This window comes from Bacillus sp. JJ634 (assembly GCF_036962285.1).
In the GTDB taxonomy this organism is placed as follows: domain Bacteria; phylum Bacillota; class Bacilli; order Bacillales; family DSM-1321; genus Peribacillus; species Peribacillus asahii_A.
The window spans coordinates 1-41,515 of sequence record NZ_JBALMU010000036.1 but is presented as its reverse complement, the minus strand read 5'-3'; the positions used below and the strand labels follow the sequence as shown (position 1 = coordinate 41,515).

The 41,515-nt window shown below is 38.2% G+C and carries 39 protein-coding genes, 1 tRNA gene and 3 pseudogenes; 12 read left to right on the top strand and 31 right to left on the bottom strand.

Going from position 1 to position 41,515, the window contains the following annotated elements; translation table 11 throughout:
- A tRNA-Arg gene (locus tag V7068_RS06985) sits at window positions 1-63 on the top strand.
- A 92-nt stretch (window positions 64-155) separates the two neighbouring features.
- Here the strand turns inward: V7068_RS06985 and V7068_RS06980 are convergent.
- From V7068_RS06980 to V7068_RS06965, 4 genes and pseudogenes are all read right to left on the bottom strand, one after another.
- Window positions 156-974 (bottom strand): methyl-accepting chemotaxis protein, encoded by an 819-nt coding sequence (locus V7068_RS06980; RefSeq protein ID WP_499711790.1) that lies wholly within the window; start codon window positions 972-974, stop codon window positions 156-158.
- Between the two features lie 120 nt (window positions 975-1,094).
- Window positions 1,095-1,979: pseudogene (locus V7068_RS06975) on the bottom strand (cache domain-containing protein); the annotation flags it as partial.
- Window positions 1,980-2,276: 297 nt separating this feature from the next.
- Window positions 2,277-4,469: a DNA topoisomerase III gene (locus tag V7068_RS06970; protein WP_499711784.1), complete on the bottom strand. Its 2,193-nt coding sequence runs from the start codon at window positions 4,467-4,469 to the stop codon at window positions 2,277-2,279.
- 48 nt (window positions 4,470-4,517) lie between these two features.
- Window positions 4,518-5,225, bottom strand: a complete 708-nt coding sequence (locus V7068_RS06965) for a Crp/Fnr family transcriptional regulator (protein ID WP_499711782.1) — start codon at window positions 5,223-5,225, stop codon at window positions 4,518-4,520.
- Window positions 5,226-5,344: 119 nt separating this feature from the next.
- Here V7068_RS06965 and V7068_RS06960 point away from each other — a divergent pair, with 119 nt between their 5' ends.
- Together V7068_RS06960 and V7068_RS06955 are read left to right on the top strand one after the other, a co-directional pair.
- A complete protein-coding gene (locus V7068_RS06960; protein WP_499711780.1) occupies window positions 5,345-5,761 on the top strand; it encodes a DUF6306 domain-containing protein in 417 nt (138 codons plus the stop codon).
- A gap of 143 nt (window positions 5,762-5,904) precedes the next feature.
- Window positions 5,905-6,912 carry a bile acid:sodium symporter family protein gene (locus V7068_RS06955; RefSeq protein WP_499711778.1) on the top strand — a complete coding sequence of 336 codons (1,008 nt, stop codon included), beginning with the start codon at window positions 5,905-5,907 and terminating at the stop codon, window positions 6,910-6,912.
- Window positions 6,913-6,992: 80 nt separating this feature from the next.
- Here V7068_RS06955 and V7068_RS06950 read toward each other — a convergent pair whose 3' ends face one another.
- The 5 genes from V7068_RS06950 to V7068_RS06930 all read right to left on the bottom strand — a co-directional run bounded on the left by V7068_RS06950 (window position 6,993) and on the right by V7068_RS06930 (window position 11,615).
- Window positions 6,993-7,661: a TetR/AcrR family transcriptional regulator gene (locus V7068_RS06950; RefSeq protein WP_499711776.1), complete on the bottom strand. Its 669-nt coding sequence runs from the start codon at window positions 7,659-7,661 to the stop codon at window positions 6,993-6,995.
- Window positions 7,662-7,693: 32 nt separating this feature from the next.
- Window positions 7,694-8,749, bottom strand: coding sequence for an ABC transporter permease (locus tag V7068_RS06945; RefSeq protein WP_499711774.1), 1,056 nt, complete (start codon window positions 8,747-8,749; stop codon window positions 7,694-7,696).
- A complete protein-coding gene (locus V7068_RS06940) occupies window positions 8,746-9,471 on the bottom strand; it encodes an ABC transporter ATP-binding protein (protein WP_499711772.1) in 726 nt (241 codons plus the stop codon). Before V7068_RS06940 ends, V7068_RS06945 begins: the two co-directional genes overlap by 4 nt.
- Window positions 9,472-9,710: 239 nt before the next feature.
- Window positions 9,711-10,130, bottom strand: a complete 420-nt coding sequence (locus tag V7068_RS06935; RefSeq protein WP_127762289.1) for a universal stress protein — start codon at window positions 10,128-10,130, stop codon at window positions 9,711-9,713.
- Window positions 10,131-10,151: 21 nt separating this feature from the next.
- Entirely contained in the window at window positions 10,152-11,615 is a 1,464-nt protein-coding gene (locus V7068_RS06930) for a SulP family inorganic anion transporter (protein ID WP_499711770.1), read from the bottom strand.
- A 184-nt stretch (window positions 11,616-11,799) separates the two neighbouring features.
- On the opposite strand from V7068_RS06930, the gene V7068_RS06925 reads away from it, so the two are divergent.
- On the top strand, window positions 11,800-12,342 hold the full coding sequence (locus V7068_RS06925) for a recombinase family protein (RefSeq protein ID WP_499711768.1): 543 nt from the start codon (window positions 11,800-11,802) through the stop codon (window positions 12,340-12,342).
- A 145-nt stretch (window positions 12,343-12,487) separates the two neighbouring features.
- Here V7068_RS06925 and V7068_RS06920 read toward each other — a convergent pair whose 3' ends face one another.
- The 5 genes from V7068_RS06920 to V7068_RS06900 form a co-directional block, all read right to left on the bottom strand.
- Complete coding sequence (locus V7068_RS06920; RefSeq protein WP_127762292.1) at window positions 12,488-13,102, bottom strand: PH domain-containing protein; 615 nt, start codon at window positions 13,100-13,102, stop codon at window positions 12,488-12,490.
- Window positions 13,103-13,227: 125 nt separating this feature from the next.
- The gene (gene pdxR / locus V7068_RS06915) at window positions 13,228-14,688 is read right to left on the bottom strand and encodes a MocR-like pyridoxine biosynthesis transcription factor PdxR (RefSeq protein ID WP_499711767.1); all 1,461 of its coding nucleotides are present in this window, start codon (window positions 14,686-14,688) and stop codon (window positions 13,228-13,230) included.
- 19 nt (window positions 14,689-14,707) lie between these two features.
- The gene (locus V7068_RS06910) at window positions 14,708-15,988 is read right to left on the bottom strand and encodes a TRAP transporter large permease (RefSeq protein WP_127762294.1); all 1,281 of its coding nucleotides are present in this window, start codon (window positions 15,986-15,988) and stop codon (window positions 14,708-14,710) included.
- On the bottom strand, window positions 15,985-16,461 hold the full coding sequence (locus V7068_RS06905; protein WP_119118732.1) for a TRAP transporter small permease: 477 nt from the start codon (window positions 16,459-16,461) through the stop codon (window positions 15,985-15,987). The genes V7068_RS06910 and V7068_RS06905 overlap by 4 nt, the downstream gene beginning before the upstream one ends.
- 97 nt (window positions 16,462-16,558) lie before the next feature.
- Window positions 16,559-17,563 (bottom strand): DctP family TRAP transporter solute-binding subunit, encoded by a 1,005-nt coding sequence (locus V7068_RS06900; RefSeq protein WP_499711764.1) that lies wholly within the window; start codon window positions 17,561-17,563, stop codon window positions 16,559-16,561.
- 243 nt (window positions 17,564-17,806) lie between these two features.
- Between V7068_RS06900 and V7068_RS06895 the strand changes: the two genes are divergently transcribed.
- Complete coding sequence (locus tag V7068_RS06895; RefSeq protein WP_252292268.1) at window positions 17,807-19,354, top strand: ABC-F family ATP-binding cassette domain-containing protein; 1,548 nt, start codon at window positions 17,807-17,809, stop codon at window positions 19,352-19,354.
- 139 nt (window positions 19,355-19,493) lie between these two features.
- On the opposite strand, the gene V7068_RS06890 is transcribed toward V7068_RS06895, so the two are convergent.
- The 8 genes from V7068_RS06890 to V7068_RS06855 all read right to left on the bottom strand — a co-directional run bounded on the left by V7068_RS06890 (window position 19,494) and on the right by V7068_RS06855 (window position 26,552).
- The gene (locus V7068_RS06890; protein ID WP_499711761.1) at window positions 19,494-20,681 is read right to left on the bottom strand and encodes a class I SAM-dependent methyltransferase; all 1,188 of its coding nucleotides are present in this window, start codon (window positions 20,679-20,681) and stop codon (window positions 19,494-19,496) included.
- A gap of 26 nt (window positions 20,682-20,707) precedes the next feature.
- The gene (locus tag V7068_RS06885; RefSeq protein WP_499711759.1) at window positions 20,708-21,340 is read right to left on the bottom strand and encodes a response regulator; all 633 of its coding nucleotides are present in this window, start codon (window positions 21,338-21,340) and stop codon (window positions 20,708-20,710) included.
- Complete coding sequence (locus tag V7068_RS06880) at window positions 21,333-22,379, bottom strand: sensor histidine kinase (protein WP_499711757.1); 1,047 nt, start codon at window positions 22,377-22,379, stop codon at window positions 21,333-21,335. Before V7068_RS06880 ends, V7068_RS06885 begins: the two co-directional genes overlap by 8 nt.
- A complete protein-coding gene (gene liaF / locus V7068_RS06875; protein WP_499711755.1) occupies window positions 22,376-23,113 on the bottom strand; it encodes a cell wall-active antibiotics response protein LiaF in 738 nt (245 codons plus the stop codon). Before liaF ends, V7068_RS06880 begins: the two co-directional genes overlap by 4 nt.
- A gap of 96 nt (window positions 23,114-23,209) precedes the next feature.
- Window positions 23,210-23,833, bottom strand: a complete 624-nt coding sequence (locus V7068_RS06870; protein WP_499711753.1) for a PspA/IM30 family protein — start codon at window positions 23,831-23,833, stop codon at window positions 23,210-23,212.
- A gap of 20 nt (window positions 23,834-23,853) precedes the next feature.
- Window positions 23,854-24,198, bottom strand: a complete 345-nt coding sequence (locus tag V7068_RS06865) for a lmo0954 family membrane protein (RefSeq protein WP_127762302.1) — start codon at window positions 24,196-24,198, stop codon at window positions 23,854-23,856.
- Window positions 24,199-24,358: 160 nt separating this feature from the next.
- Complete coding sequence (locus V7068_RS06860; RefSeq protein ID WP_499711751.1) at window positions 24,359-25,264, bottom strand: phosphotransferase; 906 nt, start codon at window positions 25,262-25,264, stop codon at window positions 24,359-24,361.
- Window positions 25,265-25,427: 163 nt separating this feature from the next.
- Window positions 25,428-26,552 (bottom strand): RNA-guided endonuclease InsQ/TnpB family protein, encoded by a 1,125-nt coding sequence (locus V7068_RS06855; protein WP_499711788.1) that lies wholly within the window; start codon window positions 26,550-26,552, stop codon window positions 25,428-25,430.
- Window positions 26,553-26,643: 91 nt separating this feature from the next.
- On the opposite strand from V7068_RS06855, the gene V7068_RS06850 reads away from it, so the two are divergent.
- Window positions 26,644-26,814, top strand: a complete 171-nt coding sequence (locus tag V7068_RS06850) for a ribbon-helix-helix domain-containing protein (RefSeq protein WP_499711749.1) — start codon at window positions 26,644-26,646, stop codon at window positions 26,812-26,814.
- A 53-nt stretch (window positions 26,815-26,867) separates the two neighbouring features.
- Here V7068_RS06850 and V7068_RS06845 read toward each other — a convergent pair whose 3' ends face one another.
- A complete protein-coding gene (locus tag V7068_RS06845; RefSeq protein WP_499711747.1) occupies window positions 26,868-28,352 on the bottom strand; it encodes a DEAD/DEAH box helicase in 1,485 nt (494 codons plus the stop codon).
- Between the two features lie 275 nt (window positions 28,353-28,627).
- Between V7068_RS06845 and V7068_RS06840 the strand changes: the two genes are divergently transcribed.
- Window positions 28,628-29,923 (top strand): NCS2 family permease, encoded by a 1,296-nt coding sequence (locus V7068_RS06840; protein WP_499711745.1) that lies wholly within the window; start codon window positions 28,628-28,630, stop codon window positions 29,921-29,923.
- Between the two features lie 50 nt (window positions 29,924-29,973).
- Here the strand turns inward: V7068_RS06840 and V7068_RS06835 are convergent, their stop codons facing one another.
- Both V7068_RS06835 and V7068_RS06830 read right to left on the bottom strand, forming a co-directional pair.
- Window positions 29,974-30,519: a hypothetical protein gene (locus tag V7068_RS06835; RefSeq protein ID WP_499711743.1), complete on the bottom strand. Its 546-nt coding sequence runs from the start codon at window positions 30,517-30,519 to the stop codon at window positions 29,974-29,976.
- A gap of 8 nt (window positions 30,520-30,527) precedes the next feature.
- Window positions 30,528-31,697 carry a ParM/StbA family protein gene (locus tag V7068_RS06830; RefSeq protein ID WP_127762307.1) on the bottom strand — a complete coding sequence of 390 codons (1,170 nt, stop codon included), beginning with the start codon at window positions 31,695-31,697 and terminating at the stop codon, window positions 30,528-30,530.
- Window positions 31,698-32,044: 347 nt separating this feature from the next.
- Between V7068_RS06830 and V7068_RS06825 the strand changes: the two genes are divergently transcribed.
- From V7068_RS06825 to V7068_RS06815, 3 genes are all read left to right on the top strand, one after another.
- Window positions 32,045-33,568, top strand: a complete 1,524-nt coding sequence (locus V7068_RS06825) for an FAD-dependent oxidoreductase (RefSeq protein ID WP_499711740.1) — start codon at window positions 32,045-32,047, stop codon at window positions 33,566-33,568.
- Window positions 33,569-33,646: 78 nt separating this feature from the next.
- On the top strand, window positions 33,647-33,841 hold the full coding sequence (locus V7068_RS06820; RefSeq protein ID WP_127762309.1) for a YwbE family protein: 195 nt from the start codon (window positions 33,647-33,649) through the stop codon (window positions 33,839-33,841).
- A 125-nt stretch (window positions 33,842-33,966) separates the two neighbouring features.
- Window positions 33,967-34,629, top strand: a complete 663-nt coding sequence (locus V7068_RS06815) for an SIMPL domain-containing protein (protein ID WP_499711738.1) — start codon at window positions 33,967-33,969, stop codon at window positions 34,627-34,629.
- Here the strand turns inward: V7068_RS06815 and purU are convergent.
- A complete protein-coding gene (gene purU / locus V7068_RS06810; protein WP_499711736.1) occupies window positions 34,626-35,525 on the bottom strand; it encodes a formyltetrahydrofolate deformylase in 900 nt (299 codons plus the stop codon). The two genes, V7068_RS06815 and purU, sit on opposite strands and share 4 nt — an antisense overlap.
- Before the next feature lie 298 nt (window positions 35,526-35,823).
- On the opposite strand from purU, the gene V7068_RS06805 reads away from it, so the two are divergent.
- Window positions 35,824-37,482: a glutamine--tRNA ligase/YqeY domain fusion protein gene (locus V7068_RS06805; RefSeq protein ID WP_499711734.1), complete on the top strand. Its 1,659-nt coding sequence runs from the start codon at window positions 35,824-35,826 to the stop codon at window positions 37,480-37,482.
- Window positions 37,483-37,519: 37 nt separating this feature from the next.
- Here the strand turns inward: V7068_RS06805 and V7068_RS06800 are convergent, their stop codons facing one another.
- The 3 genes and pseudogenes from V7068_RS06800 to V7068_RS06790 all read right to left on the bottom strand — a co-directional run.
- On the bottom strand, window positions 37,520-38,743 hold the full coding sequence (locus tag V7068_RS06800; protein WP_499711732.1) for a sensor histidine kinase: 1,224 nt from the start codon (window positions 38,741-38,743) through the stop codon (window positions 37,520-37,522).
- A 10-nt stretch (window positions 38,744-38,753) separates the two neighbouring features.
- Window positions 38,754-39,425 carry a response regulator transcription factor gene (locus V7068_RS06795; protein WP_499711786.1) on the bottom strand — a complete coding sequence of 224 codons (672 nt, stop codon included), beginning with the start codon at window positions 39,423-39,425 and terminating at the stop codon, window positions 38,754-38,756.
- Between the two features lie 132 nt (window positions 39,426-39,557).
- Window positions 39,558-39,671 (bottom strand): annotated as a pseudogene (locus tag V7068_RS06790) (FtsX-like permease family protein); the annotation flags it as partial.
- 194 nt (window positions 39,672-39,865) lie between these two features.
- Here V7068_RS06790 and V7068_RS06785 point away from each other — a divergent pair.
- Window positions 39,866-40,070 (top strand): annotated as a pseudogene (locus tag V7068_RS06785) (cation acetate symporter); the annotation flags it as partial.
- 2 nt (window positions 40,071-40,072) lie between these two features.
- Here V7068_RS06785 and V7068_RS06780 read toward each other — a convergent pair.
- Window positions 40,073-40,531 (bottom strand): threonine/serine exporter family protein, encoded by a 459-nt coding sequence (locus V7068_RS06780; RefSeq protein ID WP_499711730.1) that lies wholly within the window; start codon window positions 40,529-40,531, stop codon window positions 40,073-40,075.
- 11 nt (window positions 40,532-40,542) lie between these two features.
- A complete protein-coding gene (locus V7068_RS06775) occupies window positions 40,543-41,298 on the bottom strand; it encodes a threonine/serine exporter family protein (protein WP_499711728.1) in 756 nt (251 codons plus the stop codon).
- Window positions 41,299-41,515 lie beyond the last annotated feature (217 nt).

Here is a 41,515-nt window from a genome sequence, read left to right as displayed (position 1 = left end):
AGCTCAGCAGGATAGAGCGACAGCCTCCTAAGCTGTAGGTCGTAGGTTCGATTCCTATCTGGGACGCTAAAAAAACAGCCCAAACCTTTCATTCATAAGGTTTGGGCTGTTTTGATCCTGGGTTTCCATATAAACATATGTCTCACAAAGATGATTTATATCTTAAATTTTTTAATTTCATTATAAAGATGATGGGACATGTCCTCTAAATCACTTGCTAAGTGATTTAATTGCTCCATCGAAGCAGCTGTTTGTTCAATTGATGCAGATACTTCTTCTGTACCCGCCGCTGTTTCTTGACTAATGGAAATTAGTTGTTCGGAGTTTTCCATGGTCTTTTCTAATTGAACAATCATGTCTCGTAAAGAACTAGTCATATGCGTAAATTTACTAAATATTTCTTGGATCATTGTTGCAATCGAATAAAAGGCTTCTTCTGTTTCAACTACTGCTTTTCCTTGATGTTGAATTTGTGTATTTGTTAAACCAATTAAATGTACAGTATGAGATGTATCAGCCTGCATAGTACTAATAATATTTGTAACTTCTTTTGTCGACTGATCAGTCTGCTCTGCTAATTTTCTCACTTCATCGGCTACAACAGCAAAGCCTCTGCCATGCTCCCCTGCCCGAGCAGCTTCAATGGCTGCATTTAAGGCCAATAAATTTGTCTGATTAGCAATATTCGTAATTGTATTAATAATTTTGCTAATTTCATGAGAACGAGCATCCAATGAATGAACAGCTCGGCTCATCGTATCGGCATTTTTTGTTGTTTCCTCAAACTGCTGCTTCATTTCAAGTACCGTTTGTCTTCCACTTTCCGACACTTCAATCATCATTTTCGAATCAAAGGCTGCCTTCTGTGCATATTGATCAATTGATGTAATATGCTGTGTAACACGTTGAATAGCCCCTTCATTCGCCTGAATAATCTCCGTTTGATTCGTTGCTCCTGAAGCAATTTCCTCCATTGTTACCGCTACTTCATTAGAAGCTGCGCTAGTTTCCTCTGCACTTTTGGAAAGAGCCTTTGAAGAATGAGCGATTTGATCAGATATTTGTTCTACTCTAGTAAGTGCCTGATGAACGGATTCACTCATTGTATTTACGCTTCGAGCCAAGTCCCCTACTTCATCGGAGCGTTGTACATCTACCTTAACGGTAAAATCTCCTTCTTCCATTTTTCTTACTGTATTTCTAAGCTGCTTAATGGGCTGCGTAATAAAGCGACTAGCTAGACTAGCAAGCGCGATAGCTACTAAAATAATTACGCCAAGTACAAGTAAGTTTGGTATAAGAATGACATTGGCACGTCCAACAATCTTCCATCCCGTTGTTTCATTTGTTGCATAACCAATTAACTTCTCTTCATCATAATAGTTTCCAATGAACGATCCTTCTTTTTCATCCATCGCTGCATACAGTGAATCTTTTGAAAAATCCTCTGTCACTTTAGCTGCATCAGGATGGGCCATGTAATATCCATTTTGATCAAGTAAAAAGGCAAAGCCTGATTCACCTAATTTCGTTTCGTTAATCATTTCCGTTAAAGTCGCCAGTGTAATATCAAGCCCTACAACCCCTGCATCATCCACACTTTTGGCTAATGTGACGATCATATCTCCCGTACGTGCATCCTTATAAGGCTCTGTCCAGACCAACTGATTTGGATTTTTCTGTGCTAATTGATACCACGTTCTTGTACGTACATCAAAATCAGTCCCTAAATCTGCCTTAGGATAGATGAGTACCTTGCCAGATTGTTCAATACCAAAGTACGAGCTACCGATTGCATGATTGTGCTCCGTTGTTTGTTCTAATTCTTTCAATATAATAGAACGTTTTTTTGAAATATCATCTAACTCATCTTTCACAGCAAGTCGATTAACTGTTGATTCCATATGCTCAAAAAAGAGTTCAAAGGAAGTGTTTAATGCATGAACTTGTTCCGCCGTAGCCCTTGTTTGTTCGTTCACTTGTCGCTACTTTAATGACATTTCGATAGCTAAAAAAGGAAATAACAACACAGCTAATTACTAGCAAACTCAGAAATGGAACAAGTATTCGGCGCCGAACGGACACAGTAAACCATTTATTCACAAATTTCATTATGTAAAGTCCCACCTTGATGTTAGTTATTACAAAAGTATTCTAAAAAAACACTACATGCGAATCATTATAATATTAAATGACCTTCAATCATGGGAAATCACATCAAAATATAGGTCGTTTGCACTAAAAAAGATGGAGCATGTAGCTCCATCCTTTTCTATCTATTCATCAAATTTTAACTTTGCTAATGCATCTGCGAAGGCCGTGTTCAGTGGTTCCTCTTTATTTTGTTTCTTCATATAATTAGCCACTTCACGCTTAGATACTTTTTGATTTTTATTTTGTCCTTTTCGTTTTTGATAGGACGATAATTTTTCATGAAAGCCACATTTACAAGTGAACGTCTGGGCTTCACCTTGCCCGCGCATTTCCATTTTTTTATGACATTGTGGGCAGCGTGCGTTGGTTACACGTGAAACCCCTTTACGATATCCACACTCGCGGTCTTGGCAGACAAGCATTTTCCCTTTCTTTCCGTTGACCTCAAGCAACAGCTTTCCACACTCTGGACATTTGCTGCCGGTTAAATTATCATGCTTGAATTTTTTGTCGCTTCCTTTAATCTCATCCACAATTTCTTTCGCATATGTTCTCATTTCGCTAATAAACGCCTGTTTTGGCAGCTTTCCTTTAGCGATTGCCGTCAATTTTTGTTCCCATTGAGCGGTAAGTGCCGGCGAACGCAATTCCTCAGGTGCTAATTCGAGCAACTGCTTCCCTTTTGATGTCACATGAAGACCTTTTCCTCTTTTTTCGATTAAGAAGCTTTTAAATAACTTTTCGATAATATCTGCACGGGTAGCAACCGTTCCAATCCCGCCTGTTTCACCAAGTGTTTTAATTAAATCCTTACTTTCACCTGCCATGAAACGTGCTGGATTTTCCATCGCCGATAGCAATGTTCCTTCATTAAATGGTTCTGGCGGTTTCGTTGCATCTTCTGTTTGTTTCACAGAAGTAATCGTTAGCTTAGCCCCTTGCTGCAGAGCAGGCAGCAACTGTTCAGCTACATCATCCTTCGTTTCTTCATCATCAAATTGGTGATCATATACTTCTTTCCAACCAGATTTCAACACAACTTTTCCTTTTGCGACAAAGATTTCATCCGCTATTTTTGCTTTAATTGTCGTTTGCTCATATTCAAAAGGAGGAAGAAGAACAGCTAAAAATCGTTTCACCACAAGATCATAAATTTTTGATTCTTTATCACTTAATTTTCCCGGAAGCGGTGTCTGCTCTGTTGGAATAATCGCATGATGATCTGAAACCTTACTATCGTCAACAAATGATTTATTCACTTTGATTGGCTGGCGCAAAATTTTTGCTGCAACTGAAGCATAAGGCTTAATGCTCACTGCTTGCAGTCTTTCTTTTAACGTATCCACAATATCAGATGATAAGAAACGTGAATCAGTTCGCGGATATGTTAATACTTTATGACTTTCATATAAACGCTGCATAATCGATAATGTTTCTTTTGCTGAATAACCAAATTTCTTATTCGCTTCTCTTTGCAATTCTGTTAAATCATAGAGCTGCGGGGCAAAGTTCTTTTTATGCGTTTTTTTCACTTCGACAACTTCCGCCTGTTCGTTTCGCAAACGAGTGACAAGTTGACTCGCCTTTTCTCGGTCAAATGTACGGAAATCATTCGTTTTAGCATCTTGCCAAACTAGTTTTAGCTTAGGCTCTGCCATTGCTGTAATTCCATAATACGGCTTCGGCTCAAACTTCTTAATATCCTCTTCTCGCGCAGCAATCATCGCAAGCGTTGGCGTTTGTACACGGCCGCATGATAATTGAGCATTATGCTTTGTCGTTAACGCACGTGTAGCATTCATCCCAACAAGCCAGTCTGCTTCAGCACGAGCAACCGCAGACGCATATAAATTCTCATATTCTTTGCCGTTTTTTAGCTTGTTAAATCCTTCTTTAATAGCCTTATCTGTAACAGAAGAAATCCACAGACGCTTAATCGGCTTCTTCACATTTGCTTTTTCCAAAATCCAACGTGCTACAAGTTCCCCTTCGCGGCCTGCATCTGTTGCGATAACTACCTCATTTACATCTTTTCGATTCAATTGTGCTTTAACTGCTTGATATTGCTTACCTGTTTGCTTAATGACTACTAATTTTAAAGGTGACGGAAGCATCGGTAAATCTTCTAAACGCCATGATTTATATTTCTCATCATAAGCTTCTGGATCCGCATGAGTCACTAAATGACCTAGCGCCCATGTAACGATATACTTGTCTCCTTCAAAATAACCATTTCCTTTTTTCCCACACTTCAAGACTTTTGCTATATCTCTTCCGACCGATGGCTTCTCGGCTAGAACAACGGTTTTACTCAATCAAAACATCCTTTCCATTCAAAGCTCACGGCTTAATTATCTCATATTTCAATTAATACTACATTTCTCAATCGGGCAACTGTCACATCCATTTCTTTGGCGTAAAAGTTCAATATCATGGATAATAATTTTCCCAGAATGATCATAGGAAAGAATCCCTTGCCTTCTTAATTCACTTAACATCCGATTCATACTTTCACGAGTACATGCGCAAAAGTCAGCCAAGTTTTGGTTCGTTAACAACATATCAATTAATAGGCCCTTACGATGCTCCACTCCGTAACTATTTGTCAAACGAATTAATGTCGAATAAAGGGCACCCTTTCTGCCGTTTAACAAAAGATCCTTTTGCTTCGATTGAATGTTTCTTACATGGTCACTATACCATTTCATAAATTCAAATGTTAACTTTCCATCCAAACTCAATTTTCTTTCAAGCTGATCTTTATGAATCATCAGTACCTCGCCATCTGCTATTACTTTGGCGCTTAATATATACTTGGCATGATTTGCGAACAAAATGAGTTCTCCTATCAGATCATTCTTCTTACATATTCGTAGTGTCAATTCTCTTCCTTCCATTGTTAGATGATGCAAATGAATCATACCGGATTTAATCAGATACAATTCATTCGCCTCCATCCCTTCTTGAAATAAATATGTATTTTTTTCAATTTTTTTGATTGTCCCGATTTCTTCTAATAATTGAAATAGTTCTTGTGAAAGGAGGCCGCCTCTATTCATATTAACCTGCATAGTAATCTCTCCTTGTAACTTACCACCTGCTCGCAATGATAAATATCACTATAAAACGATGATAAAAGCTTATAATTAACTTAACATACTAGTCCTAAAAATTGTAAGGGGGAAGAATCATGAACAAAAAGCAAGCATTATTTGATCTTTTAAATGCATTACTCGAAGCTGAACGGGCTGGTGTACAGACCGCCAATTACCTTCTAGAAAAACACCAATCAGAAGAGCTGGACGCTCAATATAAACAAGTAAAAAAAGACGAAGCTTGGAGTTGTGCTGGTCTCCACCAAGCAATCTTACGCGAAGGCGGTACTCCGAGTAAACAAACAGGCGCATTTGCCGATAAAGTGATTGCTCTTGATACTCTACAAGAGAAACTGACTCTTCTCAACAAAGGTCAAGCATGGGTCGCACGCAAGATTGACGAAGCCCTCGCTTATGATATCCACCCTGATACAGAACTATTTTTACAGGAAATGAAAGAGAAGCACCATATCAATATTAGTGAATTAGATAAATATTTAATGGGGAAATAAACGTTAACTAAACATGCGTCATTCATATAGACCAATATCTTACATTGGCTCTAGCCTTTTTGTTCTAATCACGAGATAATAAAAGAAATATTGTAAATTATCGGTTCCTATCGAGCTGAAGAAAAGAGGAACAAGAGGTTATAATGAGACGCTTTTTACATTTTATAATTGTCACACTTCTACCATTATGGATTGTTTGTAGTTCTGTTTCGGCCTACTTCTTTCCTGATACTTTTATTCCTATTCGAGAATGGCCTTCTTTTTCCTTAGCTTTCATTTTATTTACAATGGGGCTAACGCTGTCCATTGATAGCTTGAAGAAAGTAATATCCAAACCAAAAAATGCATTTCTCGGTGTATTGGGGAAATGGACCATTACACTCGGGATTTCTTTTCTGTTAGCTACATTGTTTTTTGCAAATCATCCCGAACTAAAAGCGGGCGTGCTGCTTGCAGGAGCGGTTCCGAGCGGGACAACTGCTAATTTATACACATTTATGGCAGGCGGAACATTAGCGCTTAGTATTATGATGTCGGCGGTCGATACGTTAATTGGACCGTTTTTAACACCCTTGCTTATGAAAGTTACTATCAATAGTACGATTCCGATTGATGCGTTATCAATGTTTAAACAAATGGTGCTTGTCGTATTGGTTCCTATTGCACTTGGACTATTCATTCAATACAAATGGGAGCACTATACGATAAAAGTGAAACCGATTTTACCGTATCTCTCATCCATTGCGATTATTATTATTAATTTAGCGATTGTATCGAGTGCACAAGGTATCTTAGAGAAAAATATTAGTCTACTTCCACTTATCTTTTTCTGTGTATTTTTGCAAATTATGATCCCAATGATTCTTGGATATATATACGGAATCTTTTTCAATATGCCAAAACCAGACCGAATTTCGATGTTTTATGAGTTTGGAATCTGTAATACAGCGCTCGCCTCCATCCTTGCTATGCACCATATCAGTCCGATTGCTGCTGTACCAGCTGTTGCAAATATGATTACAAATACATTTTTAGGAGCCCTTATTGCGATTGCTTGGAAGCCATTATCAGAAAAGCGGGAAAGCTACCAAATGAGGAAAAGAGCTCTTTTAAAAAATCGAAATGAACAAAAGGAAAAAAGAATAGACTAAGTTACAGCCTTTTCAAATGGGCTTAATAGACTCGCCATTTAATATTAACTTTTATCCCAAACAAACCAAGCCAAAGGACATTACATCCCCTGGCTTGGTTTTCTTATTCCATCCATAATAAATCGAACTAGATTTTCAACCTCTGCTTCTTCATCCATATCCGAATAAGCAAACTGTAATACAAAACGTGATACGAAGTAACTGCCGACAACATTGAATATCATGTTTAAAAGAGTATCACTTGGTATGTCAATGAGCTCACCACGTTCTTTAAACATCGTAATAACTTTGCTGATACGCTGCATAATATTTTCGAAAAAGTAAGGTTGTAACTCTTTTCTCAATTCATCATTATATAGTAACTCTTTAACTACCACTTGAAATATTTCTTTATTTTCTTTAATAAAAAGGAGTCGATTTTTGATCAAAGCTTTTAAAAAGTCTTCAAAGCAAGCTGCATTTTTGATCATAATCTCGCTAAAAGCCGCTTCTGCCATAGTAGGCATTGCATCTTTGATAAACGGGAGAATAACCGAAAGCAATAAATTATCCTTCGTTCCATAATGGCGGAAAATCGTACCCTCAGCTACTTGAGCGGATTTTGCTATTTCGCTCGTTGACGTATTGGCATACCCTTTTTCAGCAAATAATTTAACAGCAGTTTCAACGATTTTTCGTTGTTTAGTAGTTTGCTTCTTTGACAATTTCGTTTGGGCAATGATTGCATCTAATAGATTTTCTTTAGACAATTAAGACCACTTCCTTTATCCTCTGGACTTAATTATAACCTACGATACTTTTTCAATGCGAATATATTGAGAATAATAAAGATGACAGCAAAGACAACTAGGGCAAATATATTCCCGCTAATTTCACTTAAACTTAGTCCTTGATACATGACACCCTTCAAAGCACCTGCCGCATAGTAGATAGGCATAACTTTGCCTACTGCTTGCAGCCAATCCGCCATGCCATCAAGCGGGAGAATACCAGCAAAAAAGATTTGTGGAATCACAACAACAGGAATAAACTGTACCATTTGAAATTCAGACGCAGCAAAGGTAGATAACAATGTTCCTAAAGAAAGAGCGACTAGTGCCAGCAATAAATTAATAAGGATGACATTCCAAACAGACCCTACCATAACCACATCTAATACATGAATAGAAAATAGCACGACAATAACCGTTTGAATGACCGCAAATATCCCAAAACCGATCAAGTATGCCGTTACAATCTCCCATCTTCGAATAGGTGTTGACATCAGCCGTTCCAATGTACCAGTTGTTCGCTCTTTTAATAATCCAATCCCGGAAATCAGAAAAACAAAAAAGAATACAAAGAAACCAACTAAAACGGGACTTAATACATCAAAAAATTCAGTTTCACTGTTCCCGTAAACATACTGGGTATCGATACCGTTTTGCGGCAACTTAACTGATGCAGCATGTTGATCCATCCGTTTTGATTGTGTATATAAGGATACGGCTTGGTTCACCTTCATTTGTAAAGCTTTAGCTGTTGTTGGCTCACGATTCAGTAATGTTAATTCTAGTTTTCCTTTTTTCATTTTCAGTAAACCATCCAGTTCGTCTTCCACAATTGTATCCTTATTGGCCTTTTCATACTGTTTCACGTTTATATCTGCTTCTTCTAATACATTTATAAGACTATGATCTACATTTACTACCGCCAATTTAGGGGCAACCGTATTGCCATTAAATAAGAAATACATAAGGGTTAAAATGATTAACGGAGCAACAAATAACAAAGCTAAAGTTCGTTTGTCTCGGAGCATTTGTTGACAAATTCTTTTGACTAACGCCGCTACTCTCATGAATAGCTCCTCCCCGCTTGTAAGAATACCTCATCCAAATTACCTGCTCCGTAATACATCTTTAATTCTTGCGGTGTACCTCTTGTTAAAATGACACCATCTCTTACCATCGCGACAAAATCACATTTTTCTGCTTCATCCATAACATGTGTGGTCACGATAATGGTTTTCCCTTCTTCATCCTTCAAACGTAATAATTCATTCCAAATGCTTAATCTTAATTCTGGGTCAATTCCTACCGTTGGTTCATCTAAGATTAGAATTTTTGGATTTTGAATCAAAGCCATGGCAAGAGATAGCCGACGCTTCATTCCCCCTGAGTAAGCAGATACTTTTTTATTTAATTCATTCGTTAAGCTCACTAGTTCTGCTGCATAGGCGATTCGATTCTTCATTTCTGTCTTATTCAACTTGTAAAGGGAGGCAAAGAATGTAAGGTTTTCTTTCCCTGTTAACTCTGTATACAAGGCATCAGATTGAGCCATATAACCAATTTCCTGCAGCAGTTCTAGATTAGGCACTTTTTCATTTAATACATGAATAGTTCCAGAATCAGGCATATCCATGCCAACAATCATTTTTACTAACGTTGTCTTCCCTGCACCTGAGGGACCAATAAACCCATAAATTTGACCTTCCTCAATCTGTAAATCAATCTCATGTAAGACCACTTTTTTACCGAAACGTTTACTAACTTGTTCGATTGCAATGCTGATACTCATATATCATACCTCCATTCACAAAAAGTGATTGATTACTCATTTTAACTTTACTACGTATTTTATTCACATCAATAACAATGAATTCCTTTTATTTATGACTAAGCATAATCCAAATCATAAACAAAACCACCGGATAATTAATCGGTGGTTTTGTCTCTTTGTTCCCTATTTATCTAAGTCAAACAAATAAGCAGCTGGGTAAAATACTCTCTAAATTAAGCTAAGATGAGCAATTGTACTTACTTTACGATAAGAACTGGACAATTAGCTCTTTTTACAACTTTATGGCTCACGCTTCCTAGCACCATTTCTTGTAAAGAATTAAGTCCGCGGCTTCCAATGACAACTAAGTCAAATTGTTCTTTATTCGTATACTCAACAATCGTTGGACCAGGCTCTCCATGCATAATGTTAATTCGGTAAGATTGTTCATGGGACTTTAACAGTTTTTCCACTGATTCAAGTTTTTTTCGACGCGATAATTCTAATTCTTCTTTTCCTTGAGCGTGAAGAACCTCACTTCTAGATTTTGTGAAATTCACTATATATACAATTTCAATCACACATTGTTTATCTAAAGAAGCTATCTTTACAGCTTCTTCAGCTGCTCTCAATGAATTTTCCGATCCATCCGCAGCCAACAAAATCTTTTTATACATCGTTCCACTCCTATTGAAAGATTAATGTGTACCTAACTTTGCATGAAAATCATCATATATAGATAGTTTATCTACAAGCTTTTGACTAGTCGCATTTAGGCCCTTAATCGTTACTGCATTGCCGCTTTCTTGATATTTCATCACGACTTTATCAATAGCTCCTACTGCCGAGTCATCCCATATATGAGAGTTTGAAAAATCAATAATAATATTGGACTGTTTAACAGCAAAGTCAAACGAATCTACAAAGCCTTCAACAGAAGCAAAGAATAATTGACCTTCGACATCAAATACTAAGTTTCGATTTACGTTACGTTTCGTTACTTTAATCTTAGAAATTTTAGCTGCAAAGAAAATTGCGCTTAAAATAACACCTGCAATGACACCTTTTGATAAATCATGCGTGGCTACTACGATAGATACCGTAGCTAGCATGACTACCGCATCACTTTTTGGTGCTTTTCTTAAATAAGAGAAAGAAGACCAATCGAATGTTCCGATGCAGACCATAATCATAATTCCAACTAGAACAGGCATTGGAATCTGCACGACTAAATCGCCTAATACAATAATTAAAAACATTAAAAATATACCTGCAATAAAAGTAGATAAACGGCCGCGCCCACCTGATTTTACATTGATGACAGACTGTCCAATCATCGCACAACCTGCCATTCCTCCAAAGAAACCAGTCACGATATTCGCAATACCTTGTCCTCTAGCTTCTTTATTTTTGTCACTTTCCGTTCCCGTCATATCATCAACAATTGAGGCCGTCAGTAAAGACTCTAATAAACCTACAATAGCTAAAGCAATAGAATACGGAAAAATAATGCTCAACGTTTCAAATGTTAACGGTACGTCTGGTATAAAAAACGTCGGTAATGATTGTGTTATCGTACCTAAATCGCCAACCGTGCGCAGCTCTACATCTGAGTAAATCGCAATAATGGTTAATAAAATAATCGCTATTAACGGAGCCGGAATGGACTTAATAAATTTAGGCACTACATATACAATCACTAATGTAATAGCGACAAAAACATATGTCATAGTGGAAACTCCAATAAAATGAGGCACCTGTGCCATGAAAATTAAAATAGCTAAGGCATTAACAAAACCAATCATGACCGCTCTCGGAATAAATTTCATCAATTTAGCTATTTTAAAAACACCAAAAATAATTTGAATAATTCCTGTTAAAAGGGTTGCCGCGAACAAATAGTTCAATCCATGTTCCTTCACTAAAGGAAGCATTAATAATGCCATGGCCCCGGTTGCAGCTGAAATCATTCCCGGCCTTCCGCCAGCAAATGCAATAATAACTGCCATAGTAAAAGAGGCATACAGCCCAACCATGGGGTCTACTCCTGCGATAATGGAGAAAGCAATAGCTTCCGGAATTAATGCTAATGCCACAACAATCCCAGAAAGAACATCTCCTCTAATATTTGAAAACCATTCTTTTTTCAACTTTTCTGTCATGTTAGTTATTTACACCTCACGTAGATTTTTTCGACTTTTACTTCTCCTAAAAGTCAAGAATCGATAATTGATAGAATGAGTTTATCACCATTCGTCCCGAAAAGGAACTATTTTGGGAATTTTTTATTAAAGAAATTTTTTATGATATGATACACTAAACAAAGGATTGTTAGGAGAATATACAATGTTAATCGGGTATATGAGGCCTTCCCAAGAAGATCCAAACTGTGAAATGCAACATAGCTATTTAACAGAGATCAATTGTCAAACTATCATTTCAGAAGAGCATTCCTCAGCTAAAAAAAGAGTGCAATTACATCATATGCTAGATCATCTCAATCAAGGTGACAAAATAGTCATTACCAAGCTTTTCACTATTGCTGATTCCACACGTCATTTAGTGGAAGTATTAGATGTAATCGCTGCTAAAGGGGCTCACCTTCACTCTATTTCAGAAGGAATCGATACAAGCAGAACTTCAGGATACAGTTTTAATGAAATCGCGAAGCACCTGTTAGAATTTCAAAGTGACGTAATCAGTGAAAGAACTAAACAAGGCATAGATAGAGCCAAGCAAAAAGGAGCTACCCCGGGCAGACCAAGAAAGCCTGACGAAAATGTAACACGTGCTATTATTATGCATCAAAGTAAAAAATATAGTCTGGCTGAGATTAAAGCTGAAACAGGGATTAGTAAGTCGACTCTGTATCGTTATTTGGAAAATTAAAGTCATTTGTCTTCCTTTCTCAAACGAAGGCTTTAGCAAAAGCTAGAAAATATAACCTGCTCCCTCTCGTTGATATTGATGAATAAAAAAGACACCATGTTGAGTTGAAGTTCATAACCTTCACTCAAATGGTGTCTTTTTTCAATTAGTTATTAATATACTTCTCAAACACATCTCCAAAATCCTTCAAATGATACTGATCATGAACCGATGTCAGCCAAGTAAAACCAAAGTCGGTTAACTCTTTGTACGTATCAGCTAGTTTATTATCATCTGTTCTTGAGTTTTGGAGAATACTCACCGCTTTATCTAAGCTTCGTGAACCCATTTCTAAGTAAATCTTATTCTCATAAGTGATTTCAGCAATACGCAGCAGAGATTTATATAAATCCTTCAACTGTTCAATTTGATCTTTGCGTACATCGATATCAAATTGAACATTGCCAATCGTAAATTTAATCTCTACATCCATATCAATTTTTCCAGCTGTTTCAAGAAGCACATTAGAAATGGCATATTGTGAATATGGATAGCGCTTCAATGTTCTTTTTGAAGAAACCGCACTTGCTCCATCCACATGAATAAGCGCTAAGTTTGTAAAGCAATATTCATCTGCTTTCGTCTTAATTAAAAAGTAGATTTTTTCGTTATCTTCATGCATGACATAATCATCAGCATCTGTTTTATCATAATCAGCAGGGGAAATAATTTTACCAATATCAGATAGACCTAACGCATCCGCAGCAATTTTTTTAAACATTGTATAAGTTCCTCCCTAACTATTGTCATCTCCTTCATTTTACCAACAACCAATATACATTTATATGGTGTTTTAGTAGGGTTATGCCCTATATGAATGATAAAAAACATGAGCCTCTTTTAGACTCATGTTTTCATATCTTCTCGATCTATAATCTCCACAATCCTGTTCAATCCACGTTTCAATTGCTCAAGCGGTGGATTTGTAAACGCCAAACGGAAGTAATTTTCATACATTCCTGTCCCGCTCATCCAATTCCCTGGAACAAGCGATACATCAGGCAGAGCTAAGTCGAGGAGTCTTTCCGAAGAAAGTCCATGCTCTAACTTACACCATGCAAAAATGCCGCCTTCCGGTATTTGCACACTAACCGCTTTCGATTTACTAAAAGCCTCCTGAACCATGTCTACCCTCATCTTATACGCCTTTCTGACTCGTTGTAAATGAGGAGTTAAAAGCCCTTCAGATAAGAATGTATACACAGCTGCTTGTGTTAAAACATTGCTATGTAAATCAATGCGCTGCTTAATTTTGGTTAAATTTGAAATAACTCCCTCTGGTGCAACGACGACTGCTACACGAAGTTCTGGAAATAAGTACTTTGAGAATGATCGAAGATAAATAATCATGCCATCCTCATCCATCGCCTTTAACGGAGGAGCTGGTTTTTTCCCGTAATAAAGTAAACTCGTTGGATCATCTTCTATTAGTAGAACATGATACTTTTTAGCAAGAGTTAATAAATCTTTTCTTCGTTGTTGTGACATCACGATCCCAGTTGGATTATGAAAAGTAGGATTTAGATAGATAAACTTCACAGGAAAGTTCCTTAGTAACTGTTCTAAATTATCTAGCTTAATTCCTTCTTTATCTAACGTTATTCTCAAAATTTCCGCTCCGCTTGCAGTAAAGGCATCAGAAGCAACCTGAAATCCCGGTTCTTCGACGATGACATAATCTCCTGGACCTAAAAACAGTCTGCTGATAAGGTCCAATCCTTGCATCGCTCCAGAAACAATCATCATTTCACTTTTTTTCGGATATAACCCGCTTTCTTTTAGCCATTCCAGCATATAGGAATGCAGCGGTTCATATCCTTGTGTAGGAGAGGGGAGCTGTATAAGCTTTGGATGTTTCCGTAAACATTCGGCTAAACACTCGCTTATCTCAATACCAGGATGAATCTCAGGAGCAGTACCTGCCCTTGCTAACTGAATAGATTCTGAGTTTTGTCCAAACTTTATAATCGCTTCTAATCCGTGATTCATCGTATCTGTTTCATACACGAAGTTGGATTGCCACTTAGTCTTAGCGCTAACTCTCTCTCGGCGCGGCCCACGCATAATAAAAGTCCCGCTCCCCTGTTGACTGCGAATAATCCCCTTCGTTTTCATATCTTCATTAGCCAATGTAATGGTCATTCGACTCACTTGCAAGTAGTCTGCTAATTTTCTTTCTGATGGCAAACGAGTACCTGGCTTCAGCTTGCCTTGATAGACCATTTTTTCGACTTGCTCAGATATTTGTTTATATAACGGAAGCTTGTGCTCACTGTCGAGTTTGATATCTTGCCAAAGTCCAGTCATGGGAGCACCCCCTTCTGTTTTAATCCATTAAGCCTGGAAGCCATAATGACAGAGCCGGGATATATGTAACGAGCAGTAAAACGAAAATAGCAACTAAAAGGAACGGAATAACTCCTATTGAAATCTGTTTCAAAGAGAGTCCTGTCAATCCACAGGCTACATATAAATCCAATCCTACAGGCGGCGTTACTAAACCAATTGCTAAATTCAATGTCATTAGCACCCCAAAATGAATAGGGTCAATTTCCATCGCAATAAGAATTGGTAAAAAGATTGGCAGGAAAATATAGTACGCAGAAATAGCATCAACGAACATCCCTGCGATCAATAAAATAATGGTAATAATGAATAGAATTGTATATTTATTATCCGCAAGTCCCATTAACATATTAGCCATATCTTGAGCGATTCCCTCTACTGTCAATAACCAAGCAAAAGAGGAAGCCGCTGCGACAATTAGCATGATCATAGATGTATTCTTCGCAGATTCGATTAATAAACTAGGAATCTCTTTCAAACTAAACTCTTTATAGATAAATAAACCAACAAATAAACCATAAAATACAGCTACAATCGCTGATTCAGTAGGTGTAAATAAACCGGAGTAAATCCCACCTAGGATAATTAAAGGGGCCAGTAACCCCCAAGAAGCCTCTTTAAACGCTTTCCATCTTTCTTGGCTGCTTGCTTTCGGCAATGTTGGAATATTGTACTTTCTTGCTATTACATATCCAGTAATTGCCAAAAATAGCCCCATTAATAAACCGGGAACGATACCCGCAATAAATAGTTTACCAATTGAAACTTCTGCAACGACCCCGTAGACAACATAGGCAATACTTGGCGGAAGAACGATACCCATTCCACCAGCCGTTGCAAGTAATCCTGCTGATTGGTCTTTTCGATATCCTTGTTTCACCATAGCCGGAATGACAATCGCACCGACAGCGGCCATTGTTGCTGGACCGGAACCTGACATGGAGGCAAAGAAAGTAGCTGCAATAACGGCTACAATTGCCATACCGCCTCGATAATGGCCTGTCATTGCTTGAGCAAAGGCTATTAAACGTTTAGAAATCCCCGCTCTCTCCATGATCAATCCTGCTAGGAAGAAGAAAGGAATCGCAAGTAATGTAAATTTGGTCATTGATGAAAACATCGTAGACGGTAAAGATGGTAACGGTAATTCAAACGCAAACATTGTAATAACCGTGGATAAACCAAGAGCAACGGCTATTGGCACATTTAAAAATAATAATATAAAAAAGCTGGCAAATAAACAAATCGCTGTTGCACTCATGACTTCATTCTCCCTCTAATCGTTTTAATTTCCAAGATACACCCTTCCCAGAAACGAAGAACGCATAGAAAGGAACCGAGTGGAACTGATAAACCCATAATCCATTCATCTAATCCTAAAGCTGGCGTTTTTTGCTGATATTCATATTGCTGCATCACCATTTCTAGCCCAAACCAAAACAGAACAGCAAAGAATACAGTTGTTAAACAACCAATTAAGATTGCGATAATTATTTGCAATTTTGGCGGCAAATAATCTGTTAATAAGCTAAAACCTAAATGCCCTTTTTCTCTGGCAAGTAAAGACGCTCCAATAAAGATTGCATAAGCAAATAAATTTGTTGTTAACTCTTCTGTCATTGAAAGCGATACATTTAAAAAGTATCTAGATAATACGTTAGCCATCGTTACTCCACAAATGACAATCATTAAAATCGCTAACAGCCACTCCTCTAGCCTAACAAAGATTTTCACTGTACTTCCCCCATCTTGATTAAATAAGAAAAGACTCGAAAGGAAACTCGCTTCCTTCCGAGTACTATTTCTACAAGCTGCTTACATTGCCAATGTCTTATTCAGCACGGAACGCATCTAAGAACTCTTTCCCAATCACTTTCTCATATTGACCGATAACTGGAGCCGATTTCTCTTGGAAATCCGCAATTTGCTCCGGAGTTAATTCTGTTACTTTCATGCCTTCCTCTTTTAATTGAGCTAGAATTTCTTTATCTTTTTCACGATTTAACTTAATTTGATATTGTGCAGCTTCTTCAGCTGTTTCTTTTAGAATTTTTTGTGTTTCTTTATCTAAACCATCGTATAACTCTTTATTAATACCAAATACAAGCGGGTCGTACATGTAATTCCAGATTGTTAAATAATCTTGAACTTCAGATAATTTATTATTCAGAATAATTGGCAGTGGATTTTCTTGTCCATCAATGACACCTTGTTGAAGAGAAGTAAACACTTCTGACCAGTTCATAACCGTTGGGTCTGCACCAAATTGTTTATATGTATCAACCATTGCCTCCATAGAAGGTGTTCGAACTTTTAACTTCTCTAAATCTTCCGGTGTTTCAATTGCATGTTTGCTATTCGTAATTTGACGGTATCCGTTTTCACCAAATGCTAAAGGTTCAATTCCTTTACTGCGAATTAGCTCTTTTAATTTTTCTCCACCTTCACCATTCATTACTTTATCCGCCTGCTCATAATTTGGAATTAACCAAGGTAAAGAAGGTGCTGCAAATTTTGGATCTAGTACATTATAAATAATCATAGAGTGAATAGAAGCTTCCGTTGAACCATTTTGAACTGCCTCTAACCCTTTAGGTTGATTACCATTTGAAAGAGATTCATTTGGATATAATTTAATGCTGATTTTTCCATCAGATTCTTCCTTAGCAAGCTCGGCCCATTTATTAACACCTTGCCCCCAAGTATCTTGCTCAGATACGGAAATACTGACCTTCACATTTAATTGATCATCCTTTTCTCCGCTGCTGCTGTTGGAACAACCCGCAAGACCAAGTGCAAGCAATGCGGCAGCTCCCCATTTCATATACTTTTTCATTCTTTTGTTTCCCCCTCTTTTGCATACGTTTTCACTTAATATTTAGAATATTATAAAAAAATAACATTGGATATAACCAATTTTTCAATTGGACTTATACAGTTACAGTTTATTAACACAGTACTACAACAGTTTAATTTTATTTCCATATATAACTTCCTAGTTTAGATAGTAATCTACTATATATTTTAGTATGATAATTCGTAGGGATTTTGCATATTATTTAGGAGGTTCACAAACAGAATGAGCTTACTTTCTATAGATAAATTAGGCCATAGCTTTGGCGATCGTACATTATTTAAAGATGTTTCTTTCCGACTGTTAGCCGGCGAACACGTTGGGTTAGTTGGGGCAAATGGCGTCGGAAAATCAACGATGATGAATATTATTACAGGTCAATTAATTCATGATACAGGCCGCGTTGAATGGACGCCAGGCGTACAATATGGCTACCTTGATCAACATACTGTATTATCGAGAGGAAAAACCATTCGTGACGTATTAAGAGATGCTTTCCTTCCTCTTTTTGAGCAGGAAAAGGCGCTGAATGAAGTAACGGAAAAGATGGCGACCGCTACACCTGAGGAATTGGAAACACTGCTTGAAGAAATGGGCATCATTCAAGATAAATTAGAAGCAGGCGGTTTTTATAATCTTGATATAAAAATTGAAGATGCAGCTCGTGGTTTAGGACTAGACGCTATTGGCCTTGACCGTGATGTTTCTGCACTAAGCGGCGGACAGCGTACAAAAGTTTTATTAGCAAAACTATTACTAGAACAACCTGAAGTTTTACTATTGGACGAACCAACGAACTACTTAGATGTTGAACATATTCGTTGGCTAAGCAGCTATTTAAAAGAATATCCACATGCGTTTCTATTAATTTCGCATGATACAGAGTTTATGAATGGTGTTGTTGATGTCATTTTCCATCTAGAATTTTCAAAATTAACACGTTATACTGCGACTTATGAAAAATTTCTAGAGCTTGCAGAAATCAACAAAAATCAACATATTAATGCCTATGAAAAACAAAAAGAGTTTATTAAAAAGCAAGAAGACTTCATCGCGAAAAATAAAGCGCGCTACTCAACAACTGGTCGTGCGAAAAGCCGTCAAAAGCAATTGGACAGAATCGAGAGAATTGATCGCCCTGAAACAGCGATGAAACCAACATTCGATTTTAAAGAATCACGTGCTAGCAGCCGCTATGTATTTGAAGGGGAAAATTTAGAAATTGGCTATGACCGCCCTCTTCTACCAAACCTGACAATGAATATTGAACGCGGGGAAAAAATTGCTGTAGTTGGTTGTAATGGTGTTGGTAAATCGACATTATTAAAAACGATTCTTGGTAAAATTGAGCCGCTTAGCGGAAAAAGACAACTCGGTGACTTCTTATTCCCATCTTATTTCGAGCAAGAAGTAAAAGCTGGCAGCACAACACCGATTGATGAAGTATGGAATGCCTTCCCGCACCTAGATCAACCGCAAGTTCGCGCTATTCTCGCTCGTGTTGGTCTGAAAAACGAACATATTATGCGTCCGATGAATCAACTAAGCGGTGGAGAACAAGCGAAGGTCCGTATTTGTAAATTAATGCTCACAGAAAGCAACTGGCTTCTATTTGATGAGCCGACTAACCATTTAGATGTTGTTGCTAAAGAAGAATTAAAACGGGCGATGAAAGAATATAAAGGAACCATCCTCCTTGTCTGTCACGAGCCTGACTTCTATGAAGATTGGGTCACAAAAGTATGGGACGTAGAGGAATGGGCAAATCAATAAGTAAAAAGGGGCTGTCCATTTGATGGACAGCCCTCTTTCGTGGATAAATTGCAAAAGTTATTGATAAATGGATGATTTCAGTAGATAAAATTGAATTTGCGTTGATAAATCAGAAAAAGTCGTCGATTAAAGCGCAATCTTAAGCACGCTCAGCGACTAGTGTATAGGTTTTCGGTAATCCAATATCATGCAGCTTATGATTTGGTTCTTCTTCTAACACTTTAATGACAAGCCCTGACTGAGCGGCAGCTGTAATTAATTCCCCAATTGTCCATTTTCTTTGTACCACTTGTGCCAATGTCTCTTTTGCATCATCTGGCATATGTTTTGTAAACGCAACAGGATTTTTCTCCATTGTCGGTGTGAAGTAATTCCCCGTGACTTTATGTTTTTTACCTGTAGACGTAATCAGTTTTGTCGAAATCGGATGAAATTCATGCAGAACAAACAAACCACCCGGCTTTAGCATCGCCTTCACTTTTTCAAATAACGGATGTAGGTCAATTAAATAATGCAGAACACCAAGTTCCATTAATACAATATCTTGATTGCTGTTAAGGTGCTCTTCTTGTAAAGATAAAATATCTGAAACAACATACGTTATATCTACATTTGCAGCTGTTGCTAATTCATTAGCAAACGTTGCATTTTCTTTTGAAAAATCGACCACCTTTACATCTGCTCCTAAAAGAGAAAGTGCAACAGCTTTGACTCCATTTGACCCCATTAAATGAGTGATTTTCTTTCCCTTCACGTCATGCAAATATTTATAAAATGGATGTAAGCGCCACTTTGGATTTTGCATAATCTTTTCAGCAAGCTCTGTTGGCTCGCCGTATCGATTCACTAAAGCGATGTAATTATTCTGATTCCACGCTTGTTCATTTTTGGCTGTAAATCCTTGCTGCTCTTTCATTAAATAGTCGTGGATTTCTTTCTCATAAGCGGCCATTTCTTCATCATATAAATAACTATACAGAGAACGGCACCAAAGCTCCTGATTATCGAAACGATACGAAATTCGGTACGGGTCTGTTTTAATAGTTGTATTAAATAAACAACTGACCCTTATGGAAATATGATCTTGCTCCAAGTAAGCTACGGCTCGTTCCACTGTTATTTCGATATTAGACAATGAATAAGCGTGTAATGTATCACACGCTTCTTTAAACAGGTCCCATTGAACAGCTACTTCAATCTCACTATAATCATGTAAGCGGACTTGCTGAATAGCTAAAGCGGCTTGACCGATAAATTGATAAGGAATCGATGCTTCTTCAAATGCTTGCCCAATCTGTTGCACCGTATGTACATATGAAATTTCCATAAAAACCCTCCAAAGAGCACTCGTATCTATTGAACTAACGAGTGCTTAAATGCATAAATGACAGCTTGTGTACGGTCTTGTACTTCAAGCTTACTTAATATATTGCTCACATGAACTTTCGCTGTCTTTAATGCGATAAACAATTCATCTGCAATTTCTTGATTTGTTTTTCCTTGTGTCATTAATAATAAGATTTCCATTTCTCGTGCTGTTAATTGTTCATGCAATGCTTGAACTTTAGGGTGACGGAGCTTTTCCATCATTTTTCCGGTGACTTCCGGCTCAAGCACGCTTTGCCCCTGATACGTGGCCCGAACAGCATCGGCAATGTCGCTCGCTTTCGATGTTTTCAGCATATAGCTTGTTGCTCCCGCCTCTAGGGCTGGATACACTTTTTCATCGTCTAAAAAGCTTGTTACAATAATAATTTTCGCTTCTGGCCATTTTTCTAAAATAACTTTGGTCGCTTCAATCCCATCCATCTCCGGCATCACCAAGTCCATCAGGATAATATCAGGACGAAATTCAATTGCCATGTCCACTGCCGTGTGCCCATTATCCGCCTCACCTACCACTTCGATATCACTTTGTGCAGATAAATAGGCGGCTACTCCTATTCTTACCATCTCATGGTCATCGACAAACAATACTTTAATCATTTTCTTCATCTCCCACATGCATGAATGGAATTTTCACTTCCAGTCGTGTACCTTGATTGGGCACACTTACAATCTTCATCGTTCCGCCAATCTCCACGGCTCGCTCGTACATATTATGCAAACCATAAGACCCTGCTTTTGCTTCATCAACGGAAAAACCGACTCCATCATCCACAATACGCAAAATAAGCAACTCATCGCGGCTCATCAATAATACTTCAAGTGAATTCGCTTTCGCATGACGTAATGTATTGGAAACAGATTCCTGAACAATGCGAAAGAGGTGATCTTCAATACCTTTGTCTAAGATAACGGGGTCCAGTTTCCACGCAATCTCCATCGGTACTTTTTGTGTTAATTCCACGAGCAATTCCTGAATCCCTTCCTGCAATGTTTTATTATGTAAAGCAACAGGACGCAAATGTAATAATAATGCACGCATCTCAAGCTGAGATTGATGAATCATCCCTTCGACTAATTTCAACTGCTTCTTTTCTGTCGACTCGGTATCAGCATGCGATTCTGTAATGGCTGACATCAGCATCGATGCTGCAAATAATTGCTGACTAACAGAATCATGGAGCTCTCTCGCTAAGCGATTTCTCTCTCGGGAGATAATTTCTTGAATTTGTTTTTCCTGATCCACTGCTTTTTCATTGGCCATTTTTTGTGAGAGCTTCACTTGTTCATTCATTTGCTTCTGCACATGCCCAATTCGCTCAGCCATCCGCCTCAATTCTTGAAGAGAAAAGACTGGAGTTTTTTGCGATGCTCGGCCTTGCTGGAGTAAATAAAGTTGTTCATCTAGCTCCTTCCATTGGCGCTTCCAATACAAACCGGAAAAAACACCATATATAATGCCTGCTCCCATCATCATAATAGGGACAAAAATAACAAATGGAAGATCCATTACCCGTCTCTCCCACAGTAATTGCCAATGATCTAAAGGAAAAACGAGAAAAACGAGCGCTGGTACGACAATCGACAATATGAAAGAGACACCTAAAGCAGATAAAATTTGACGTGTCATCATACTCATACGCGTCTCACCTCTAAATCGCCGACGATGACTGCTGTCGTAATATGCACTTTTTGTTTAGCCTCGGTAAACTCTTCCGTTTGATAAGAGACAATTTGGTTAAAAATTCGCTCCTCATAAGCTTGATTAAAGATGGTTGCCCTTCCAGCCATAACGGAATGATGAACACGCACTTCTACTCCGTATGGAACAAGGATTTGGATATTCCCTACCAAACAGCGAATCGAAATAACCGCATCCCCTTTCGGAAGAAGTGTTTGACTTAAATCAATTATCGTATCCCCAAAACCAGTTTGGATATTCACAGGATTCCATTCGTATACCGTATTGGGCGTTTGTTGATGACCAAACCATTTATTTTGAAAAAAAACATCTACTTTCACTAGATTCTCTTTCGTCATTCCCTCATTCATTTCATTAAAGGCTGGCTTCATCCACTGCGGATTTTTTTTCGATTTATAATACATACGTAACCAATAAATCAGAAGCACCATGAGAAAGAAACGAAATACCATCATATTTAAAACGGTTGCGACCGTCATAATCATTCCAAGGATAAACGCAATTTTCCCTAATATCCGTTTGAAAAATTTCTTACCAACGAAGATGCATCCAATTGAAAAAGCGAGGGAATATAGTAAGCCGCCGCCAAAAAATGAAAGCTCGACAATCAATAACACCAGTCCAATCAGAAAAATCCAACTCATATAATCTGTTTTCATTTTATGAAACATTGGCCTTCCCTCCTTCATTTCATCAGATGTTAAAAGGCGTAGAAACCTACGCCTTTTAAGAATACCACGAGAACAATAAGAAATTGAATGGCTTTCTTATTGTTTATTTTCCTTTTCAAGCTGAGCAATGCGAGCATCAATCGTGTGACGATGATAATCAGTGTTTACCTGCTGCTCAATGCGCTCTAAATAAAGTTCCATTTCTTCAAATTTAGCTATCGGCTGCGTATAACGATCATTGGCAGATAAGACCTGGTTTATTCGATGATTAGCTCGAGCGATATTCTCCCGCCCCATTAATTCCATTCTCTTAATATGCATGTCTTTTAGCTTATGTTTCATTTCTTCATATTTTCTCTCAAGTTCCGTCAATTGCTGTGTTGCTTGTTGCAATGCTTCTTGTAAATGCAGCGCACGCTGTTCATATTGAAGACTTTCCTGCATCGCAAATTCCGTTAACTCTGCCTCACCTGCTTGTTTCGCAATCTCAGCCTGGCGCTTACGCTTTTCAGCTAGGTCTTGCGCCTCCTTATATTCCCTCGTAAACTCTGCTTGTAAAAGCGATTGACGCTCGATAAGCTTACGGACCTTCTCTGTTTCCTGCTCACATTGACGCAAGTATTGATTCAACATCGCAATCGGATTCTTCTGCTCCTTTTTATCTAATAACTCGTGAAAATCTGCCTCAACCGTTGCCTTGATTCTTGAAAATAAGCCCATATTTATTCGCTCCCTCTCTATTATTTTTTATTTAATTCTTGCCATTGTCTTTCAAAATTCATAAACGGATCCGCCTGTTCAACCACTACTTCATCCTCTTCCTTCCACTTCTTATACACAAGATACAAAATGTACGCTGCTACAAGCCCTATTACTGCCGGGAAATGAGAAATGGACACCATAAGCATAATGATTGAAAGTATTGCCCAGGAAATCTTTGCTCCTTTTGATTCAGCCTTCACATATTGCTTGAAGCCAAAGTATAAAATGACCAAGCAAAGCGCTAAGCTAATAAGCGGCCCGACATGCGCTAACACCACCATCAAAGCAATTAAGCCTACAAGGAATAAACCAAATTTTTTCATTTTCACGTCCTCCTTTCTTGTCTCTATCTTATCTAGTTTTCAAAGAGTTCATAATGAGCCTAAGCTATATTTTGGAATAAGACTTGAGGCTTAGCTTGTCATAAGACTAGTTCAATCATAAAAAAAATGTCTGATTCCTTATAAAAGAATCAGACACTTCTTAGCCTTCAACAGCAAGCCGCAGCCCCTCTGTAATTAACTCTATCAACGGCTTATCCTGACGATCAATTGCATATATAAATAAAGTAACAAGCATAAATATAGCTCGAAATCTTGCTAGTTTCTCCGTTTCATCGTCAATCTCACCATATATATCAAAAAAAGCTTCGCGTGCTTGCTTAGGGAAATAGCTGTATATAAAAGAAAGGTCGACCGCTGGATGACCGAGATGGACATCTCCCCAATCAATAATGCCTGTTAGAACACCGCTATGATCTAGTAAAACATTCCGAATATGAATATCCCCATGAACAAATGATATATGTCTGGTCTGTTTCATACCTTGTACAGAAGCCGCATAATTGAATACTAGATTAGCTTGCTCTGCATATCCTAAACGCTTAACAAGCTTAGCATTTTCCAACAGCTTAACCTTTTGGAATGGAAGGTCTAATCTTCTTCTCTGATCAAAGGTTACGCCGCATTTTGCTGCTTGGGTGACTGGCACATCGTGTAATACTTTAAGAAAACAAGCCAATTTCTGTGCAGAGGCAACCTTATCCTCCAAAGACTCTCGGTATGGTGTCCTTCCGCTTATCATTTTGTATCCTGTAAAAGAATAAGGAAAGTTCTCACTCGGTTTTCCAAAAAAAAGCGGCTCTGGAATAACTAAAGGCACTCGCCCGACAAGTGAAGGCAGCAGTTGATTTTCAACTTTCATCAGTTTCATTGCTAACTCACGACGAGGAAAGCGAAATACATACTCATTCACTTGAACAACTGTATTATCGAAGCCTTCTCCTAATAGCTGTATATCACGGATCTCTACTTCGGGGAATTGCTGATTAATTAATCGTTTCGCTTTCTCTAATGACATTGGATAATCCGCCAACCACGGCTTTTCCATTGACTCCCCCGTTGCCAAAAACCTATAAAAATCTATAAGTTCTTGTTTACTTCTTGCTTCTGCGTGTCTGCTTTTGCCGAAGCTACTCGCATTTGATGTGACACTCCACAAGCGTAAATTCGGATACAACGAATCCTACACATTAGCCGTATCTTGAAAATGATTAAACGGCTAATTTTCCAAAGTTAGCTAAATTAATAGAGGCGTTTAAATCTCTATCCATTTCTAATCCGCACTCACATTTATAGGTGCGATCAGACAGCTTTAAGTCCTTTTTGATATGTCCACAAGATGAACAGGTTTTAGATGATGGATAAAAACGGTCTACTTGCATGAATTTAATGCCATACCTTTCACATTTATATTTTATTTGGCGAATAAATTCATATAGTTTTTGATTAGCCAATGCTTTGGATAAATGACGATTCTTCATCATATCACTCACATTCAAGTCCTCCATCACTACTTTGCAAGGTTTGATTTTCACGATTGCGTTTGTAGCTTGGTGAATGTGATTGTCACGTATGTTTGTTAATCGTCTGTATAGGCGTTGTATTCGCTTTTCAATTTTTATAGTGTTGCTTGTTTTGACAAACTGGTTTTCACCTCTCTTATTCATTTCGTATTTGCGGGAAACACTACGTTGCAACCTACGCAAACGCTTCTCGGTTTTGCGTGTTTCTTTGGTTTTATTGATGTTTTTAAAGACTTGACCATCTGAGCAGACTGCTAATTCTTTTATTCCTAAGTCGATACCTAACGCATGGTCTGTTAACTCTACTTGTTCGGTCTGTTCTTCCATCCCAACAGAAATGTACCAATACTTTTTGTCATGTGTGATGCGTGGATTACTGTACTTAGCATCTATAGGTAGTTGCTCACTTGTTTTAATCCATCCTACTTTTTCAATCAGGACAAAGCTCTTTTTCACTTTTAACTTAACGTTATCATTATAGAAAGAGACTTTTGATTTCCTTCTACTTTTGAATTTTGGAAAAGCAGACTGTTTTTTAAAAAACTTTATATAAGCGTCACAAGCATCTTTGACAGCTTGTTTGGCAATATTGTTTGAAACATCATATAGCCAACTAAATTCTTTTGTTTGTTTTAATGCGGTCAACTCTTTTCTTAAATCCTTATTTGAAATGAATGTTCCGCCTTGTTCATAATTTTCTTTCTGTCTACTTAATGTCCAGTTATATGTCCAGCGGGCTGTCCCTGCTGATTTCCACAACTGTTTCTCTTGTTCTTTAGTAGGTCTTAACCTAACCCTCTTTGTCAGAATCACCATTGTCACCCCCTGCCTCTATCATAACCAAAACTACATGTAGTTGCAAGTAGTTTTGGTTATAGATACAATGAATGAAGAGGTGATACATATGAATCAATCAAGAGGGTTAAAAACAAGGACTCCACTTTCAAATGCAGTCAAAACAGAATTGTTAGTAGAATTGAAACAACTATCTGCACAAACTAAAGTTCCAATATCAAAGCTATTAGATGAAGCCATTGAGGATTTACTAATCAAGAGAAAACCTGCTAATAAATAGTAGGTTTTTATATATCTCTATAGATATTTTTTAACTGTTGTCTACCTCCTTACTTACCTTCTACGATCGTTTCTTCCTCTGGATGTACGGGAAGCGGAATCACTGCGAGAGCCTAACTGCCCCGTCGAACGACGGCCGCTGTCACTTCTTCTTGAGCCGCCGCTTCTAGCCGTACGACTCCTTTCACCCGTCGTGTCCATTCGTCTCGAGTCGCGTCCTCTTCCACTTCTTGAGTCTTCCCCACGATTTCCCCCTGTATCAACTCTTCGCGGATCACGCCCTCGTTCGTCTTGTGCTCCTTCCCTTCTTGAACTGCGTCGAGTTCGTTCTCTGTCCCCTTGTCTAGAATGACCGCGGCTTTCTGAAGAGCGCCCGCTTCTTCGACTCCTTTTTTCCTCGACTTCAGTTGGTTCGAACATCGTCACTCCTTCTATTTTTCTCCGGTCAATTTTCATAGAGATGGCAGATTCAATTTCTTCTAATTGCTTCACATCCTTTGTTGCAATAAATGTGATAGCTAAGCCGTGTTCCCCAGCTCGTCCTGTTCGTCCAATTCGGTGGATATAACTCTCTGCATCCTCTGGAATATCATAATTAAATACATGTGTGACACCTTCTACATCCAACCCCCGTGCTGCTACATCTGTCGCCACTAAATATTGCAACTTCGCTTCACGGAAGCTCTTCATCACACGCTCACGTTTAGCCTGTGAAATATCACCATGAAGTTCATCTGAAAGAAAACCTGCTTCTTTTAAAGCCTCATTCAGCTTCGATACGCGGCGCTTTGTTCGGCAAAAAATCATAGCTAAAAACGGCTGCTCTTCTCGCATTACTTTTATTAAAGTAGCTTGCTTAGCTCGGTCTGTCGTCTCAATTACAAGCTGACGAATTTGTTTAACTGTAACTTGCTCTGTTTGAACGGCAACAGTAAGAGGCGATTTCATGAATCGTTTCGCTAAATATTGCACCTGCTCTGGCATCGTTGCTGAAAAAAGAAGCGTCTGCCGCTCTGCCGGGAGATTTTCGATAATATCCTCGACTTCTGGTAAAAAGCCAATATGAAGCATTTGATCGGCCTCATCCAATACAAGTGTTTTGACTTGCGATAAATCAATTGTTCTTCTTCGCACATGGTCTAACAATCTTCCCGGTGTTGCAACCACAATGGAAATCGTTCGCTTTAGCTTTTTCAATTGCTGCTCGACATCTTGCCCTCCATACACCGCTAACGCTGTAAGATGCTCAATATCCGCAGCAAATTTCTGAACTTCTGCTGTAATTTGCAATGCAAGCTCTCTTGTTGGAGTAACAATCAATGCTTGGATATTCTCTGCCTGCACATCTAACTGTTCGATAATCGGGAGTAAAAAAGCCAACGTCTTACCTGTTCCAGTTTGAGCCTTTGCAATGACGTCTCTTCCTGCCATCACCTCTGGAATTGCTCGTTCCTGAATTGGTGTCGGCTGTTCAATTCCTTGTTTTTGTAATATGTATTCAACTGCTGGACTTATGCCAAGTTCATTAAATAATTTCATTATGTAAATGCCTACTCTCTTTAATTTTCACTTCATCGAAAGCTGTTTGTGTTAGTATATCATTTCTCCTTTGTTAAAAAACGTTCCTCATCCAATATTTTCGCTAGCTCCTCTATGAAATCAACTATTGTTCTTTCATTGTTTTTCCACTATAATTTATTATGTTTTGTATCACGAACAATCCATACATACCGAGTGTTTACTCTAAGTGAGAGTAGTGACCTCCTCCTTGCCCCAAAGCAAGGAGTTTTCTGTATATAAAAAGGAGCGAAAGCATGTTTAAACTTCAAGAACGCAACACAAATGTCAAAACGGAAGTGCTTGCTGGAATTACAACCTTCCTTACGTTGGCATACATTATTATCGTCAATCCGATGATTCTCGCAGATGCTGTTGTTCCTTTTAATCAAGCCTTTACCGCAACTATTATTGCAACTTTGGTTGGAACCTTATGCATGGCTTTCTTAGCTAATTATCCAATCGTTATTGCCCCGGCCATGGGATTAAATGCTTACTTTGCCTATTCTGTGCTTGGTACACATCATATTTCTTACATGATTGCCTTTTCAGCTGTTTTTGTGACAGGAATTATCTTCTTACTAATTTCTCTAACCTCTTTCCGTACTAGATTAATTGAAGCGATTCCTAATAATTTAAAACATGCTATTAGTGCCGGTATTGGCTTATTCATTACGTTCATCGGCTTGCGATTATCTGGTATCGTAACAAACCATGACTCTAACCTAGTAACAATCGGAAATTTTAGTGACCCTGGTGTTGCCCTAACGTTAATTGGACTTGTCATTGCCCTTGTTTTAATGACACTCAATGTACAAGGTGCTCTTTTTATCGGAATGATTATTACCGCTATTATTGCCTTTTTCACAGGTCAATTAAAGTTTACAAATGGTTTTATGTCTTTACCTAGCTTGCCTGAGGGCGTACTCGTTTACAATCCGATTCAATCCATTAGTGATGTGATTGAGTTTGGCTTATACGGAGTTATTTTCTCCTTTTTACTTGTCATGTTATTTGATACAACAGGCGCTCTACTCGGTATTATCGGTCAAGCAGGGCTACTGAAAAAAGGAAAGCTGGAAAAACCGGGTAGTGCCTTCTTTGCTGATTCAATCGGTGCAACCGTTGGCTCAATGTTTGGTACGAGCCCAACCGCTGCTTCTGTTGAATCTTCGGCTGGTGTTGGAGCTGGCGGCAAAACAGGGTTAACAGCATTAGTGGTAGCTATATTATTTGCCGTTGCCGCCTTTTTCAGTCCGCTCGTTGGCGCCGTTTCCAATGTTGCTGCTATTACATCACCAAGCTTAATTATTGTCGGTAGCTTAATGATTAGAAACATTTCAGAAATCGATTGGAAAGAGTTTGATGAAGCATTCCCTGCCTTCTTAATTATCGTAGCTATGCCGCTTACTTCTAGTATTGCAAACGGGATTGCACTTGGCTTTATCTCTTATCCAATTATGAAAATCGCAAAGGGGCAAGCTCGTAATGTCCATCCGCTCCTCTATCTTTTCGCAGTGTTATTTTTATATCATCTTATTTTCCTAGCATAATAAAAGCCGTGATCTAGATTAGTTATCCCTAAGCTAAATCACGGCTTTTTTCACCTATTCATTTGCGCTAAAAAGTCACCTAGAAGATCATCCAAACCTTCTTCTACATCCAAATGCTCCGGTTGCTCCGGCTCATTCTCTTGCACATTTTCAACGGTTGGAGCAATGACAATATCCGGCATCTCTGCAACCGCCAATTCACGCTCTGCTTCACGACGTATAGGAGTGATAGGAGGCTCAGGAACGTCTATTTCGCCGCCATTTAAGGCTGAAAGCAAGGCCGTCGTACGCATTGGATTCTCCAAAAGCTCGTAAAGAATATTACCGAGCAATGCTTCTGAATGAGCGTGCTTTAACCAATCCCGCTGCGCCTTACTTAGGCGTTGCGGCAACGGTAGCGTAACGAACTCCTTATCTTGATGCGGGCCATTCCCCACCCCAGATAAAACAAATTGAGCCACTTTACTTGAAAAATTACGCCCCTCTGTTTCTTTTAATCTTTGTAACTGTTTTAATGCATAATCTGGCGTATCTGAAGGAATACGAAAAGTAATCGCTTGTCCCCTCTTAATTTCGGCAGAGGTTAGTTTTCTCATATGGCCACCTATTTATTATTTGTAACGACTTTTTTCTTATTAGCTTCTTCACGACGATGAAAATCAGCTATAAGCTTATAATAAGCGTTAGCCATCATCCAAACGCTTTCCTTTTCATCTTCAAAGAAGTCAATATTGTACCCATCAAAACTATTATTCAACGTTTTCAAATACTCTTTTAATACAAGGGAACCACCACCAACAAAATAGCAAATTTCCGTTTGCGAATTCTTCTGCCAAACATTACGCAGATGGCGGTACTGCTTCTTAGCTAGTTCTCCTAAAATACGATCGACAATATCATGCACACTTGTTCGGCTACCACGCACCATAATATGATTGCGATCGTTTTTCTTTGTAATAATTTCAACGACATCACGACGGCTATCTAATTCTACGCCATGTTTTTTACGAATCTCTTCACGAATAGCTTCTAATGCCTCAGCAACTCCTAAGTTAAAACCTCTTGCTTTATCATCATCTACTTTTCGATTTTTGATTACAGCAATATCTGTAGATAGTCCACCGATATCCTGAATCAAAATTTGTTTATCAATTAAATCACGGTTAATAACCTTTAATTCATTATCCATAACTAGATTAATATAAGCAGCAAAGCCTTCCGGATACACTTTTACCTCGTCAAATTTAAGGTTTACCTTCATCCCCTGATATTTAGGTGTCACTAAAAATTCAACTTGATGAACGGAACCTAACAGCTTCGAACGGTAGCCAACGTCTTTTCCTTCCTTTACCTCACGAAGCGGCAAGCCTGTTCCTAGCGTATAATTAGCTTCTACTACGGATTTGTTTACTTTAAATACACCTGTACTCGCTTGCTGAACAGCATCTAATGCAAGAGCAGCAAACAGCATAACTAATGTCTGATCTTCTTCAGATTTACTACTTCCAATATCCAGCTCAGTTGGATTATCACTCTTCGTCGCTAAATAGCCAACACGATAAATCACATTATTCGCTTGGAGTGCTGGAGAATGGAGTCTAATATGAAGTCCATCTAACGGATTGTTCTCATTGAGGTCTTCAATCCCAATAATCGGACGGTCTTCAATATCTCTAGCAATCACATTTGGGATATACAATTCAGAGTCTAGCTTTCCAAAAAGCGCTTTAACGGCATCATTTCCTACGTCTATTGCGGCAACTCTAGTACTCATTCGTAAACATTCCCTTCTATGAAAATATAATCAAACTACTATTATTATAGGTAACATTTTACATATTGTCCATAAAACGTTAGACCGATTTGTATACTTTTATGTACACATCGCGCCATATCAACATGTAAACGAAGTCTGTATACATGTGTACAAGTTTACAAATTTCGTTTACATGTTTACATCTTTGTGTACATGTATACAAAAATGTAAACATGTGTACACATCTCGTATACATGCATACAAAATCTGTTTACAAGTATGCAAAAAAGTATACATCGATTAAAAATGAATCATTTGGAAAGAATAATACATGACTATATTACGAACAATGGAGGAATATTTTGATGGCTGATTCTGAACAACAATTACCGAAAACCCCGGAGCCATACTGGCTTGATTCAACTACAATTCCAACATTTGAAAAACTAGAAGAAGACTTAGAAACCGATATCGCAATTGTCGGAGGTGGTATTACAGGGATTACTACGGCTTATTTACTGACTCAACAGGGTAAGAAAGTAACACTCATTGAGGCAGGTAATATTCTCACTGGAACAACTGGACATACGACGGCAAAAATCACCGCTCAACATGGCTTAGTTTATTATAAATTAATTGAACAGCACGGCGTCGATCAAGCAAAACTCTATTATGAGGCAAATCGTGAAGCAATCGATTACATAAAGGAGTTAGTTGAAAAGCATTCCATAGATTGCGATTTTAGCTCACAGGATGCCTATGTATATGGCAACACAGAGCAATCTGTTCAACAAATCAAAAGCGAACTGTCAGCGTATAAAGAGCTTGGTATTGATGGGGAGTATGTAGATTCCATCCCCTTCTCCATCCCTTGTCAAGCAGCACTCATCATGAAAGATCAAGCTCAATTTCACCCATTAAAATACTTAACGGCGCTCATCCCTTCTATTTTAGAAAACGGAGGCGTGCTATATGAACAAACAACTGCTATGAAAATTGTCGATGACGGCAAATTAACCATTTTATTAAGAAATGGACATAAGTTATCCGCTAATAAAATCATTGTTGCTTCTCATTTTCCATTTAATGATGAAACAGGAGTATACTTTGCCCGAGTACATGTAGAACGTTCCTATATACTTGGTATTAAATTAGAAGAAGACTTCCCAAATGGAATGTACTATAGTGCTGACAGTCCTGCCCGCTCGCTTCGCTATACAGAAATGAACGGGGAAAAGCTGATTTTAGTTGGCGGCGAAAGTCATAAAACGGGTCAAGGCATGCCCACCTATCAACATTATGCTGCTCTCCAGGACTTCAGTGAGCAGTATTTAAGTGTAAAAGAAATTCCATATCGTTGGTCAGCACAAGATATCGTTACACCTGATAACCTGCCATTTGTCGGTCCTGTAACCGATGGACACCCAGATGTGCTTATTGCAACCGGTTATGCAAAATGGGGGATGACCAATGGAACAATTGCTGCAAAAATACTAGCTGATTACGTTTTAGAGCAACCAAATCGGTATGCAGAATTATATAGCCCTTCCCGTGTAAATGGCTGGGGCAATATGATAAAAGACAATCTAGATGTCGCGAAACATCTCATTGGCGGAAAACTTACTTATGCCTATACAACTCCAGAGGATTTAATGAATGATGAAGGAGCAATTATTAACTTTAACGGGCGGAAGGCAGGCTGCTATCGGGATCCCGACGGCAAGCTTCATATCGTCGATTCAACATGCACCCATATGGGCTGTGAGGTGAGTTGGAACAGTGGAGAACGCACTTGGGATTGCCCTTGTCATGGTTCACGCTATTCAATTGAAGGAGAAGTATTAGATGGACCTGCTGTCGAGCCATTGAAGAAGTTACAGAATGAATAATGCAATCCAATCTTTTTCATTTATAATGAAAGCACTGCCTAATTAAAGCAGAAAACAAGAGGAAAGATAGGATTAAACATGAACGGACAAAATCGAAAAGACATCACCCCTGGGTTATCCGTTGAAATCGTTTTAAAAGCTGACCAACGTACTGGCAAACGAACAAAGGGAATCGTAAAGGACATTTTAACAAAATCAAGCACCCACCCGCATGGAATTAAAGTCAGGCTAACAGATGGACAGGTCGGACGTGTGCAAGTGATTCATCATTAAAAAACAAAAAAGGATGAATGCATCATTCTACACGCATTCATCCTTTTTACTTTTTATTAGGTCATGTTTTCTGCAACCGTTTCGTACAATGTTTAATAGCATTTTTAAAAAGGTTGGTGACAAGAATGAATCATATCAATCCCTTTTCCACTACTTCACATCGTTCTAATCAGCAAACAGTCAAAGTAACGGGTGAAGAAACATTACAAATAGCCCCTGACCAAGCTATTATTACACTTGGCGTTGTGACCGAAAATGTAGATCCGAAAATTGCACAGCGAGAAAATTCTCAAACGATTGCACAAATTCTAGATGCTTTGAGTAAAATGGGCATCCCTGAAACCAACATCAAAACGAGTGACTATCGGATTGACCCTCAATACAATTACGTAGACGGTAAAGAGATCTTTCATAAGTACAAAGTTCTCCATATGATTCAAATCAAAACAAATGATATTGAACATGTCGGTGCAATTGTCGATACGGCTGTTAAACAAGGAGCCAATTCTGTTTCTAATATCCATTTTTCCTTGTCCAATCCAGACGCCTATTATAACCAAGCACTATCACTAGCCTTAAAAAATGCCCATAAAAAAGCTCTTACATTAACAGAGACATTAGGAACATCTTTACATCCGCTCCCCGTTCAGATTGAAGAACTATCAGCGGCTCGCCCACCTATAGTTTTGCAAGCAAGCACCTATATGAAGGAAAGTTCTACACCGACACCTTTTAAACCAGGAGAGCTCACTATTACAGCAACCGTTCGAGTTGAATATAGTTATTAGAAGACAACCGTTTTATTACCGTGAACAATCACACGGTCTTCAATATGCCATTTAACAGCACGAGCAAGCACGCGGCGTTCGATTGTACGCCCTGCTTTTTTCATATCTTCGGCTGAATCACGGTGATTCACACGGCCGATATCTTGTTCAATAATTGGACCTTCATCTAAATCATTCGTTACGTAATGAGAAGTCGCTCCAATTAGCTTTACACCACGATCGTACGCACGCTCATACGGTCTTGCACCGATGAAAGCAGGCAAGAATGAATGATGAATATTAATAATTCTATTTGGATGAGCCGCTACGAAATCTGGTGTTAGAATTTGCATATAGCGAGCTAAAATAATTAAATCAACTTCAAACACTTGCAATAATTTTAACTGCTTCTCTTCTACTTCTTTACGAATGTCTTTATTAGCTGGAATATAATAATAAGGGATTTGCAGCGCTTCAACCGTTTCTCTTGCATCTTCATGATTGCTAATAACAAGCGCAATATCTATCATTAAATCGCCGCTTTGCCACTCCCAAAGCAACTCCAATAGGCAATGCGGTTCTTTTGATACAAAAATGGCTGCTCGCTTTAAATCGCTTACATAATTAAACTTCCATTCCATTGAAAATTGGTCAGCTACTTCTTGGAATTCCTGTTCCAGCTTTTCTGCCTGCTTTTTTAAATCTGGGCATTCAAATTCAATTCTTGTAAAGAATGTGCCGCCTTCAGGATTCATGGAATACTGACTTAGTTCAACAATATTTGCATTATGCTCTTTTAGAAACGCTGTGACCGCAGCGACAATGCCTGGTCGATCTGGACACTTTATAATTAAACGACCGATATTTTCATTTTTTTTACGATATGCTCGTAATTGTTCTTGCACAAAGTTGCTCACTTTTCCCAACTACCCTTCTTTTGTTATTGATACATTATACTTCAATATGGTCATAGAGGGAAAGTAACTATACAACGTTCTTTACTGCTTGTTTATAAGAAGTGAAAGTTTAGATTTTTCTTAATTTTAGCACCACTAAAAATGGGTAGAATAGAAACAAGGAAACGACTGTCTACCATACAAACAAAATCATGTCCAAATTGCTCCTTCAACAGTCGAACGTGGAAAAAAGTCTGTATTTATGATACATATACAGGTAAAATTAAAAGAAGTATATAAATGAAAGAGGTCGAATTAGTTGGAACATAACTCTTCGAATTTTATCAGAAATATCATTAAAGAAGATTTAGAATCTGGAAAACATAATCATATCATCACACGATTCCCTCCAGAACCGAACGGCTATTTACATATCGGTCATGCTAAATCTATTATTTTAAACTTTGGTGTTGCAGATGAGTTTAACGGCAAAACGAATCTACGATTTGACGATACCAATCCAGTAAAAGAAGACATCGAATATGTAAACTCTATCAAAGAAGATGTTAAATGGCTCGGCTATGATTGGGATAACTTATTCTTTGCATCTAATTACTTTGACGAAATGTATGAAAGAGCCATTTTACTTATTAAAAAAGGCTTAGCCTACGTCGATGATTTAAATGCAGATGAAATCCGTGAATATCGCGGAACGCTAACAGAGCCGGGAAAAGATAGCCCTTATCGTACTCGTACAATTGAAGAAAACCTTGAACTATTTGAAAGAATGCGCAGCGGCGAATTTGCGAATGGGGAAAAAGTTCTTCGTGCAAAAATTGATATGGCTTCACCGAATATTAACTTACGTGACCCTGTTATTTACCGTATTAGTCATACAGAACATCATAACACAGGGAACAAGTGGTGCATTTACCCAATGTATGCATTTGCTCACCCTCTTGAAGATGCTATTGAAGGTGTTACTCACTCTATTTGTACATTAGAATTTGAAGATCAACGTCCTTTCTATGACTGGGTAGTTGAAAATTGTGAAATGCCGAGCGTGCCGCGTCAATATGAGTTCGGGCGTCTCAACTTAACAAATACCGTTATGAGTAAACGTAAGTTAAAGCAACTTGTCGATGAAAAATTCGTGGATGGCTGGGATGACCCTCGTATGCCAACCATTTCAGGGTTAAGAAGACGTGGCTATACACCGGAAGCGATTCGTGCATTTTGTCATGAAATAGGTGTAGCCAAAACATCGGGAACGGTGGACAGCCGAATGCTCGACCACTTTGTCCGTGAAGATTTAAAATTAAAAACACCGAGAACAATGGGTATTATCAAACCACTTAAAGTGGTGATCACGAACTATCCTGAGGGAGAAGTGGAATGGTTAGAAGCAGAAATCAATCCAGAAGTTCCAGAAATGGGGACTCGTCAAATTCCGTTTTCTCGTGAAATTTATATTGAACAAGATGACTTTATGGAAAATCCGCCAAAGAAATACTTCCGCCTTTTCCCAGGAAATGAGGTGCGTTTAAAGCACGCTTACTTCATTAAATGTGAAGAAGTGATTAAAGACCAAGATGGCAATGTAGTAGAACTTCATTGCACATATGATCCAGAAACAAAGAGCGGATCAGGCTTTACAGGCCGTAAAGTAAAAGGGACATTACATTGGGTAGATGCTACTCATGCTGTACCAGCTGAATTCCGTAACTATCAACCATTAATTTTAGACGAAAATGGTGAGGATGAAGAGCAAGAAGAAAAAACATTCTTAGAGTTAGTCAATCCAAAGTCATTAGAAGTTTTCCAAGGATTTGTGGAGCCAAATATGAAAGACGTTCAACCACAAGATAAATATCAATTCTTCCGTCATGGTTACTATAATGTCGATCCGAAGCTTTCAACAGCTGACCACATCGTCTTTAACCAAATTGTTGAATTAAAAAGCTCATTTAAAATCTAAGTGCGTAAGAAAAGGAACCTGTTTGTCAGCAGGTTCCTTATTTATTCTTCTGATTTCGTGGGAAGTTCATTTCAAACCGCGTTTTTTTATTTTCCTCACTCGTTACTTTAATTGTTCCTTGATGAGTCTCTACAATCCATTTCGCAATCGATAAACCAAGTCCAGAGCCTTCATTAGCTGTACGCGATTGCTCCACTTGATAAAAACGATCAAAAATCTTTGAAATGCCAGCCTTCGGAATGCCTTGCCCATTATCTTCAACTACAAGCTGAATGAAAGAAGCATTTTTCGTACAAGAAAGATGAATGTCACAGCCTTCATGAGTAAACTTTAACGCATTATCAATTAAAATAACGAGCAATTGATGAATACGTTCTTTATCACCTAGAAAAACAATCTGCTCTGGTACATATTTCGTCATCATTTTTTCCTGAAAAGATGCAATATCTGCATAATGTTCGACAATTTCTGTAATCAACTCATCTAAAAAGAAATTTGCTTTTTTCACTTCCAGTTGATTAGAGTCTGTTCTCGTCAATGTCAGTAATCCGTTCACTAATTTATTTAAGCGTCGTACTTCTTTGGAAATGATTGAAACATCGACCGCTTTTTCTTGAATCGTGGCATTTGGTGATTGAAAGAGCAAATCGGTTCTTGATTGGATAACGGCAAGTGGTGTACGAATTTCATGAGAAGCATCAGAAACAAAGCGTTGTTGTTGTTCCCATGATTTTTTTATGGGGATAAGTGCCCTTCCTGCCAAAAAGTAACCTGCTGCAATAGCCACTAAACTGCCTAAACCACCGCCCACTAACAAAATCATAAATAATTGATCAAGCATCACCCGCTCCGCGTCCACATTTCGAATAAATTGGATGATCACTTTTCCATACTCTGTATCTACCTTTGTAGACAAGGCACGATACGTTGCTCCTTGAACCCGAATCTCTTCAATTTCATCAAATCGGGCTGGATAAAACTGATCTTCATTTACTTTAAAGAAGTTATCATGGCTTAATTGAGGCTCTAAAATTGTCTGTTCAGGACCCCAAATAATCACACTCGGACCAGGTCCTAATAAAAACTCTCCCGGAGGCAACTTTAACCTTCCGCGATCCATTTGCTGCAGAAGCGATTCATCGACTTCACGATATACTTGTGTTTCTGTATAAAAGTAAATAATCCTGCTTAATAGAATAATAATAATAATAAAAACAATCGAATTTAAAATCGTTAAACGAAGCCGTGTCTTTTGAAACATATTCGTCCCCTTAAGCTTGGTTTAGCATATAGCCGACTCCTCGAACCGTTTGAATATCTTTATGATACTGACATGGTTCAAGTTTTTTCCGCAAATGATGTACAAACACTTCAACGATGGCAATAGTCGTATCCGAGTCAAACCCCCAAATACGATCAAAAATTTGTTCACGAGTCAAAATTTTCCCCTTGTTTTGAATTAAATATTCAAGTAATTCATACTGTTTCATCGTCAACTTAATCGAATCGCCATCTACGAGAATGTCCTTTTCTTTTCCCCGTAGTTCGATGCCGCGATACGTAATGTTCGCTTCTAATGATAGAATACCACTTCTCCTTAAAAGCGCGCGAATCCTCGCTTTCAATTCAGGGGCTTGGAATGGCTTTACTAAATAATCATCGCCGCCCATTTCTAATCCTCGTACGCGATCTTCTAATCCATCCTTCGCTGTTAAAAAAAGAACGCTCGTATTAATCTTCTCTTTCCGCATTCGTTGAACAATTTTGAATCCGTCCATCCCCGGCAGCATTACATCTAAAAGAATCACATCGTAAATATTTTGCTGTGCCATAAATAAACCATCATCGCCATTGTCCGCTGCATCTACTTCATACTCATCGGCTAAAATTTGTTTAATCGATTCTAGCAGTGCAGCATTATCTTCTACGACTAATACCTTCAACATGATTTCTCCTCCTCACAAGTTTGCCAACAGATACTGTGACATTATTGTAGCTCTTCCCCTATACAAAAGAAAGCAGACTAGCTAAAGCCTGCTTACCGATTAATAAAGTGAAACTGACCAAGGCACTTTCGCTTTTCTAATTCCAATTTCCTTTGTCCGCTCCGAAACTGACACAAGCATAATGTTCATAATGCCAATTCCACCAACAAGCAATGAAATACTCGCTATCCCTCCAAGCATCAACGTCATCGTATCCGAAACAGAACTTATCGTTCCCATTTTTTCATAAACAAGCGCCTTTCAACATTCCCTCGTTGAACAGAGTATCCCATAAAATTCTTAAGTTTTCCTTAAAGGAATCACTTTATATTAATTACCTTTATCATACGATTATGTAGTAGAAACCTAGATATAATGCTAGATTAACAGGTGTATAAAATGGTTGGGCTATTACTGGGGATTACATGCTGCCTTCAGGTTTTGATGGATTCTTCTACAGCATTAGTTACTTAGTTGCCTATCTTGTTGTACGATATATTGTATTTCTATTTGTACATGATTGCCCAGCTTGTTAGTGCAGGCACACTTATAAAATTATTACTAAGTATTGAGTATCCATACACTGTAATAAAGAAAGGGGTCCGTTATTTCAACGGAGCCCCTTTCTCACTTTGTTTTCTTCTATTATATTTAATCATTAATTGATTCATTACTTCTGCAAAAATAATCCCCATCGCAATTGCTCCAGCCAGCATACATACTTTCGCAGCCAATTGAACAGCCACATTGTAATCATTTTCAACAAAATGCTTCATCGCATCATAAGACAAGCCGCCCGGCACAAGCGGAATAATGCCTGCAATGGTAAAAATAATAATGGGCATTTTATATCTTTTTGCAAAAAACTGACTAATAACCCCAACAACAAAAGCTGCCACTAAAGTAGCAAAAATACTATCATATTCTATCTCAACCAGTCCATAATATAAAACCCACCCAATCATACCAACAAGCCCGCATTTTATTAAAGACTGCTTTGGAGCATTAAAGAGAACACCAAAAGCAGCCGAGGCAATAAAACTAGTTATAACCTGTTCAAACACCCTTTCCCTCCTCATAGAATAACGAAAGCAACGGCAATTCCCGCTCCAATTGCTAAAGCAGTTAAGCCTGCATCGGCTCCCTTCGCTAAACCTGAAACTAAATGCCCGGCAATTAAATCTCGAGCAGCATTTGTAATTAACAGCCCTGGTACAAGCGGCATCACAGCGCCGATAATAATTTTATCTAACTCACTACCAAGACCTATGTACATAAACCCAAACGCTGCTACACCAATTACAAAAGAAGCAATAAATTCAGCAAAGAATCTTACTTCTAATAGTCGATGTAAATGAAGTAAACACGCAAATCCTAACCCGCCAGCTATGCAAGCCCAAATAAAATCATTCCACTGTCCATTAAACATAATAGTAAAGCAGCCACTTGAAATAAACGCTGCAAAAATTTGAATCCAAAGAGGGTAAGCTACATTCGCTTTCTCCAATTCCTTCAGTTTGATATAGGCTTCTCTTACTGTTAACTCCTTATTCGTAACACTCCTTGAAATGCTATTAACTAACGTTACCTTATGTAAATCTGTCGAGCGATGAGAGATTCGAATTACTTTAGAAATGGGATAATCACCATCTAGAGAGAAAATAATCCCCGTTGGCGTTGAAAAGCTTTGAGACTCCTTACATCCAAATGCAGATGCAATCCGAATCATCGTATCTTCTACTCGATATGTCTCCGCCCCATTCTCAAGCATAATCTTTCCTGCTAATAAACATACATCTATAATGCTGTTCAAACTTCTCTGATCTTCCATCTAATCTCTCCATCATATAATTATCCATTATTATATACAAAGCTCTCTACATCATAACGTATATTTGCAATTGATAAAATAAAAAAAGAACCAACACTTCTTCAAAGAGGCTGATTCTTTATTATTATTAGACAAAAAAAATAACCCTTATTAGGATTAATGTATTACTTCTTAACTATAAAAATGGCTCCGCAGGTAGGACTCGAACCTACGACCG

What these genes read in the sequence shown, in the direction of transcription:
- V7068_RS06980 (WP_499711790.1), bottom strand. Translation starts at nt 974, where the DNA reads ATGGAGGAAATTGCTTCAGGAGCAACGAATCAAACGGAGATTATTCAG.
- V7068_RS06965 (WP_499711782.1), bottom strand. Translation starts at nt 5,225, where the DNA reads ATGCAGGTTAATATGAATAGAGGCGGCCTCCTTTCACAAGAACTATTT.
- V7068_RS06960 (WP_499711780.1), top strand. Translation starts at nt 5,345, where the DNA reads ATGAACAAAAAGCAAGCATTATTTGATCTTTTAAATGCATTACTCGAA.
- V7068_RS06955 (WP_499711778.1), top strand. Translation starts at nt 5,905, where the DNA reads ATGAGACGCTTTTTACATTTTATAATTGTCACACTTCTACCATTATGG.
- V7068_RS06945 (WP_499711774.1), bottom strand. Translation starts at nt 8,749, where the DNA reads ATGAGAGTAGCGGCGTTAGTCAAAAGAATTTGTCAACAAATGCTCCGA.
- V7068_RS06940 (WP_499711772.1), bottom strand. Translation starts at nt 9,471, where the DNA reads ATGAGTATCAGCATTGCAATCGAACAAGTTAGTAAACGTTTCGGTAAA.
- V7068_RS06935 (WP_127762289.1), bottom strand. Translation starts at nt 10,130, where the DNA reads ATGTATAAAAAGATTTTGTTGGCTGCGGATGGATCGGAAAATTCATTG.
- V7068_RS06930 (WP_499711770.1), bottom strand. Translation starts at nt 11,615, where the DNA reads ATGACAGAAAAGTTGAAAAAAGAATGGTTTTCAAATATTAGAGGAGAT.
- V7068_RS06925 (WP_499711768.1), top strand. Translation starts at nt 11,800, where the DNA reads ATGTTAATCGGGTATATGAGGCCTTCCCAAGAAGATCCAAACTGTGAA.
- V7068_RS06920 (WP_127762292.1), bottom strand. Translation starts at nt 13,102, where the DNA reads ATGTTTAAAAAAATTGCTGCGGATGCGTTAGGTCTATCTGATATTGGT.
- pdxR (WP_499711767.1), bottom strand. Translation starts at nt 14,688, where the DNA reads ATGACTGGACTTTGGCAAGATATCAAACTCGACAGTGAGCACAAGCTT.
- V7068_RS06910 (WP_127762294.1), bottom strand. Translation starts at nt 15,988, where the DNA reads ATGAGTGCAACAGCGATTTGTTTATTTGCCAGCTTTTTTATATTATTA.
- V7068_RS06900 (WP_499711764.1), bottom strand. Translation starts at nt 17,563, where the DNA reads ATGAAAAAGTATATGAAATGGGGAGCTGCCGCATTGCTTGCACTTGGT.
- V7068_RS06895 (WP_252292268.1), top strand. Translation starts at nt 17,807, where the DNA reads ATGAGCTTACTTTCTATAGATAAATTAGGCCATAGCTTTGGCGATCGT.
- V7068_RS06890 (WP_499711761.1), bottom strand. Translation starts at nt 20,681, where the DNA reads ATGGAAATTTCATATGTACATACGGTGCAACAGATTGGGCAAGCATTT.
- V7068_RS06885 (WP_499711759.1), bottom strand. Translation starts at nt 21,340, where the DNA reads ATGATTAAAGTATTGTTTGTCGATGACCATGAGATGGTAAGAATAGGA.
- V7068_RS06880 (WP_499711757.1), bottom strand. Translation starts at nt 22,379, where the DNA reads ATGAGTATGATGACACGTCAAATTTTATCTGCTTTAGGTGTCTCTTTC.
- liaF (WP_499711755.1), bottom strand. Translation starts at nt 23,113, where the DNA reads ATGTTTCATAAAATGAAAACAGATTATATGAGTTGGATTTTTCTGATT.
- V7068_RS06870 (WP_499711753.1), bottom strand. Translation starts at nt 23,833, where the DNA reads ATGGGCTTATTTTCAAGAATCAAGGCAACGGTTGAGGCAGATTTTCAC.
- V7068_RS06865 (WP_127762302.1), bottom strand. Translation starts at nt 24,198, where the DNA reads ATGAAAAAATTTGGTTTATTCCTTGTAGGCTTAATTGCTTTGATGGTG.
- V7068_RS06860 (WP_499711751.1), bottom strand. Translation starts at nt 25,264, where the DNA reads ATGGAAAAGCCGTGGTTGGCGGATTATCCAATGTCATTAGAGAAAGCG.
- V7068_RS06850 (WP_499711749.1), top strand. Translation starts at nt 26,644, where the DNA reads ATGAATCAATCAAGAGGGTTAAAAACAAGGACTCCACTTTCAAATGCA.
- V7068_RS06845 (WP_499711747.1), bottom strand. Translation starts at nt 28,352, where the DNA reads ATGAAATTATTTAATGAACTTGGCATAAGTCCAGCAGTTGAATACATA.
- V7068_RS06840 (WP_499711745.1), top strand. Translation starts at nt 28,628, where the DNA reads ATGTTTAAACTTCAAGAACGCAACACAAATGTCAAAACGGAAGTGCTT.
- V7068_RS06835 (WP_499711743.1), bottom strand. Translation starts at nt 30,519, where the DNA reads ATGAGAAAACTAACCTCTGCCGAAATTAAGAGGGGACAAGCGATTACT.
- V7068_RS06830 (WP_127762307.1), bottom strand. Translation starts at nt 31,697, where the DNA reads ATGAGTACTAGAGTTGCCGCAATAGACGTAGGAAATGATGCCGTTAAA.
- V7068_RS06825 (WP_499711740.1), top strand. Translation starts at nt 32,045, where the DNA reads ATGGCTGATTCTGAACAACAATTACCGAAAACCCCGGAGCCATACTGG.
- V7068_RS06820 (WP_127762309.1), top strand. Translation starts at nt 33,647, where the DNA reads ATGAACGGACAAAATCGAAAAGACATCACCCCTGGGTTATCCGTTGAA.
- V7068_RS06815 (WP_499711738.1), top strand. Translation starts at nt 33,967, where the DNA reads ATGAATCATATCAATCCCTTTTCCACTACTTCACATCGTTCTAATCAG.
- V7068_RS06800 (WP_499711732.1), bottom strand. Translation starts at nt 38,743, where the DNA reads ATGTTTCAAAAGACACGGCTTCGTTTAACGATTTTAAATTCGATTGTT.
- V7068_RS06775 (WP_499711728.1), bottom strand. Translation starts at nt 41,298, where the DNA reads ATGGAAGATCAGAGAAGTTTGAACAGCATTATAGATGTATGTTTATTA.